The 57,671-nt window shown below is 66.4% G+C and carries 36 protein-coding genes (2 of these 36 cut by a window edge); 23 read left to right on the top strand and 13 right to left on the bottom strand.

The window, feature by feature from the left end; translation table 11 throughout:
• On the top strand, nt 1–476 hold the 3' portion of the coding sequence (locus ACZ5KU_RS13665) for a DNA-binding protein (protein WP_464737322.1). It extends 574 nt beyond the left edge of the window; 476 of the gene's 1,050 nt are visible here — the last part of the coding sequence; its start codon lies beyond the left edge, outside the window; its stop codon occupies nt 474–476.
• On the opposite strand, the gene ACZ5KU_RS13660 is transcribed toward ACZ5KU_RS13665, so the two are convergent.
• The 7 genes from ACZ5KU_RS13660 to ACZ5KU_RS13630 form a co-directional block, all read right to left on the bottom strand.
• On the bottom strand, nt 447–692 hold the full coding sequence (locus ACZ5KU_RS13660; RefSeq protein WP_054062327.1) for a hypothetical protein: 246 nt from the start codon (nt 690–692) through the stop codon (nt 447–449). The genes ACZ5KU_RS13665 and ACZ5KU_RS13660 overlap by 30 nt on opposite strands.
• 191 nt (nt 693–883) lie before the next feature.
• Nucleotides 884–1,570, bottom strand: a complete 687-nt coding sequence (locus ACZ5KU_RS13655; protein WP_464737321.1) for a hypothetical protein — start codon at nt 1,568–1,570, stop codon at nt 884–886.
• 407 nt (nt 1,571–1,977) lie between these two features.
• Nucleotides 1,978–3,981, bottom strand: a complete 2,004-nt coding sequence (fhuB, locus tag ACZ5KU_RS13650; protein ID WP_241494285.1) for a Fe(3+)-hydroxamate ABC transporter permease FhuB — start codon at nt 3,979–3,981, stop codon at nt 1,978–1,980.
• Nucleotides 3,974–4,897, bottom strand: coding sequence for an ABC transporter substrate-binding protein (locus ACZ5KU_RS13645; RefSeq protein ID WP_054060526.1), 924 nt, complete (start codon nt 4,895–4,897; stop codon nt 3,974–3,976). The genes fhuB and ACZ5KU_RS13645 overlap by 8 nt, the downstream gene beginning before the upstream one ends.
• Nucleotides 4,894–5,661, bottom strand: coding sequence for an ATP-binding cassette domain-containing protein (locus tag ACZ5KU_RS13640; RefSeq protein WP_054062429.1), 768 nt, complete (start codon nt 5,659–5,661; stop codon nt 4,894–4,896). Before ACZ5KU_RS13640 ends, ACZ5KU_RS13645 begins: the two co-directional genes overlap by 4 nt.
• A 56-nt stretch (nt 5,662–5,717) precedes the next feature.
• Nucleotides 5,718–7,430, bottom strand: a complete 1,713-nt coding sequence (locus ACZ5KU_RS13635; RefSeq protein WP_464737320.1) for a cyclic peptide export ABC transporter — start codon at nt 7,428–7,430, stop codon at nt 5,718–5,720.
• Nucleotides 7,431–7,436: 6 nt separating this feature from the next.
• The gene (locus ACZ5KU_RS13630) at nt 7,437–9,593 is read right to left on the bottom strand and encodes a TonB-dependent siderophore receptor (protein ID WP_054061210.1); all 2,157 of its coding nucleotides are present in this window, start codon (nt 9,591–9,593) and stop codon (nt 7,437–7,439) included.
• Nucleotides 9,594–9,694: 101 nt separating this feature from the next.
• Between ACZ5KU_RS13630 and ACZ5KU_RS13625 the strand changes: the two genes are divergently transcribed.
• Both ACZ5KU_RS13625 and ACZ5KU_RS13620 read left to right on the top strand, forming a co-directional pair.
• Complete coding sequence (locus ACZ5KU_RS13625) at nt 9,695–10,618, top strand: AraC family transcriptional regulator (protein ID WP_239688145.1); 924 nt, start codon at nt 9,695–9,697, stop codon at nt 10,616–10,618.
• Nucleotides 10,619–10,916: 298 nt separating this feature from the next.
• Nucleotides 10,917–11,405 carry a hypothetical protein gene (locus ACZ5KU_RS13620; protein WP_464737319.1) on the top strand — a complete coding sequence of 163 codons (489 nt, stop codon included), beginning with the start codon at nt 10,917–10,919 and terminating at the stop codon, nt 11,403–11,405.
• Nucleotides 11,406–11,484: 79 nt separating this feature from the next.
• Here ACZ5KU_RS13620 and yghU read toward each other — a convergent pair whose 3' ends face one another.
• A complete protein-coding gene (gene yghU / locus ACZ5KU_RS13615) occupies nt 11,485–12,363 on the bottom strand; it encodes a glutathione-dependent disulfide-bond oxidoreductase (RefSeq protein ID WP_054061212.1) in 879 nt (292 codons plus the stop codon).
• Nucleotides 12,364–12,419: 56 nt separating this feature from the next.
• Nucleotides 12,420–13,382 (bottom strand): LysR family transcriptional regulator, encoded by a 963-nt coding sequence (locus ACZ5KU_RS13610; RefSeq protein WP_054061215.1) that lies wholly within the window; start codon nt 13,380–13,382, stop codon nt 12,420–12,422.
• A 180-nt stretch (nt 13,383–13,562) separates the two neighbouring features.
• Here ACZ5KU_RS13610 and ACZ5KU_RS13605 point away from each other — a divergent pair, with 180 nt between their 5' ends.
• Nucleotides 13,563–15,092, top strand: coding sequence for an MFS transporter (locus tag ACZ5KU_RS13605; RefSeq protein WP_464737318.1), 1,530 nt, complete (start codon nt 13,563–13,565; stop codon nt 15,090–15,092).
• A gap of 4 nt (nt 15,093–15,096) precedes the next feature.
• Here ACZ5KU_RS13605 and ACZ5KU_RS13600 read toward each other — a convergent pair whose 3' ends face one another.
• The gene (locus tag ACZ5KU_RS13600) at nt 15,097–15,738 is read right to left on the bottom strand and encodes a TetR/AcrR family transcriptional regulator (RefSeq protein ID WP_464737317.1); all 642 of its coding nucleotides are present in this window, start codon (nt 15,736–15,738) and stop codon (nt 15,097–15,099) included.
• Between the two features lie 81 nt (nt 15,739–15,819).
• On the opposite strand from ACZ5KU_RS13600, the gene ACZ5KU_RS13595 reads away from it, so the two are divergent.
• The 17 genes from ACZ5KU_RS13595 to ACZ5KU_RS13515 all read left to right on the top strand — a co-directional run bounded on the left by ACZ5KU_RS13595 (nt 15,820) and on the right by ACZ5KU_RS13515 (nt 53,256).
• The gene (locus ACZ5KU_RS13595) at nt 15,820–16,485 is read left to right on the top strand and encodes an O-methyltransferase (protein ID WP_054062335.1); all 666 of its coding nucleotides are present in this window, start codon (nt 15,820–15,822) and stop codon (nt 16,483–16,485) included.
• Between the two features lie 190 nt (nt 16,486–16,675).
• A complete protein-coding gene (locus ACZ5KU_RS13590; protein WP_464737316.1) occupies nt 16,676–17,350 on the top strand; it encodes a polysaccharide lyase family 7 protein in 675 nt (224 codons plus the stop codon).
• Between the two features lie 412 nt (nt 17,351–17,762).
• The gene (locus ACZ5KU_RS13585) at nt 17,763–19,631 is read left to right on the top strand and encodes a DUF2599 domain-containing protein (RefSeq protein ID WP_054061144.1); all 1,869 of its coding nucleotides are present in this window, start codon (nt 17,763–17,765) and stop codon (nt 19,629–19,631) included.
• An 88-nt stretch (nt 19,632–19,719) separates the two neighbouring features.
• Nucleotides 19,720–24,516 (top strand): hypothetical protein, encoded by a 4,797-nt coding sequence (locus tag ACZ5KU_RS13580; protein ID WP_464737315.1) that lies wholly within the window; start codon nt 19,720–19,722, stop codon nt 24,514–24,516.
• 2 nt (nt 24,517–24,518) lie between these two features.
• Nucleotides 24,519–24,953: a hypothetical protein gene (locus ACZ5KU_RS13575; RefSeq protein WP_054062338.1), complete on the top strand. Its 435-nt coding sequence runs from the start codon at nt 24,519–24,521 to the stop codon at nt 24,951–24,953.
• Between the two features lie 71 nt (nt 24,954–25,024).
• On the top strand, nt 25,025–30,007 hold the full coding sequence (locus tag ACZ5KU_RS13570) for a dermonecrotic toxin domain-containing protein (RefSeq protein ID WP_464737314.1): 4,983 nt from the start codon (nt 25,025–25,027) through the stop codon (nt 30,005–30,007).
• A 1-nt stretch (nt 30,008) separates the two neighbouring features.
• The gene (locus ACZ5KU_RS13565) at nt 30,009–33,857 is read left to right on the top strand and encodes a dermonecrotic toxin domain-containing protein (RefSeq protein ID WP_464737313.1); all 3,849 of its coding nucleotides are present in this window, start codon (nt 30,009–30,011) and stop codon (nt 33,855–33,857) included.
• 82 nt (nt 33,858–33,939) lie between these two features.
• Nucleotides 33,940–36,807, top strand: coding sequence for a dermonecrotic toxin domain-containing protein (locus ACZ5KU_RS13560; RefSeq protein ID WP_464737312.1), 2,868 nt, complete (start codon nt 33,940–33,942; stop codon nt 36,805–36,807).
• Nucleotides 36,804–39,155 carry an NEL-type E3 ubiquitin ligase domain-containing protein gene (locus ACZ5KU_RS13555; protein WP_464737311.1) on the top strand — a complete coding sequence of 784 codons (2,352 nt, stop codon included), beginning with the start codon at nt 36,804–36,806 and terminating at the stop codon, nt 39,153–39,155. The genes ACZ5KU_RS13560 and ACZ5KU_RS13555 overlap by 4 nt, the downstream gene beginning before the upstream one ends.
• A gap of 119 nt (nt 39,156–39,274) precedes the next feature.
• Nucleotides 39,275–40,828 carry a dermonecrotic toxin domain-containing protein gene (locus ACZ5KU_RS13550; protein ID WP_464737310.1) on the top strand — a complete coding sequence of 518 codons (1,554 nt, stop codon included), beginning with the start codon at nt 39,275–39,277 and terminating at the stop codon, nt 40,826–40,828.
• Nucleotides 40,747–43,530, top strand: coding sequence for a dermonecrotic toxin domain-containing protein (locus ACZ5KU_RS13545; protein ID WP_464737406.1), 2,784 nt, complete (start codon nt 40,747–40,749; stop codon nt 43,528–43,530). The genes ACZ5KU_RS13550 and ACZ5KU_RS13545 overlap by 82 nt, the downstream gene beginning before the upstream one ends.
• On the top strand, nt 43,517–44,452 hold the full coding sequence (locus tag ACZ5KU_RS13540) for a hypothetical protein (RefSeq protein ID WP_464737309.1): 936 nt from the start codon (nt 43,517–43,519) through the stop codon (nt 44,450–44,452). Before ACZ5KU_RS13545 ends, ACZ5KU_RS13540 begins: the two co-directional genes overlap by 14 nt.
• 17 nt (nt 44,453–44,469) lie before the next feature.
• Nucleotides 44,470–48,087 (top strand): hypothetical protein, encoded by a 3,618-nt coding sequence (locus ACZ5KU_RS13535; protein ID WP_464737308.1) that lies wholly within the window; start codon nt 44,470–44,472, stop codon nt 48,085–48,087.
• A gap of 96 nt (nt 48,088–48,183) precedes the next feature.
• Complete coding sequence (locus tag ACZ5KU_RS13530) at nt 48,184–48,486, top strand: hypothetical protein (protein ID WP_464737307.1); 303 nt, start codon at nt 48,184–48,186, stop codon at nt 48,484–48,486.
• A 38-nt stretch (nt 48,487–48,524) separates the two neighbouring features.
• Complete coding sequence (locus tag ACZ5KU_RS13525) at nt 48,525–50,237, top strand: dermonecrotic toxin domain-containing protein (protein WP_464737306.1); 1,713 nt, start codon at nt 48,525–48,527, stop codon at nt 50,235–50,237.
• Complete coding sequence (locus tag ACZ5KU_RS13520) at nt 50,177–52,879, top strand: hypothetical protein (protein ID WP_464737305.1); 2,703 nt, start codon at nt 50,177–50,179, stop codon at nt 52,877–52,879. Before ACZ5KU_RS13525 ends, ACZ5KU_RS13520 begins: the two co-directional genes overlap by 61 nt.
• Nucleotides 52,780–53,256, top strand: a complete 477-nt coding sequence (locus ACZ5KU_RS13515) for a hypothetical protein (protein WP_464737304.1) — start codon at nt 52,780–52,782, stop codon at nt 53,254–53,256. The genes ACZ5KU_RS13520 and ACZ5KU_RS13515 overlap by 100 nt, the downstream gene beginning before the upstream one ends.
• A 52-nt stretch (nt 53,257–53,308) precedes the next feature.
• Here ACZ5KU_RS13515 and ACZ5KU_RS13510 read toward each other — a convergent pair whose 3' ends face one another.
• Together ACZ5KU_RS13510 and ACZ5KU_RS13505 are read right to left on the bottom strand one after the other, a co-directional pair.
• The gene (locus ACZ5KU_RS13510) at nt 53,309–53,650 is read right to left on the bottom strand and encodes a hypothetical protein (protein ID WP_464737303.1); all 342 of its coding nucleotides are present in this window, start codon (nt 53,648–53,650) and stop codon (nt 53,309–53,311) included.
• A gap of 326 nt (nt 53,651–53,976) precedes the next feature.
• A complete protein-coding gene (locus ACZ5KU_RS13505; protein WP_054058291.1) occupies nt 53,977–54,852 on the bottom strand; it encodes a DNA/RNA non-specific endonuclease in 876 nt (291 codons plus the stop codon).
• A 232-nt stretch (nt 54,853–55,084) separates the two neighbouring features.
• Here ACZ5KU_RS13505 and ACZ5KU_RS13500 point away from each other — a divergent pair, with 232 nt between their 5' ends.
• Together ACZ5KU_RS13500 and rarD are read left to right on the top strand one after the other, a co-directional pair.
• Nucleotides 55,085–56,035 (top strand): class I SAM-dependent methyltransferase, encoded by a 951-nt coding sequence (locus tag ACZ5KU_RS13500; RefSeq protein WP_054062346.1) that lies wholly within the window; start codon nt 55,085–55,087, stop codon nt 56,033–56,035.
• 181 nt (nt 56,036–56,216) lie between these two features.
• Nucleotides 56,217–57,101 (top strand): EamA family transporter RarD, encoded by an 885-nt coding sequence (rarD, locus tag ACZ5KU_RS13495; RefSeq protein WP_054058294.1) that lies wholly within the window; start codon nt 56,217–56,219, stop codon nt 57,099–57,101.
• Nucleotides 57,102–57,230: 129 nt separating this feature from the next.
• On the opposite strand, the gene metC is transcribed toward rarD, so the two are convergent.
• Nucleotides 57,231–57,671: the final stretch of a cystathionine beta-lyase gene (metC, locus tag ACZ5KU_RS13490; protein WP_464737302.1), read on the bottom strand. The gene runs 2,298 nt beyond the window's last position; only the last 441 of its 2,739 coding nucleotides appear in the window; its start codon lies beyond the right edge, outside the window — the gene reads right to left on this strand; it ends in the stop codon at nt 57,231–57,233.

Raw genomic sequence — 57,671 nt, 5'->3', positions numbered from 1 at the left:
AGCGCGAGCAGGACCAGCGGCGCCACGAGGGGCAGTTGCAACAGGTGCAGATGGAATTGCGCCAGGCCCAGCAGAGCGCCCTGGTCCGCCAGGATGAAATCACCCAGTTGCACCGCGATAACGAGCGGCTGCTGGCGGAAAGTCGCGGCATTGCGAAAGAGGCCAGACAGCTTGAAGAGCAACTGCACAAGGGCAGCAGGCGCGAGGAACAGTTGCAGAGCCTGATCTCGACGCGGGAAGGCGAGCGCACGCTCCTCCAGGAACGCCTGAGGGTGGCGCAGCAGGAAAACGAGTCGCTCAAGCAGGGCCTGGAAGCGCAGCGGGCAACGAACAGGGAACTGGAACTCAGGCTGCGCGAGGTCGAGGCGCAACTGAGCAAGGAGCGGGAGAATGCACGGGAAGCCGAGGCCGCTCCAACCCGGACGATGGAAAAACAGGCTGTCGAATCAGTTGTCCAGACCCCGGGCAAGGTCTGATCCGGCAATACCGCCGAGAACTTCATTGGTGTCGTACTCGACCCTGAAACTGTTGCCGTCGCAAGCCACCACCAGGACCTTGCGGGTGACGACATGGGTGACTCCCGGGGTCGATTCGAACCGCAGTTCATCCCCTACGTTGATGAACGGATCGAAGGAGATGCGCTGGGTTTTCTTCTGCTTGCCATCGGAAAAGTGGATCAGGTGAGTCTCCATGACGACCTCCTCCAGGGATGCAGGAAAGCCCCGGTCTCGCGATCGCCTGTCGATCGCCAAGTCCATTTCATGGCGTATCGACCTCGCCGGCTACTGTCAGAAATGACAGTAGCGACGAGCGGCACATGGCACCCTGCCTCATCGCTGCCGCCGGTACCGCATCAACGACACCAGAAAGAGCAGCAGCAGAATTACGTCGCCAACACCAACTCAAGCTGACTGAGCAGATACACGACCCGTTCATCCCCGTGATAAACGCTCACACGGCTCCTGACCCAACAGGAATTTGCCGGATCCGGCGTTATTTCAACACTGAACTTCAACACACTGTCAGCCCCCATCAGCTTCTCTGCCGACAACTGCGTATCCCGTACACAGAAGCGTGTTCCCACACCATATTTTTTCCTGAGCAACTCGCCGGTAACCTGAAACGCCGTCTGCGAAATAATTGCTACCGGCCAGCACGGAAAACCGGGAAAGTGCCCGGCACATTGCTGCGCAGACAAAGGTCCCGCCAAGGCCTCCAACTGCTCATGCTGGTACATCAGGCTATAGATGGGCACCGGCCATTGATAAGGGGAACAGGAAGTAACACACCGACTGTCGTTGGCGTAGCTGCGGAAATTACGCTGAAACAATGCCGGCGAGAGAATGGCATATTCACAGATCAACTCTGCTATCGGCTCGCGGCCCCATGCCCGCGCTGAAACTTCCAGGGAGCGCTTATCGAGATTCACGACCTGGGCACTGGCGTGGAAACCTTCTTGAGCCATGGCCTGCTCAGTGCTCTTTCGTATGAAATGCGCTCTGGTTGCCAGATAATAGCCGTCAGCCCCGTTGTGCAATGCAACAGCCGCACAGCCACCCAGAATAGCCATATGCCGCCCCAACTCACCGGCTGTTATGGGGCCGACCTCATGGACAAGAGGCTGTTCGCAAGTGAACGTCCCGATCAGTGATTCCCCTCCTGCCAAAGCGCCTGAAAGGCGAAATACGGCACTTGCAGCCTGATTCGCCGAGAGAGTTCAGCAGGATCAAAAGACCGTCTTTGCTCTTTCATACCCACGCACCCACGCCGTGTTTTCGAGAACGGATAATCGATGATGTCCTCGAACACCCAGACAGGGACAACACCGGCCCCGGGGTCGATACTCCAGGACTGGAGTTTGCAGACGGGCCTTACGCGGTCAGCCTCGCTGATCGCCTATCTGCCACTGGACCTATTTCATGGCCTCTCGGGGCCGTTCGCTACTGTCAGAAATGACAGTAGCGACGAACGGACGAGTCACTGCCTACCTCGATACAGCATCAACAGCACCAGGTACGGCCCACCCAGCAGCGTCGCCACCAGCCCCGCCGGCATCTGCTGGGGAAAGATCACCTGCCGGCCCAGCCATTCCGACACCAGCATCAGGGTCGAGCCCAGCAAGGCCGCCACCCACAACTGCTGCAATGGTTTGCGGGCACCGGCCAGGCGGGCGATATGCGGCGCCAACAGGCCGATGAAGGACAACGGCCCGACCAGCAAGGTAGCCAGGGTCGTCAGCACCCCGGCAAACAGCAGAATCAGCAGCCGTGCACGTGCCAACGGCACACCCACACTCGCCGCCGCGCCCTCCCCCAGCGACAGCGCCTGCAGCCAGCGCGAAAACAGCGGCGCCAGGCCCAGGCCGAGCAGCAGCACCACGGCGGCGGCCCAGGCCAGGCTCGGTGGGATGTAGTAGGTCGAGCCAGTCACCAATTGCAGCATCAGCGACGCCCGGGGATCGCCGCTGGCCAATGTCGCGCTGACCATCGCCTGGAACCAGGCACTGACCGCCACGCCGATCAGCAGCAGGCGTTGCGGCGAAAAGCGGCCCCGCCCCAGCCACAGCAAGCCTGCCAGGGCCGTCAGGGAGCCGGACAGGCAGGCGGCGAACAACAGCGCCGGGGTCGGCTGGCTGACGGCGAACACCACCACGACAATGCCCAGCGCACCACCGGAACTGACCCCGAGCAGGTCGGGGCTGGCCATCGGGTTGGCGGTGGCCCGCTGCAGCAGCGTGCCGGCCAGCGCCAACAGGCCGCCGGCGGCCAGTGCCAGCACACTGTGGGGCCACTGCCAGAACAGCAGACCCCGGACCTCGGCCCAACCGGCCAGGGACCAGCCCTCGAGCCCTTGCGACACCGCCAGGGACAGAAACAGGCCGACGCTCAGCAACACCACCAGGCCCAGCCAGCGCCCCCGCGTGAAACCCGCACCGCTCGGCCAATTGGGCACCCACTGGCCGGCCATGCCGCTGCGCAGGCGCGGCAACATGGCGACCAGCAACGGCACGCCGAGCAACGAGGTGACCGTGCCGGTCGGAATCAGGTGCGCCGACAGAGCCTGGCTGGTGGAGGCCAGCAGCACGATCTGGTCGGTCGCCCAGAGAATCGCCGCGCCAATGCAGGTCGCCGCACACAGCCGTTGGTACAGGGTACGGGCGCCCAGCAGACGGCCCAGCGCCGGCGCCGCCAGGCCGAGAAAACCGATCACCCCGACCTGGGCCACCACCAGCGCGGTCAGCACCACCGCCACCAGCAGCGCCACCAGCCGAATGCGCTCGACCCTGGCCCCGAGGCTGCGCGCGGTGCTTTCGCCGCTGTCGAGCAGCGCCAGCGGCCGGCGCACCAGCCACACGGCCAGCAGCGAACCGGCCAGGCCCAGCGCCAGGTGCAGGCTGGGCTGCCAGCCGGCCTGCTCCAGGGAGCCGCCACCCCAGATCTGCAGGCCGAGCAGGAAATCGAAGTGCACCAGCGCGATCGCCAGGCTCACCGCACCGCAATAAAGATTGACCACCATCCCGCAAAGGATCACCGCCATCGGCGACAACCGCTGCGGCCAGGCCAGCGCCAGCACCAGCAGCACCGCCAGCCCACCGCCGCCGAGGGCTACCAGTTCGCGCCCGGCCGACCAGCCCTCGGGGGCATACAGGGTGTAGAGCGCCAGGGCCAGGTAGGCCCCGGGGAAAATGCCCAGGGTCATCGGCTCGGCCAGCGGATTGCGCAGCACCTGCTGGATCAGCGTACCGGCCAGCCCCAACGCGGCACCGCACAGCAGCGCCATGGCCACGCGCGGCAACAGCGACTCATGCAACAGTACCTGGGACAGGTTGTCGGGATCGGGCCTGAGCAGTGCCGACAGCCAGGGGCGCCCCCCCAGGGTCGCATTGACCTGCCACAACGCCAGCAGCGAAGCCACGGCGAACAGACCCAGGACCAGCAGCAGACAGCCGCGCGGGAGGAACGACAAACGCAAACTAGACACTTGCAGGCTCCTGATGGGCCATTTGATACAGGGCCGTTTCGACCGCCCGGGCAAAGCGCTGCTGGGACACCAGCCCACCATAGGGGGCAATCACCGGCAGCAAGGCCACCCGCCGCTCGCGCACGCAAGGCAGCGCCTGCCAGACCGGACTCTGCTCCAGCGCCGTGCGCACGCCCGGCGCCAGCGGTCCCACCAGCAACAGGTCGACCTCGGACATGGCGGCAATCCGTTGCAGCGCAACCAACGCATAGCCCGCCGAGTTGCCGGACCAACCGGCAGCCCTCACGGCATTGTTCACACCGATGCGCGACAGCACCGCATCGAACAGGCTGCCGGCGCCATACACCCGCAGGTGATGCTCATCCACCGCATCGGCGACCAGGACAGCCCTCCCCAGCAATTCCGGCCGTTGCGCCAGACGCTGCCGCAGCTCCTCCAGACGTTGCCCGGTGGCATCGACCAGGGCCTCGCCCCGTGCAGGACAGGCGAGCAGCGCCGCCATACGCCGGGTCTCCTCCTGCAAGGCGGGATAAGGCTGCCCGGCGCCCATGTAGGCGCCAAAAGTCGCTGTCGGCGCCAGACGCTCGAGCATCGGTCTCAGACCGGCATGCCCCGGCGTCAGCAGCAGCAGGTCCGGCTGCAGCTGCTGCAACAGGGTAAAGCTGGGCTGGTACAGCAGGCCGACATCGATCACCCCGGCGGGCAACGGTGGCTCGACGATGGTCCGGCGGTACCAGTCCGGCAGCGGCAAGGCGATCGGCACCAGGCCCAGGGCCAACAGGGTCTCGGTCAACTCCCAGCTCAACGGCACGATCCGCGACGGCGCCCCCGTCGCCCGGGCTTGCCCGATGCCCGCCAGCATGGCGGCGCCTGCGACCCCTTGCAGCAGGCGCCTGCGACTGAACCCGGCGCTCATCGGGCGAACCCGATCAGGCGGCCGCTGGCGGGGTCGCTCAGCACCCCCATGGGGACCCCGTAGACCTGCTCCAGGTGGTCCTCGCGCAGCATCTGCCCGGCCGGAATCTGCAACTGCAGGCGCCCCTCGCGCAGGGCGATGATCTCGTCGCAGAAACGTGCGGCCATGTTCACGTCGTGCAGGATGATCACCGCACCCATGCCGCGTTGCCCACACAGATCGCGGACCAGTTCGAGCACCGCCAGCTGGTGGCCGATATCCAGCGCCGAGGTCGGCTCGTCGAGCAGCATGCAGCGGCAGTTCTGCGCCACCAGCATGGCGATCCAGGCACGCTGGCGCTCGCCGCCGGAAAGGCTGTCCACCGGCCGCCCGGCGTACCGGGCGACATCGGTGGCCTGCATCGCCTGCTCGACCCATTGCCGGTCCTCGGCACCAAAACGGCCGAGGGCGCCATGCCAGGGATGACGCCCCAACGCCACCAGCTCACGCACCAGCAGGCCATCGACCGCCGGCGGCTGCTGGGGCAGATAGGCAATCTGCCGGGCAAAGGCCCGCGACGACCAGCTCTGCAACGGCTGGTCGCCCAACAGCAGAGCTCCGGCACTGGCCGGGTGCTGGCGGGCCAGCAGCTTGAGCAGGGTCGACTTGCCCGAGCCGTTATGGCCGATCAGGCCATAGATGCGCCCCCGCCTGAGCGTCAGGTCCATGGGGTGCAGCAAGGTTCGGGCGCCGGCATTCACGCCGACGCCCTCCAAGCGGTACAGCGCTTCACGCTCAGGCAACACGACGGGCCTCGCAATCGCATGGGGTTCAGTCAGATTCATCGAACGAAGGGTTCCTCTGGGCTGGCGCTGGCGGCAACATCAGCAACCACCTGGCCGCTGTCGAGCTTGATGCAACGGTCGGCCAGGGTGAAATAGCGATCATCGTGGGTGATCACCAGCACCGCCTTGCCGCGGGCCTTGAGGTCCGGCAGCAGGGTCCGGTAGAACACCTCCTTGAACGCCGGGTCCTGGTCGGCCGCCCACTCGTCGAACACGTAGAAGGCCCGGTCCTCGAGCAGTGCCACCAGCAACGCCAGGCGCTTGCGCTGGCCCTGGGACAGGTTGAGCGTGCTGAAGGCGCCGTGCTCGATACTGACCTTGTGCTCCAGTTGCAGCTCCCTGAGCAGGCGCCGGGCCTGGGGTTCCAGGTGCGGCGGCATCACCCCCAGCAGGGTATCGAACAGGAAGAAGTCGCTGAACACCGTGGAGAAGCGCTGGCGATAGGCATCGCGGTTGCCCGCCGTTACCGCCCGGCCATCGAGCTGCACGCTGCCGCCCTCGCCCTCGTACAGCCCCACCAGCAGCTTGGCCAGGGTGGTCTTGCCGCTGCCGTTGCCGCCGATCAGGTAGGTGAGCTGGCCCGGCTCGAAGGCCAGGTCGATCGGCCCAAGCATGAAGTAGCTGTTTTCCTTCTCGCGGAAATAGCGGTGCGTCAGCCCACGCAACTCGATGCGCTGGAAGTCGGCGCCCGCCTCCTGCTCACCAGCGGGTTCCAGCGGCAGTTGCTCCTGCAGCCGCGCGATCCGTTCCAGGGCGATCCGCGCCGAACCCAGGCTGGGCAAGGCCGCCAGCAGCCCCTCGATCGGCAGAATCATGTACAGGAAGATCATCGCGTAGCCGGACATCACCTGCTGGTCGACCCCATAGGTGCGCGCCAGCACGAACAGGGTCAGACCGATGAAGGCGAACAGCACCAGGTTGCCCCAGCTGGAAGCGGCGCTGAACAGCACGTAGCCCAGGGTCCGCTGCACCCGCACCGACTCGATATGCGGCGCCAGCGTGTCGTCGACGAAGGCCTGCCGGCGGGCCCGATGCAGCTTGAGTTCCTTGGCACCGTCGAACAGTGCGCGAAACTGCTGGATCAGATCATCCTCGCGCTGGCGAGAACCGCGCAGGTGCCCGAGCGCCCGGCTGTTGACCAGCAGGAAGCCCGCCGCGCCGACAAGCACGGCCAGCAGGGCGAACAGCAGAATCTGCCATGACAGCCAGCCGAGGTAAGCCAGACAGCCGATGATCACCGTACTCTGCATCATGATGGTCGGCAGGTTGATGAACAGCACAACCAGCGTATCCAGGTCGCCGGTGAGCACCGCCAGCGGCCGCCCGCCGCCATAACGCTCCAGATCGGCGTAGGAGGCATTGGCGATATGGCCGATGGTGCGCAGGCGCACGCTGGCCTTGGCCCGTTGCCCCAGGTACATGAACAGGGTCTGCGAGAGCAGGCGCAAGGCCAGCACGCCGATGCCGATCAGCATGAAATGCAGGCCCAGTTCGCCCAGCTCATCGCCGCGCGCCGACAACGACTGGTTGATCAGCGCCACCAGCGCGGCACTGCCGAAACCGCTGGCGAGGCTCGCCGCCGCCGCGATCAGCAGCAGCCAGCGCGCGCCCCGCAGCAGGCTCAGCAGCAGCACGAACGGCGTGCCGGGGCTTGCCGGCCAGCGCGGCCGGCCGGTGGTGGGTGGAGGTGAGGTTCGGGTCGAAGTCATGGGCGGTCAGTACTTCACTCGCAGGGTCAGGGTCGCATTGCGCGGGTCGCCATACAGGCCGTAGTAGTTGGCCGGCACCCGCGCGTAGTAGGTACGGTCCAACAGGTTGTTCATGTTCAGTGCCAGGTCCAGGTGCTCGCTGATCTTGTAGCCGACCAGGCCATCGAGAACCGCGTAGCCGCCCTGGTAGCTGACCGCGTTGCGCGTGGTCCTGCTCTGCGCCCGTACACCAGCGCCGATGCGCCAGTTGTCCAGCAGGCCACCGTCGAAGTGATAGGTGTTCCACAGCTTGAGCATGTGCTTGGGCTCCTCCGGGTCCTGGATGCCGTTGGAACCGGCCGCTGCCGCCCCCAGCAACTCGGTCTGCAGGTAGGTGTAGCCGGCCTGCACATCCCAGTTCGGCAGCACCTTGCCGGTGACTTCCGCCTCGAAACCACGGCTGCGGGCCTTGCCCTGGGCCAGCCAGCGTCCGGGATTGGCATCGTCGGCGATCGGCCGATTCTGGTCATCGATCTGGAACACCGCCAGCGTCGCGCCGAGCTGGCCGTCGAGGAACTCGCCCTTGAGGCCGAGTTCGGCCTGGTGCCCGGTGCGCGGCTTGAGCACCGAGCCACTGGCGGTGGTCTGGAAGGCCTGGGACGGCGTGAAGATGTCCGAATAGCTACCGTAGGCCGACAACCAGGAATTGATGCCATAGACCACCCCGGCATAGGGGGTGAACTTGTTCTGGTCGGGATCGTTGACCGTTGCCCCGTTCGATGGCAGCAAGCTCTGGCGGGAGCTTTCGTAGTGGTTCTGGCGACCACCGAGGATCAGCGACAGGTCGTCCACCGGCTTGAAGGTCACCTGGCCGTAGACACCGTACTGGCTGGTGTCGGAGGTGGTACCGGTACGGTAGGGAATATCGCGGTTGGCCACGGTGATGTTGTCGATATCCACCACCCCGCCACTGTTGCCGCCCGATAGGCTGTGCTGGTGGCTCTCGGCGTAGTTGACGCCCAGCATCAGCTCATGGGTGCGCCCGAACAGCTCGAACGGGCCATTGACATAGGAGTCCACACCCACCCAGCGGTAGCGGTCCTGCTGGCGCTGCAGCCAATAGTTGGCGGTACGGTCGGGGTTGACCTGGCCATTGATGTAGCCGTATTTGGAGCTGATTTCCGAAGTGCGGTAGTTGACCGCCGTGCGGTTCTGCCAGCCGTTGGCGAAGTGATGCACCAGGTCGGCATAGATCTCGGTCATGTCGGTGTCGGCGTAACTCCAGTCGGTGCCGTAGAAGCCCGAGCGCTTGCCATTGACGAAGTTGCCGTTACTGAAGGTCGACAGACCATAGTCCAGACCATTGAGGTTGATCTTCTGCTGGGCCATGCCGACGGTCAGTTCGGTGTCCGGATCGAGATCGAAGGCCAGCGAACCGTAGATCAGCCCCTGCCCGGTCTTGCCGTCATCCTGGAAACCACGCTTGTCCTGGCTGCTGAAGCCGAGCCGGCCCTTGATGTTACCGCTGTCGGTCAGCGGCCCGGTGACATCCCAGGCGGTGCGATAGGTGTCCCAGGAGCCGGCCGAGATCGAGCCGGTAAGGCCGAACACGTCCTGCGGGCGCTTGCGCACCAGGTTGACCGTGCCGCCGGGATTTCCAAAGCCCTGCAGCAATCCGGCCGGACCGCGCAGCACCTCGACCCGGTCGTACAGCGCCAGGTCGAACTGCGGCAGGTATTGCAGGCCGTTATTGGCCGGCAACCCATCGAACTGCACCTCGGCGGCATAACCGCGGGACTGGAAGTAGCTGGTGCCGTCGCCGTAGGTCACAGCGGTGATCCCGGGGGTGTTGCGCAACGCATCATCGACACTGGTCATGGCCTGATCGTCCATGCGCTGGCGGGTGATCACCGTCACCGAGGCCGGCACGTCCCTGGGCTGCGCCGGTACCTTGCCGACCGTCACCAGGGACGGTTTGTAGCTGTCCGAGCCTTCAGTCGTGGCAGCTTGCTGTGTAAGCTGATCGCCGACCACGCTGGTCTGCGGCAACTCTGTCGGGGGCGCAGCGTGGGCATGCCCGACCGCTACGGCTAGGGCCAGCGGAGCCAGCAGCAGCGGCTTGAGCGCCAGCCGGCGGGTGTCCCGGTCGATCGCCAGGGAATGATGCGCAAAACGTTCGGTCATACTGCTGCTCATGAAGGTTCGAGGCTCAAGTTATTGTAAATGCGACTGGTTTGCATTAATTTTGCCAGTCTGTTTACTGAGCTTCAGGACAACTTGTATCGATGAAAGGACAGAATTGGCGCATTTCTGCCGCTCATGAGCCTTCCGCGCAAAAAGCGGCCATCAGCCAGCACCGCGAGTTTCCCGAAGACGCCCCGCCGCTGGTGGTCCGGGCCTACGACTACGCCTCGGGTGCCAGGCAGCAGCCCCATTCCCACGCCCGTATCCAGCTGATGTATTCGCCACGCGGGCTGATGCGCGTCAGCACCGAAACCGGCGCCTGGACCCTGGCACCGATGCGCGCCCTGTGGATTCCCGCCGGGGTCACCCACGAGGTGCGGATGGTCGGGGAAATCTCCATGCGCTCGGTCTATCTGGCCCCCCAGGCGGTGCCCTGGTGCTGGGACGAATGCTGCGTGCTGACGGTGACGCCGCTGATGCGCGAACTGATCCTGATGCTCAACGACAACCCAGGCCTGGCCGAGACGCCGCGCCAGCAGGCCTCGGGGCTGTTGCTGCACCTGCTGGCCCAGGCCACGCGGCAGAACAACAGCCTGCCGATGCCCCTGGACCGACGCCTGCGCAAGGTCTGCGATGCCATCCTGCAAAGCCCGGACAACAACGACACCCTGGAGGAATGGGGTGAACGCATCGGTGCCAGCTCACGTACCCTGGCCCGGCGGATGAAGGAGGAGACCGGCGTGACCTTCCACCATTGGCGCCTGCAGGTGCGGGTCGACGAGGCGGTCTGCCGGCTGGTACAGGGCGTGTCGATCAACGAGGTGGCCCAGGCCCTCGGTTATCGCAGTTCCAGCGCTTTCATCTACATGTTCCGCAGCCTGCTGGGGAGCACGCCGGCGCAATATGTGGAACGGATCCTCTGCGGGGCACCGGGGGTGGTGAATGAAGAGGCCAGCGCCGAACGGGTCGGAACCGGCTCAATGGCCTTGGCAGAAACAACCCGCCAAGGCGCCGCCACCCGCTGAACACGGACAAACCGGGCAGCCCTTTCTCATGGCAGGCCAGGAAACCGCCGACTAGCCCGACCCGCCATGCCGGAGCAATCATCCAGGCTGGTTCGCTGTCGTCGACAGCACCTGTCCCACGTGGTCGCGATCTTCCAGGCCACGGTGCGCATTGCGCATTGATCGTCTGAAGTTCGCCCAGTATTCGGAAGCGCGAACGGTCGTCGATGCCCTCCTCGACCGAATACACCACACCCCCATGACGGAGACCCCAGCCGTCAGGTGGTGTCTCCGTTGCTCGCAAAGAAAAGGAGACACCATGGAAATGAAGACCTTGCTGCACGAACTTCTGGCGGCATTCGGTGCCGACCTCAAAGGCACGGAGAAACAGCTGAAGCAGTCGATCGCGGATGTAGGGAGCGAGTTTCGCGGCACCCTCAAGCGCGTCCAGACGTCACTCGGCGACAACAACAGCGGGTTGCGGACGCTGCTTGAACAACAAAGTGAGCAGATCGCCGCGCTGAATCTCAGCATCGACGACCGGTTCAACGAACTACGCTCGTTCAGGGAAAAAACCGTTGACGGTCTTTCCGACAACGCCGGAGCGAAAGGCCATGAGCCTCTTGCACAGGGCGAGGAACCGGAGGAAGTCATCGACGAAAGAGACGTTCGGCTGGAGGCGGCCATCAGGCGCCTCGACTCGAAGAATCGACTCATCCAATGGCATTTGGGAATCATCAGCGTCGGCGTGGCCTTCCCGTTCGTTCGGGGCGCGTTCGAACAGATCCTTGCACTTTGCCAACATTGATCCACCGTTGTGCCTCGGCCTGAGCGAGGCGGCTTGACCCTTTGCTCGCCCGCCCGGGCGAGCAAAGGTTTTCATCCCTTTACGCCTGGGCGGCGGCCAGCTTGTCTTCGGTGCGGGTGTCGAAGTCCGAGGCGTCATGCCGCTCGCGCAACTGGCTGGACAGTTCCCCGGACACGCGGTTGACCATCCGCCCGCGCTGCACGGCGGGACGGGCGTCGATGGCGTCGGCCCAGCGCCGGACGTTCGGGTAGTCCTGCACCGACAGGAACTCGGCCGCGTCATAGAGCCGGCCCTTCACCAGGCCGCCGTACCAGGGCCAGATGGCGATGTCGGCGATGGTGTAGACGTTGCCGGCGATGTACTCGGTGACGGCCAACTGCCGTTCCAGCACATCGAGTTGGCGCTTGGTTTCCATGGCGAAGCGGTTGATCGCGTATTCGATCTTGATCGGCGCATAGGCGTAGAAGTGCCCGAAACCACCGCCCAGGTACGGCGCACTGCCCATCTGCCAGAACAGCCAGGACAGGCACTCGGCACGGGCCGCCGGTTCGGTGGGCAGGAACGCGCCAAATTTCTCCGCCAGGTACTGCAGGATCGCCCCTGACTCGAACACCCGGATCGGCTTGGCACCGCTGCGGTCCAGCAGCGCCGGGATCTTGGAGTTCGGGTTGACCTCGACGAAGCCGCTGCCGAACTGCTCGCCTTCACCGATACGGATCAGCCAGGCATCGTATTCGGCCCCCTGGTGCCCGAGCGCCAGCAGCTCCTCCAGCAGGATGGTGACCTTCTGCCCGTTGGGCGTGGCCAGGGAGTACAACTGCAGCGGATGACGGCCGACCGGCAGTGCCTTGTCATGGGTCGCGCCGGCGATCGGCCGGTTGATGTTGGCGAACTTGCCTCCATTCTCGGTATCCCAGGTCCAGACCTTGGGCGGCTGGTAATCCGATGAATCACTCATGCTCGGTACTCCTTGGTTTCAATGGATGACGCGTTGGCGTGCCAGGGCTCGCGCCCCTAGCGCACCGATGAATTGTCGTTGCGACGCGAATACAGGCAGTCCTGCGCCAGGGTTGCGCGCATCTGTGTCGCCTCCTGCTCCAGCCGCTCGCACATGAAGTCGACGAACACGCGGATCTTGCGCGACAGTTGCCGGCTCGACGGCCAGACGATGCTCAACGTGTCCGGTGGAATCAGGTAGCCATGCAGCAGGCAGTACAGCGAGCCGTCGGCCAGCGCCTCGCGGGCCAGGAAGTCGGGAATGGTGCCCAGGCCGAAACCCTTGATCAGCGCCGCGCGAACCATTTCCATGTTGTTGCTGACCATCACCGTGCGGGTCCGCGGCTCGCGCGCGCCCTCCTCGCGCAGCAGCGGAAAGTCCAGCAGCTTGCCGTTCTTGTAGTAGCGAAAGCGCACCGCCAGGTGATCATCCAGCTCGGCCGGGGTCTGCGGTACGCCATGCCGCTCCAGGTAGGACGGTGCCGCGCACAGCACCGGCTGCACGCCGGGCAACGGCCGGTGCATCAGCCGCGAGTCCGGCAGCTCGCCGCTGCGGATGACCACGTCCATCCCCTCCTCGATCACATCCACCAGCTTGTCGCTGAAGTCCAGGTCCAGCTCGATATCGGGATACAGTTCCATGAAGGCGATCAACACCGTCTGGAACAGGTGATAGCTGGCCGCCGGCATGCTCACGCGCAAGCGCCCGCGCGGGATTTCGGTGGACTGCGACAGCGTCGACTGCGCATCGTCCAGGTCATCGAGGATGCGCCGGCAACGCTCCAGGAACACCCGGCCCTCGTCGGTCAGGCTGAGGCTGCGAGTCGAGCGCTGGAACAGCCGGACGCCCAGGCGCTGCTCGAGCCGGGTCACGCCCTTGCCCACCGCCGACGCCGACAACCCCAGCGCCCGGCCCGCCGCCACGAAACTGCCCAGCTCCGCCGTGCGGATGAAGGACATCAAGCCACTGAGTCGATCCATCTGCCGCCCCCATTCGATCATTTTATTCCGCTATAGACGGAATTCTTACCGTTTTTCACACGATTACCTGCTCCTTATCATCCTTGCACGTTCTGTCGACCCCGGTAAACCACCGGATAGTCGATGCAGTCACCTTTAACTGCGGGCGCCTTGACCGGCCCGACACCAGGATTTCATGTCATGTCCAACCTGCTGCTACAACAACGGCTGATACTGCTGGCGGTGTGTATCACCGCCATCACCATGCCCTTCAACTTCACCGCGCCCGCGGTCGCCCTGCCGGCCATCGGCCAGTCCTTCGGCGGCTCGCCCATGGAACTGAGCTGGATCACCAACGCCTTCATGCTCACTTTCGGCAGTTGCCTGATGCTGGCCGGCACCCTGGCCGACAGCTACGGTCGCAAGAAAATCTTCATCGGCGGCGTCAGTACGTTCGCCCTCCTGGCCGCGATCCTGCCTTTCGCCCCCAACCTGGTCCTGTTCGATGTGCTGCGTGGCGCCCAGGGGGTGGCGGCGGCACTGGCCTTCTCCGGCGGCATGTCGGCCCTGGCCCAGGTGTTCGACGGTGCGGGTCGCATTCGCGCCTTCAGCTTCGTCGGCACCAGCTTCGGCATCGGCCTGGCCGTCGGCCCGGTCATCGCCGGCGCCATCATCGAAGCGTTCAACTGGCAACTGATGTTCCTGCTGATCACCGTACTGGCAGTCATTTCCCTGGTACTGGCCGGCCGCCACATGCCGGAGTCGCGCAACCCTGACGCCGCCGGCATCGACTGGCCCGGCGCGATCACGTTCACCTGGGCGCTGGGCATCTTTACCTTCGCCATTCTGGAAGTGCCGGAGAGCAGTTGGACCAATCCGCTGGTGCTCGGGCTGTTCGTCGTGGCCCTGCTGTCCTTCGTCGCCTTCGTGGTGATCGAAAAGCGCGTGGCGCAACCCATGCTCGACCTGAGCCTGTTCCGCTACCCACGCTTTGTCGGCGTGCAATTGCTCGCGGCCGCTCCAGCCTACTCCTTCGTGGTGCTGCTGATCCTGCTGCCGATCCGTTTCGTCGGCATCGAAGGCATGAGTGCGATCGCCGCCGGCTGGCTGCTGATCGCCCTGTCGGCCCCGCTGCTGGTACTGCCGATCGTCGCCGGCTACCTGACCCGCTGGCTGTCGCCGTCGACCCTGTCCGGCAGCGGCCTGCTGGTGTGCGCGGCCGGGCTGTACTGGCTCAGCCAGGTGCCGGTGGGCAGCAGCGCTGCCGAACTGGCCTGGCCAATGCTGGTAATCGGTGCCGGTATCAGTCTGCCCTGGGGCCTGATGGATGGCATGGCGGTCAGCGTGGTGCCCAAGGAGCGCGCCGGCATGGCCACCGGCATCTTCAGCACCACCCGGGTGGCTGGCGAAGGCGTGGCGATCGCCGTGGTCACCGCATTGCTGTCGGCCTATTCCGCCAGCAACCTGGGCGTATTGGCGCAGGGCGACCTGAGCGAGGTGGTCGGGGCCGCCCAACACCTGGCCACCGGCAACCTGGCCGGTGCCGAGCAACTGCTGCCGGCGGCCGGACGTGAAGCCCTGGCGGCCGGCTACAGCGCCGCGTTCACCAGCCTGTTGTGGGTACTGACGGTGATCACGGTGCTGACGGCCGCGGTGGTGTTCCTGTTCCTCGACCGCGGCCAGGTCGAGGACGGCGAGGCCGACGGCACGACCCTGGACCCGGCGGCCTGAGCCATCAGGCTCGGCCAACAGCCCCCAGGGTCTTCAGATAGGCACAGAACATGTCCGCCATGGCATCGGCATACACCTCGATTTCCGCCTCGGTCCGCGGGCTCTCCGAATAGGTCTTGCCCACGGAACCGAGGGTCATGCCGATCAGCTCACAGGCCAATGCCCGGGTGCTCGCCGAGGCTTCGGGCAAGGCCTCCTCAATGAACAGTTCGAAAGTCCGCCGCCCCGCCGCCCTCACCTCCCGGGCCTGGGGCGCATCGCGGTACAGCGGCGCCGCCTCATTGAGCGCCACGCGCACCGCGGCCTCATCGCATTCGGAACGGACGAACGCCCGCACCAGGGTCCGTAGCCGCACCAGCGGCGGATGCGCGCGATCCTCGACAATGGCGCAGAGCATGTCGCTGGTCTGTTGCCACTCATCGCTCTGCAAACGGAAGAGGATCGCCGCCTTGTTCGGAAAGTACTGGTACACCGAACCGACGCTGACACCGGCCCGCTCGGCCACCCGCGTGGTGGTGAAGCGGCGCATGCCTTCCTTCGCCAAAACCTGAACAGCGGCCTGCAGAATCGCCGTCACCAGCTCATTGGAGCGGGCCTGCCGGGGCTGTTTGCGTGAGGTAATCCGCGGGCTTGGGCGTTCGCTCATGGGAATGGCTCGCAATGCGAATAGAAAATGTGAAGGTTCATTCGCATTATAACGGCTCACCTACCTGCACAGGAAAAGCCCATGAGCACCCTGACCCAAGCCCCGCTCGCCCCCCTGCTGGAACGCCTGTTCAGCCAGGCCGACGCGAGTTCGCCGATGAGCAGCCCGGCCTTCGCCAACGTCTCGAAGCAAGAGCGCGAGCGCCTGATGCGCAGCAAGACCGAATACCTGAGTCTCTATACACAGTTGAAGGACTTTCCGCTGGCCGTTTCCCGGGAGACCGGTAGCCTGCTCTACATGCTGGCCCGTAGCTGCAATGCCCGGAACATCGTCGAATTCGGTACCTCGTTCGGTATTTCCACCCTGCACCTGGCCGCGGCGCTGCGTGACAACGGCGGTGGACGCCTGATCAGCAGCGAGTTCGAGCCGTCCAAGGTGGAACAGGCAAGGCGCAACCTCGTGGCCGGCGGGTTGGCCGACCTGGTGGAGATCCGGCTCGGCGATGCCTTGCAGACCCTGGCGAACGACCTGCCGGAGCCTATCGACCTGGTCCTGCTCGACGGTGCCAAGGCGTTGTATCCGCAGATTCTCGCGCTGCTGGAAAGCCGCCTGAGGCCAGGGGCGCTGATCATCGCCGACAACGCCGACTACAGCCCCGAGTACCTGGAGCAGGTGCGCGGGAGCGGTTCGGGCTACCTGTCCGTGCCGTTCGCCGAGGACGTCGAGCTGTCCATGCGCCTGGGCTGACCCAGGCCGCTCCCCATCGTTGTGGGAACCTGTACCCTGCCGTGCGTCGCCCTGATCGAGCGTATCGCCCACAGATCAGTCACAACCCTGAGCATCGCCGCTACCGAGGTGGGTAGTGGCATGCGGCAATCCCCCCGGTCATCAGGCAATCGTGCCAGGCCAATGATCTTTATCGTCAAGGAGACCCACCATGACCGTAAACATCAGCAATCTGACGATCGCGACCCCGGTCGCCACCTCCGCCACCAACCCCGCGGCCCTCGAACTCAACGGCGCACAGGCCATCGCGCAGTTCCCCAGCGTGATCCAGGTGCTGCCGGACGGATCCCTGCAGTTCAACGCCCCCGCCCGGGGCGCCTCGAGCAAAAGCACCCACCGCACCCGCTGCGAATGGAAGGAATCGATCTACTGGGCGCTGACCAGCGCGACGGAACACATCAACGACCAGGAAATGACGGTGACCAAGGTCAACTCCGCACAAAAGGTCGTCGTGTCGCAAATGCACGTGAAGGGCGATGACAGCCCGGCGGTGAAGGTGTTCTGGAACAAGGGCAATATCACCCTGGGCTTTCGCCAGCGCTACAACCAGACCGACCCGGTAAACAGTACGCTGCTCAAGGGCGTTCCACTCGGAGCCAGGTTCAGGGTCAGGATCCGCGTGACGGCCCTGGGCGTGGTCAACGTGAGCGTCGAGAGCAACGGCCTGTCAGGACTCTCGGGCGATCTGCAACTGGACAGCAGCTGGAATACCCAGCGATTCGACTTCCACGGCGGCGTCTACAACCAGATCGACTTCACCGACGCGACACCGGCCGATGACGGTTCGATCTGCATCATCAGCGACCTGCAGATCAGCCACCTCTAGGCTGTGTACGAAATTGTTTGAAACGCAGGTTAGGCAAGGCAAAAATCGGCGAGGAAGCGCAGTTGACTGGTTGTCAATGAGCATTCCGAGCCGATTTTTAACGCCGCATAACCAAGTTTCAAGCGATTTCGTACATAGCCTAGGTGATCGCCATTGCAGCGATGGCTAGGCCGCCGGCCCCTTCGCGGGCAAGCCCGCTCCCACAAGGCAACCGACCTGTAGGAGCGGGCCTGCCCGAGGATTCGAACCACAGGCCCGGAACCCAGCGGGCGTTATTTCGAAACGACCTGAAGAACTGTCAACTCTGACAGTAGCCACCCACGCCCTGGCAGCCCAACATGGAAGCGGATCAAGAACCTCAAGCAAAGCCGTATTGAGCCTGTGCCCCCATGGTCCCCCGAGGACTGTTGCCATGAAGCCCACTACCTGCCTGCTACTGATGCTCTCGCTCATGCCCTGTGCCCACGCGATCGACCTGACTCCCGGCCAGACCAATGGCCGCGGCCGGATTCCCGGCGCCTATGGCAACACGCCCGGCGGCGACCCCGCCTACAACTTCCCCATGACCTTCCGTACCGGCGACGGCGACTGGGCGAGCGACCTGTCCCTGCCCGACCTGGCGCCCGCCGCAGCCCAGCTTACGGTCAGCACCGGCGCCAGCTACCCCAGCGTGCTGTCCCTGAGAAACACCGACATCGGCGTCCAGTCCATCTCCATGAACCGCGGCGATAGCCTGGCGTTCCTCTACGACAGCGCCAGCCAACGCTGGAAGGTCCAGACCCATGAATACACCCCCAACACCGTCGGCGCGGTCATCCCCGACTTCACCTCGCCACGGGTCATTCGCTACAGCCTGGGCGATGGTGACTGGACCGACAACGTCACCCTGCCCGGCAATGCCGGCGACGGCAACATCGTCCTGGTCCGGTCCGATGCCACCTACTCGACCACTATTTCGCCACCGCCCGGTACCGGCGACCCCGTGGTCATGAACCGGGGCGAAAGCTACGCCTTCGTCTACCAGTACGCCAGCAATCGCTGGAATGGCACCCGCATACGCTATCTGTCCAACCCCATCGCCCAGCGCCTCAACGACAACTACAACGAGGTCAAGAACGATTGCCTGGAATACGGCAGCCGTGCGCGCCGGGGCCACTACTACTGCAGCGGGAACATCATCCGCGCCACCACCGATGGCAACTACAACCCCTGGGAGCGCCCCAGTACCGGATCGACCTCGTACTCATGGATCCGCAAGGACATCGGCACCGACCATCTCTACCGCCCCGTCGGCTTCATCCTGCGCTCGCCGCTGTATGCGGCCATCCGGGGGCTGCCGGGCATTTCCGTGGGCTGGACCTGCCTCTACCCTTTCGACGGCTGGACCAACAGCGGCAAGGACTGTGATGGCATTACCGCGCAAGTCGCCGCGGCGGCCGGCTGGCCCTTCAACCCCTCACCGGCCCCACGCCCGCCAACCGGCAACAGCGGCTACGCGTTCGGCTCCTGCGACAAGCTGGGCATCACCACCCGGGAGCAATGGCTGCAGTTCTTCGCCGTCGGCCAGAACGCCCTGTGGAACCAGTGTTCCTGGAACGTCGACAGCCAGACCAGCTGGAATGCCATGCTGGCGATCCACCAATCCGACATCACCCCCTATTCCCAGATCGATCCGCAAAGCGGCATCGACGCCAGCTGGTACAAACCCGGCCACAACGAGCTGCGCCTGAACAATGCGGCCAGCAACACGACGCTGAACGCACAGGCCATCGAGGCGATCTATTTCGATGTCAACGCCCAACCCGGCTCACTCGATTCGGCCAGGAACTTCCAGCGCAAGCTGGGCCAGGCCGGCTACCCATCGGTGCCGATCGTCCAGCTGAATTTCCGCGCCGCGCCCAGCGAGCGTTTCAACTTTGCGGCCAGCGATCAGGCAGAAACCTACAATCGCGCCCAGTGCACCCAGTACATCGACTCGGCCACCTGGATCCAGCGCTACGACCCCGGCACCGGGAAAAATGAATGGACCCTGTCGGTGCTGCCCACCGAGTGCGGCAGAAACATCCAGTCGGACCAGAGCGACAAGGCCTATGCCGAACTGCTCCAGACCTACGGCAACGATCCGGCCTGGAAAAACAATGATGGCGGTGGCATGCGGCGCCAACTGATCTGTCACCTGGCGATCGCCCGCCAGAAGGCCCCGTGGAATCTGGAACCTTTCCGCCCTGACGTATCCCAGCAGGCGGCCATCGACGCGGGGTGCAATCCCGTCTCCCGGTAGCGCCGGGCACACCCTACCTATCTACCTCACGCCGGGCAGGCACGGCGCCTAGCGTAGCCGATTCGAATCACGTATCGGACCCACGCTCATGTCCAACGCCCCCACCAACCTGCCCGTTGCCCCCACCCGGCCGGAGGCCCTGTTGGCCGCCGCCAGCCAAAAATACGACTACTCCATCAGCAGCGCCGGCCACCTGCTGAACCTGATGGTCCCGACGGAGATACGCGAGGCCCTGAACAACGCGCGAACGGTCGACGAGGCCCGCGCCACGCTGTCCCGGCTGTGCCGTCAGCCGACCTTGCTGCAGGCCCTGAAAGACATCAGCGGCACGCCCATCCCCTCCGGCGGGGCCGCCTGGGCCGCCCTGGCCAGCCTGGTGCGCGCCACCGGCATCAGCGCCGATTGGGCCAGGGATAACGGCCAGGCGTCGATCGCCGCCTTCATTGCGCCCGGGCTCGGCGAACAGCGGATCGACTTCCTGCAGGCCGTATTCACCCGCGTCCTGCTGACCCGGAACTACGCCGCCCCGGAGTCCCCCGCCAGCGACGTGGGCACGCCGCCGCCCCCCCTGGAAAGCCCTGCACGGCTGGCGGACAGTGCCCATCCAGGCGCCAACCTGGCGCTGCTCAGCGCGCTGCTGCCGGCGACCACACCCCCACGACCACTGGCCTCGGCCCTGCTGGCGTACCTGGGGGTCTACGGCCTGTCGACCCGTATCCCCACGCACTGGAGTGCCGTGGAGGACTATCAGTTTCTGCGTGCCCTGCCGCACTTCCAGGCGCTGGCCGCAAGGATGGGCGACGGCACGACCGACACGCCGGTTTCGCCAGGGCAACAGGCCCACCTGCTGATCCAGGCGCTGCTGGCCACGGTGGAAGCCGACGTCAGCGACCTGTGGCCACTCGGTACCGAATTGGGCACTGCGGATGCCGCCGCCGGCCAGGGCTGGCACATGCTGCGCGACAGCGCCCTGCGCGACATCGGCCAGCAGTTGCTGGCCCGGCACAGTGTCGATGACCCGGAACAGGCGAAGTTCCTCGCCCGCCTGCTGCTGCAGCGCGAGCGCCCCGAATGGTTTCTCGAGGACGTCGAGACCATCCACAACGACTACGCCCGGGACGTGGCCTCCATAACCTGGCGCTACGTCACCCGCCTGTGCGAAGCGCTGGCGCCGCGCTCGACCCTGGGCAAGCCCCTCGGCGAAGTGGTGCGCCTGGCCGGCGCGCTGGAAAAGCTCGCCGGCGTCTGCGCGCTGGACCCGGGCACCGGCCAGGCAAGGCCCGCCGATGCCAATGAACTCGGCACCCTCAGCGGATTGCTGCTGGCCGAGTCCACCCAGGCCTGGGGCAGCGTCTGGCAGGCCAGAAACGCCGCGCAGTTGCTCGACACCCTGAACCGGGTCGAACAGAACCATCGGGGCCTGCTCGAGCACCTCGGCGCGGAAAAACCGCCGGACCTGACGAAACTGGCCAGGCAGGCCCTGCGCGCGCGCAAGGCCGACCCGGACGAACGGGTCCAGGTCACCGAACACGCGGACACCTATTTCAACTTCTCCCCCTCCCCCAATCAGGTGCTGCGCAGACCCGACCCGACCTGGACGGTGTCGGCCGTGCAGCGCTTGCTGATGAAGGATGCCGGGATTTTCGAGGAGGAGCGCGCCACGGTGGTCGGCCAGTACCAACAGCAGATCGCCCGGTACGCCAACGCGCGCCTGCCCCAGGTGGAAATACGCATCTCGCAGATCCTGCAGCAACTGGCGCCGCAAACCCTCAAGCGCCTCGACAGTGGGCGCTGGCGCGTGCACCAGCTGTCTTCGCGCAACGCCCAGCTCTATCAGGAAGGGATTTTTGCCGTGGTGGAAATGGCCCCCGAGGGCAAGCGGCCGGCCCTCTACCTGGCGGCCCGAAAGGACCCGTCCGGAGTGTTCTTCCTGCGCCCGGAAAATGTCCAGGACATGCGGAAAAAGGAACAGGGCGGCCCCCTCGACACGCTACTCAAATACAACCTGGTCGTGCACCTGGGCGGCAAGATCATCAAGGTCATCAGCGAAGCGGCCCAGGATGTGCCCGCCGAAGGGATAGGCCTGGAGCCCGGCGCCTGGCAGGACGGTAAACCGGCGGCGGACCGATCCAGCCTGCACCCGCTCGACCCGGGCAGCGCGGCCTGGCAACTGGCACGCCAGTTGGCCAAGCCCCTGTGGCTCGACCCCATGGTCTGGGAAGCCGCCCACGAGGTCGACCGCAAAGGCCGTGCCCCCTGGCAGAGCGGCGCCAGCTTCAGCCTGTGGTCGCTGATCCCGCTCTACGACTACTTCAAGAAACCCGTTGCCGAGCGCGGCGAGGAGGATCATCGCTCGGCCCTGTTCGACGTCGGCACCCTGTTCGCGCCCGGCGCCGGTCATGCCAGCCGGGCCATGTCGCTGCTGGCCCATGCGGCCTTGAGCGCCGCGCGGGCCGGCCTGCTGCGAACCCTCGGCCAGGGGCTCACGCTCAAGACCGTGATCGGCGGCCTGCAAGGGGTAATTAACGCCACCGCGTCGCCGCTGTTTCGCCAGGGCCTGCGGGCGGGTGGCCTGCAGTTGACCCAGGCCGCCGGGGAAACGCTGCTGAATATTTCTCCGGTCCCCCTGCCCAACACGCGCTGGTTCGGCAAGCGCAGCCAGCAGCTCTGGCAATGGCTGCCGGGCCCGCAACTGAGGGAAAAGGCCACGCGGCTGATCGATGAGGTGCTGACCAACCGCCTGCGGCCGGCGAACCTTGGCAACCTCAGTGCCTACGTCGTCGAGGATGGCGAAGCCCTGCTCCGTCAGGCCCGCCCGCACCGCTTCAATGGCAGCGCCAGCCTCTACCACGCCAGGGACAGCCGCAACGCCGACCGCTGGCTGATCCGCTACACGGATGACACGCGCCGCGAAAAGGTCTACGAGATCAAGGGCAACTTCAAGCCGCAAAACCACTACGTGGAGATCATCGACCCCATCAGCCGAAAAACCGTGCTGACGGTGGGCAACCAGGCGGGAACCTGGCAGCGGCTCGCGGCCAAGGGTGGCGTGCTGCCCAGCAATGGGCGCAAGATCACCTACCCGATCATCCAGCAGTGGCAGGAACTGGTCAAAACCGACAGCAGCAAGGCCACGCTGAAATTCCAGGCGCAGTTTGCCAAGTCCCACGGGCTGAAGGACAGAAGCCTGTGGGAGTACGTCTCGGTCAATGGCGAACTGGCCGATGAGGGGAAATTCCTCCAGGCCGAGGCCGCGGGCCGCACCTTCAGCCCGCCCACCGTACAGCAACTGCGGGAATGGCGGGACATGCCCGCCGCCGTCCGCCGCAAGACCTCGCAATTCCAGTTCGCCATGGACCACGGCATCCAGTTGCGCGCCCTGGCCCGCCAGGCCAGGAAAACCGGTGAACTGAACTGGCAGGGGCAATATGCCGTCGACCTGGATGAAGGCCGAATCTTCCACGCGCCCACTGCGGATGACCTCAACGCCTGGCGCAACCTGACCCCGGGCCATGCCATCCCCTGGTACGAGTTCGCCCGCGAGCACAGCATCAACCCGAAGACCTTTTCCCGCCTGATCAACCGCGGCCACAAAGCGGACGGTGCCCTGAGTGTGATGGGCGAACATTCGATCAAGCAGAAGACCGGACAGACCTTGCGCGACGTCACCGCCGCGGATATCCAGGCCTGGCGCGACCTGTCACCGGCCGAACGCAAGCAAACCAGCCGGGAACGGTTCGCGGTGGCTCGTCACATCAACCCGAACATCCTCGGCAGGCACATCACCACACAGGGCGAACTCAAGCCACTCGGCGAGTTCCGGGTCAACCAGGCCGCCGGTATCGAATACCACGAGCCCACCGTGGAAGAGATCATCGAGTGGCGGGACCTGCCCAGGGCCGAACGCGAAAAGACCTCCCGCGACCGCTTCGCCCTCGACCGGCGCATCGACGTGCCGGGCTTCCAGATCCATGTGAAGGCCAACGGCGAGTTGACGGCGGTCGGCGAGGTCAAGATCCGGCCCGGCGATGAAACATTCCGGCCGCTCACCGCCCAGGACCTGGTCGACTGGCGCGACCTGTCGGCAGCGGAACGCAAGCAGACCAACCGGAAAAAGTTCGCCATCGCCCGCGAACTCAACCCCCGGGTATTCGCCGATGAGGCCCAGGCCTCCGGTGAACTCAAGCCTCCAGGGCAGTTTCGCGTCGACAAGGCCAATGGCGTGGAATTCCATGAGATGACCGCCGAAGAACTGGTCGCCTGGCGAGACCTGTCCAGGGCCGAACGCAAGCTGATGCCCTGGCACCGGTTCGCCCTGGAGCGTCAGATCGATCTGAAGAGCTTCCACCAGTTCAGCTATACCAACGGCAAACTCAAGGACATCGGGCTGTTCAAGGTCAACGCCGCCGCCCGGCAGCGCGCCGCCGCGCCAGACGGCCAGCCAGCGCTACCGCCCGCCCAGGCGGCATCAGCCGAGGGACCGCCGGCCAAACGTGGCCGGTACGCGCCGAAGGCGGCGATGTCGCCGGCCGAGGCGAAAAAATACGTGGCCCACCGTGTGCTGGAGTTGCAATCGCAACTGCCGTCCTACACAAAGGACAAGACCACCATGGCCGTGGCGCTGCTGGACGACCCCGACGGTCGACAGATCACCGCCATCGCCTCCAGCAATCCCAGGGGCTACCTGCCCAAGGGGGTCACCGTGAAAAAACACGAGCACTTCGTCCGTGGCAATCTGCACGCCGAAGCCGACATCCTCGAATGGGCCGCCCAGCACCAGTACCAGGTGGCGGTGATCGGCGCCGGCCGGCCCATCTGCCGCCCCTGTGCCGAATTGATCGAAGCGGCCCAGGCCGTTCCCGCCACATCGCTGAAGAAGGTATGAACATGAACACTCGACTCGCCACGGTAGCGCCAGAACTGGTGAACTGGGCCGAAAGCCTGCCGGCAGCCCGCCGCCGAACGCTCGCCTGCGCGGTGGCGCAATGGGCCTGCGCCAGGACCGATGTGGCCGGGCTGCTGGGCGAAGGCCCGCTGCAACGCCTGCTGCAACCCGGCTACCATGCCACGGCGCAGGACCGCGCCCTGCTCGGCGCCAAGGCCGATGAACTGGACGAACAGTACTTTCGCCTCGCCGATGAAGGGGAGATTTCGGAGCAGGCCCTGGGCGGGTTCGAACAAGCCAGGGCGCTGTCCTCGCTGCTCTGCTCGTTCGATGCAGGCAACCTGCCGAGCCTCTGCGACACCCTGTACGAAGCGCAGGCGGTGACCGATGACCTGCCCGCCTTCGAGCAACTGTGTCGAAGCTACGCCATGCCATAGATACCTACCACATCCGCACGTGGCCCCGCCCCTAGTGTGTCCGATTCGAACCACGAATCGGACCACAGGCCATGCCCAATTCCCCCCAAGCCCCTCTTCCTGCCACCGCGACCCCTCGTTCGGCGCGCAACCGCCGCCTGATCATCGACCAATTGCCCACCTGGCTTTCCGGCGCCAGCCTCGAGCGGCGCCAGGCCTTCGCCGCCTGCCTCAAGCGCAGCCAGGCGTCCAAGGCCGCCCTGGCCAAACACCTCGACGGTTTCAAGAGCGTCAGGGAATTTGCCGCCCCGCTGCTGGCCCAGGCCCTGCTGAAACACTACGGCCCGGGCCTGGACGTGTACCAGGATCGGCTCAAGCACGTCCACATCCTTGCCGCCGCCACCCTCGGCAGCCCCCGCCAGGAACAGATCGTCAACCAGAGCCTGCTGCAGGCGGCGCTGCAGAATTTCGAAAGCAGCGAAACCGGCCATTTCGGTTTCGACCGCGGCTCGGCGGTCCTGCGCACCAGCAGCCTGCCGCTCAAGCACGCGATCACCCCGCCGGACTTCGCCAGCCTGGCCCGCCAACTCGACCTGGGCGGCCAGTACCAGAAACACATCGAAGGCTTTCTGCTGTCTGCCGAGCCGGGTCAGCGCGCCGGCTACCGCCAGTTGTTCGAGCGCCAGCAACGCGACGAACTGGCCCTGCAGACGGAAATCGCCCGGCTGCAGGGCCAGCTGGACGAGGCCGCCTACCAGATGCTGCAGAGCCTGCTCGACCCGGATCGCACGCCCAGCTGGGACCAGCGCCCGATCAGTTGCAACACCCTGACCCTGCTCGACTTCGCCAACCCCAGCGGCAGCTACGGAGCCCTGCTCAAGGGGGTCCTGCTGATCGAACGCCAGGCGCCATCGGGCAGCAGCGAGGCCCCCTGCGTGCTCTACCTCGCCGGTGAGCCGAAAGGGGCCGTGCGCCAATATGCCTCGCGCCAGGCCGTGCATGACGACCTGCGCGAACGCCTGCGCGACAGCCACTACCAGACCTTCTTCCAGCGCTACGTGCACGTGCGTAGCCAACCGGCGTTCTTCCAGGCGCTGGCCGAATGCCTGGCCCCCCTGGACCGCACCACGGGCCAGCGCAAGCCGGCAACGAATGCCGACCTGCAACTGCAACTGGGCTCCCTGGGCGACGACCCGCTGGACGAATTCTGCGTGTTGCAAACCGTGAAGCGGCTCGACGACGCGCGGGTCACCGCGGTCCCCACCGACGACGAGGACCGGAAAACCCGCAACGCCCGCCTCAAGTCCCTGCTCAACTGGACCGAGAACCTGCTGTTCCTGGTTCCCGGGCTGGGCGAAGCCATGCTCGCGGTGGCCGGCGGGCAACTGCTGGTGCAGCTCTTCAACGGCATCGAGCAGTGGCGGCACCATGAGCAGGAACAGGCCGTGCTCGGTTTTCTCGGCGTGGTGCTGAACCTCGAACTGCTCGGCCTGGCGACCGCGATGCACGTCGATTTCGACGGCGCGGACTTCATCGAGGGGCTGCACCCGATCAGCCCCGAGCCCGGCAAACAGGCACTCTGGAAAGCCGACCTGGCGCCCTACGAACAGACCCTGCCCGAGCTCGGCCGGGCGCACCCCGACGCCACCGGCCTCACTCACCACCAGGGCGCCGCCTACCTGAAACTGGAAGGCCGCCACTACCGGGTCGGCCCCGACAACGGCCGCCATCGCTTCCGCCTGCGCCACCCCAACCGCGCCGAGGCCTACGCGCCGCTGCTGCGGCATAACGGCAAGGGCGCCTGGCAACTGGAATTCGAACGGCCCGAGCAATGGCAACAGCCGCAGCTGTTTGCCCGGCTGGACCCACAGGCCGCCAGCCTCGACAGCGAGTCGGCCAACCGCGTCCTGCAGGCCAGCGGCATCGACGAACGCCTGCTGCGGCGCATGCACATGGACCGCCAGGCACCGCCCGCGCTGCTGCAGGACAGCCTCACCCGCTTCCGGCTCGACCAGGACCTGAGCCAGTTGATCCGGCGCCTGAGCAGTGGCGCCGCGGCCGACGGCTCGCTGAACGAGCTGCACATGGAACTGCAACTGCTCACCAGCGAACCGGTCTGGCCGCGCACCAAGGTCCTGCGCCTGCTCAACCGCCAGCGTGCGCAGATCCAGGAATACCCGGCCGGGCAGCCGCCGGAGGTCAGCCGCATCGACCTGCAATGGCCGGGCCTCGATGCCAACCGCCTGCTGAGCCACGTGCTGGAAAACCTCACCGAGGGTGAAATCCGCACCCTGCTGGACGAGGAGTTCGGCGCCGGCCCGTTCAGCCTCCAGACCCGCACCGCCAACCTGCGGCGCAAGCTGGCCTCCCAGGCGAGCGTGCAGCGCCAGGCCCTGTTCACCTCGCACTACCGCTACCGGACCCAGTCGGAGCTGCCCGCGGCCGCCGTGATCCAGCGCGACTTTCCCGGGCTGTCGAGCCCCATCGCCGAAGAGCTGGCGAGCAACGCCCGCCCGCTCGAACTGCAGCAACTGCTCAACGCCCGCCGGGTACCGCTGCGCCTGGCCGAAGAGGCGCGCCACTACCTGCGCAACCAGCGCCTTACGCGTGCCGTCGAAGGGCTCTACCTCGCGTCCGGGCCCAACCCCGACAGCGACCGCCTGATCCTGCGCCTGTTGCAAAGGCTGCCCGGCTGGCCGCGGCAGGTGCGGCTGGAGATCCGCGAGCGCACCGTCAATGGCGCCCTGCTGGACAGCATCGGCGACGAGTCGGCGAGCATCCGCAAGATCCTGGTGCGCAACGGCGGCGGTTACGACACCTACGACGCCCAGGGCCAGGAACTGCACGCCGCCGACGACCTGTATGCCAGCGTCCTGCACGCCCTGCCCGATGCCGAACGCCAGGCCCTGGGCTTTCCCGGCACCCACGAGGCCGAGGGCCTGCGCCAGCGCCTGCTGCAACAGCCGCTGCCGCCGCGCCGGGAGCTGGAAAAACTGCTCGGCCTGCCGCCCCTCCGCCCCGGTTACCAACCGCCCATGCGCCTGGCCGATGGCCGGCTCGGCTATCCTCTCAGTGACAGCGGTGCCGGCGGACGGTCCCTGGGCTCACGCTCGGCGGCCTTCACCGAACTGGCCGAGCGCCTGTACCCGGATCACGCCTGGCAGGAAGTGCAAAGGTTTCTCGGCCTGCAGGGCCTGAACGAAGGCGCGGCCGTGCGCCGTCTCGAAGCGTTGGAGGCCGAATACAACACCCTCTGCGCCGAACTCGATGCCTGGTCGACGGCCGCCCCGGGGTCCATCGCCAACCAGCAGTTGCGCAGCCAATTGGCGGACAGTCTCATACGCTGCTGGCGCCGCGCCCCTTCCACCAGTTCCACCCTGGGCGGTGTCCAGTTCAACTTCCTCACCATGGGCGACCTGACGCCCCTGCCCACGCTCTCGGCGGACTTCAGCCATGTCAGCGAACTGACCCTGCTGCATGGTTTCCCGAATGCCCCGAGCAACATCGACGGGTTTCTCGCGCGCTTCCCCAGGCTCCAGCAACTGAGCATTCGCGGCGGCATCCTCCAGGAACTGCCTGCGCGCCTGGAGTCGATGACGCAACTGACCCACCTGGACCTGAGCAGCAACCGCATCGTCCTCACCCCACAGGACGCCAGCCGACTCGCCGCCCTGACCCGCCTGAGAAGCCTGAACCTGGGCCGCAACCCGGCACTGGGACGCACACCGGACTTCAGCGCGATGACCGAACTGGTCTACCTCTACCTCAACGACTGCGGGCTCGCGACCTGGCCCAGCGGTTTTGAACGACTGCACGGGCTGAACCTGCTGAACCTGCGCTCCAACCGCCTGACCCATGTGCCGTCGGCGCTGCTGCGCACCAGCCAGGAAGGACAGCGGATCGCCAGGGCCCTCGACCTGTTCAACAACCCCATCGACAACCTCGATGACGTCGTCGAGTACTACGAAGAGACCGATATCGACTTCAACCTGGAGCTGCCGATCGACTCGGAGGACGATGACCTGTCACTCGACGATGAGCCCATCCACAACCCGCACCTGCCACGCGGCCCGGTGTCCCGGGATGGGGAGACCTGGCTGCAGGGGCTGGCGCCCCAGGAGCGGGAAGCCTTTCACAATGACTGGCTGCTGTTGGCCAATGAAGAGCCGGCGGAGCAGTCCGAGGCGTTCTTCCGGGTGATCCAGGACCTGCAAAAGTCCGCCGACTATCTGGACACCCGCCTGCGCCCGCGGGTGCTGGACAAGGTCCGCCGCATGGTCCGCGCCATGGTCGCCGACACCGCGCTGCGCGAGAAGCTGCTGCTCAAGGCCAACGCCCCGGATACCCATGCCTGCGAAGACGGCATCACCGTGGTGTTCAGCGACATGGGCCTGGATGTGCTGGAACACGAGGCCTATGCCCAGCCCACCCCGCAGCAGATCGAAGCCAGCCTGCTGGAACTGGCTCGGGGCAAATCCCGCCTGAACCGGGTCAACCAGCAGGCGCGGGCGGAGATCAATCGGCGCAAGGCCGAGGGGCGCAACCCGGATGAGGCGGAAGTCTACCTGGCCTACCGCACCGGCCTGGTCGAACGGCTGAACCTGCCCTGGCAGGCCTCGACCATGCAATACGGCGAGATCGCCAACATCGACCAGGACCAGCTGGACCGGGCCTACGCCAGCATCCTCGACCTCGAACGACAGCCCCTGGATCGGGTCAGGGAAGCCTTGCGGCAAGGGTTCTGGCGGGACTACCTGGACATCCAGTACCTGCAGGAACTGGATGCGAAAAGGGCCCTGCGCGACAACAAGGGCGGTGCCCTGGATGACCTGCACGGCGCGCAACAGCGCTGGTTCGCCAGCGCCGGCCTGCCCGCGGCGGAAAAGGCCCGGCTGAAGTCGGCCATACAGGCCGCGGCCCGCCTCCTCGGCATGTCGGACCAGGCGGTGTTCGCCCGCAGCATGACCGACGCCGAATACCAGGCCCTCTACGAGGCAATCGCCCGCGAGTACGAAGACGAACTGGAGCGCCTCACCCAGCAGGCCCTGCAGGAACTCGAGCCGAGGGTCGCCTGACATGCCGCGTACACCTCTGCCCCCCGTCCTCGACCTGCCTCACGCGCGCTTCATCCTGAACCGCCTGCCACGCTGGTTGAAGGACACCCACTCCGAGCAGCGCGCCGAGCTGCGCGAAGCCCTGGCGACCGCGCACCGGTCCGCCGCCAGGGCCAGCAGCCTCCTCGACCCCCTCAAAAGCCTGGACAGCTTTGCCGAGCCCATCCTCGAACTGGAGCTCAAGGCCAGTCATCCGCAATTGCGCGACATGCAACGGGCCACCCTGGACAAGCGCTGGCAACGCGACACGTTCCTCTGGCAGGCCATCTACGACAGCAGCCCCGAGCACAGTCTGCTCGAGGCGGCCCTCTACAACTTCGAAGACTGGGAAACCCGCCGCAGTGCGTTTGGCAAGGGTTCGACCATTTACCTCACAGGCAAGGCCCAGGGCCTTCGGAGCGAGCTGCTGCCCGAGGAGTTCGCCCAACGTTGCCGACAACTCGACCTGGGCCACAAGTACCTGCAACACCTCATCCAGGTGCTCGACGACACCAACCCGGCGAACGAGCCGCTGGGCTCGGGGAGCAAGCATCAGGTATTCATCAGGCATCAGCGCAACTGCTTCCAGGCCGAACTGCAGATGGCTTACCTGAGTGGCAACCTCACCCAGGAAAGCCTCCAGGCGCTCAAGGTGTTCCTGTTGCACTACGACGCCACCTACGGCAGACGCCTGCGTTGCCACCGGGTCAAACTGCTGGGGCAGATCCTTCCCGGTCTCATCCACTTCGCGGCCGACCCTGACAATGACCAGGGGCGCTGCGCGGTCTATTTCGCCGGGCACCCCACCTACCCGGTCAGGGAGTACAGCTCCCTGAAGATGTTCCAGGTCGCGCTGATGGCGCAACTCAATTCGGCAAACCTGCGACAGCAGTTGGGCCAGCTCCTGCCGCTCGATCACCAGGAGCCGCTGCTGCTGGCCAAGCTGAAAAAAGCCATGCAGAGTTCCAGCGCACCGGACACCCAGCTCGTCAGCCTGTCCGGCTGGATCGAAGAGGATGTGTTCGAGGAAACCCACCGATTGCGGCTGCTGCACCTGATGAGCGACCTCGGCAGGCTGGCGCCGTCGGCCAAAGACGTCAACGCCGAGCGGCGTGAAGAACTGCTCGATGAGTTCAAGCTGGCCGGCCTGGACCTGCTGTCCAGCCTCAAGGACCGCATCCCCCGGTTCAAGCGAACGCTGGCGGCCCCACCGGAGATGCTCGGTACGAACGCCATCTTTCAGGACCTCCACACCTGGGGCAAGGCCGAGCGGCTGGCGGCCGCCCTCCATCTGCTCAATATCGTCGAGGCCCAGGCGAGCGGCCAGGTGACGCAACCGATGCACACCGAGGGCCGCTCACTGCCCGAACTGATCCCTGTTCGCGCCAAGGGCGGGACGCGCCTCTGGAAGCCCGACCCAAGCCACTACCGGGTGGCCCTGCGCCTGCCCGAAGGCCAATGGCAGACCAACGCCCTGGGGCTTCATGAAGTGGCGGGCAAGCACTATCTGCTGCTGGACGAATCGTATTACGAGGTCCGCTACGACGGACATCACGGCCACTGGCACATCCTCGGCCAGACCCAGCCGGAGATCTACTCGCCCCCGCTGCGGCACAACGGCGTCGGTGCCTGGCGCACGATACACGAGGACGTCAGGCAATGGTCCGACGCCAGGCTGATCGCACGCCTGTCCCCGCTGGCAGCCCAGTTGCCGCGCCCACTGGCCGATGCCCTGCTGCCTCTGGGCAACACCAACCTGCACATCCTGCGACAACTTCACAAACACCACCGCCGCACCCCGCCGCTGCTGCTCGACAGCCTCAAGCGCCTGTGGATCCTGAAGGAAATCGAGGGTTTCAACCTCGATCAACCCCGCGACAATGCCTGCTCCACACTCTGTTCGGCCATCCGCTCATACCTGGAGAAACTGCTGTCCGACGTGCCGGCCGGCACACAGTTGCGGTTCAGGAAGCAGAACTCGCGCAAGTTCATCCAGTACCCCAAGGGCTCGCGCTGGGTCGACGTCGATGAAGCGTACTGGCTGCCCGATCTGCTCGAGCACCTGTACCAGCAGTTGGATCACCCCAGCGCCACCACACAGCGGCATCTGCGTGAAGAACACCCCAAACTGCCCTTGAGCTTCCTGGAGGATCTGGATTTTACCCGGCAGGTCCTGGCACCGACCGAAACGGCGCTGCCGAACCTGAACAGGGAAATCAACCGGGCCCTGGAGCAGGTGCAGGTATCACGGGCATTCGAGGGGCTGCATCCGGACTGGCCGCATGCCCAACACAGTGAACGCCTGGCCTTTTCCCTGCTGGAAACATTGGCGGGTTGGCCAGAGGATATGCGTCTTGAGTTCGTGGACGACGAAGCCAGGCCGTGCCAACCTGCGTCGGGCATCGGAGCGATCACCAGCCTGAACCACCGGCGGCTGCTGAAAAAGGGCGCCTTTTACGAGATCCAGGACCGACAGGGCAGGACACTCTCGAGCACGGCCGACTTCTACAATGCCCTGTGGCAGGTGCTGCCGACCCCGGCCCAGAGGAAGGTGAGCCAACACCACCAGATCAGCCTGGAAGAGGACAGGAGTACCGCCGATCTGAAACAGGCCTTGTTCGGGCAGGCCGCCAGGCTGCGCGGCCAGGCTCCCGCGGTGCGCAACCTGCAGCACTTCCTGGCACCGCCCATCAGCGCCTCCGCCGCGCCCCTGCCGGTGCAGTTCGCCGTCCCCGGCCGCCTGGTGTCCGGCCTGCAATTGCGTGACGACGGGATCTACTGGAACCTCAACCGTCACCCGCTCGCCAACCATGACCATCGGCACTACATTCTCGAACGTTATCGCTACTACCCGGTGACCTGGACGCCCGAGGGCTGGCGACTGCTGAACGCCAGCAACCCCTACGGTTTCTACCAGCCGCTGTTGCAGCGCAGAAGCAAAACCGACCCCAGGTGGACCCTTCATCATCCGGACCAGTTGCCGCGACTGCTGGCACAGCCCGACAGCCTGCCAGTACCGGCGGACAACGACACCCGCGACGAACGCCTGCAAAAGAAGATGTTCACCCAGGCCCAACGCGTGCGCCTGCAAACCGCCAAATCCTACCATTCCTGTGCGAATTCGCCGTTGACCTATGACCGTGTCGACAACGCCCGCTACCCGCTGCGGGACCTGGAAGGCAGGCCCATGACCATCACCCGGCTGCATTATTCCAACGCCGAGGATGCCCCCCAGACCCTGGCACGGGCGCAACAACTGCTTGCCTACCTCGGTCAGGGCGTGGAGGTGGCACGGCTTTACGAGAGCAAACTGCGCATCCGGCGCTTCCAGCCGTGGCACATGCTGTCCGCCCACGAGCAGCATCTGGTTGGCCGCTTCCGCGTCGCAGCCCGCCGCGACCTGGCCAGTGGCGAGTTGCTCGGCGTCTACGGCGGCATGCTGATTCCGTTGCTGCTCTGCCACCATCGTCGCGACCCTTTTGCCACCTGGGTCGAGGTGGACCGCTCGCTGGAATTGATGCGCCTGCGCGACGGTCGGCTGCAGACGGCCCTGCCGTGCCTGACCGCAGACAACATCCTGTCGCGGATCAACACGATCTTCGAATACGAGGACGGCGTGCCCGTCAGGCAGGCCAGGAGCGGTTACAACGTCCAAGCCATGGCCTTTCCCGTCGACATCCGCACCCATGACGGCTGTATCGAGAAGGACCGCTACTTCATCACGGCGCTGTTCACCTCCCGGGTCGTCAAGGCCGACGAGGAACTGCGCCTGAACCACGGCTACAGTCACGAGCAGATCCAGACCCTGAACAGTGCCGAGTCCACCCGCTGACGAGCACTGCAATAGCTACCGCAACCCATGGAGGTACCGCGCCTACCCTGCCCCTTCGAACCACCAATCGGGGCCACCCCAAATGACCACCACTGCAAGCCTTACGAGCGGCGCCACCCCTGGTGCCGCCTCCCCTGCCCCCCAGTTGAGCCGCCACCAGGCGTTCATCGCCAGCCGCCTGCCGGCGCCGCTCAAGCAACGGCATTCGGCCTGCCTCAAGCCGCTGCTCGACATCCCCCCCACCACCCCGGCCTGGTACAGCCAGGCCGACGCCAGCCTGCGTGGCGCCTTCGAGGCCAGCCAACTGGCGCGCTGCGCCAGCCAGCACCCGTTCGAAAGCCTGCTCGGCCAGATCACCCCGCTGGCAGCCTTCGCCGCGCCGCTGCTGCAACTGGCGATCCGGCAGACCTTCGGACTGGAACTGGATGTGCGCGACACCTATTTCGTGCGCCGCCTGCAAACGCCGCGTCCGGCCAGGCTGGGCGGGCTGCTCGACTTCTCCGCCGGCGACCCCAAGGTCAGTGGCTGGTACTGGGATGTCACGCTGCTGGAGGCGGCGCTGCATAACTTCACCGCCGACGAAGCGGCCAAGCCGCCCACCGAAGGCGACGAGTTCATCACCCGCGACCACAGCACCGAGCAGGTGCGGATCGCCGCCTACGACCGGGAGCGCGCACTGTCCCTGCGCCCCGAGCAGTTCGCCACGCTGTGCCGCCAGCTCGACCTGGGGCAACGCTACCAGGAACACCTGCACGCGGTACTCAACCCGGCCGATGCCACGCAAAAGGCCCAGGTCCGCCAGACCTGGACCACTCACCTGCACAACCAACTGGCCGAGGCGGTGCACCTGGCGCGAATGCAGGCGCACATCCCGGACGATGCCTACCAGATGCTCACGCACTGGCTGGCCGACGGCACGGACCTGCGCCTGGGCGGCCACCCGGTGCAGCCCGCGCGCCTGCGGATGCTCGGCGTCGACCTCGACGAAGTCCTGTTCCTGCGCCCCGACGCCGGCCCGTCACCGCGGCGCTGCCTGGTCTATCTGCCCAACGACGACCTGCATCCGCTGCGCCACTACGATTCCAGCACGGACTTCATGATCGACCTGCGCACGCGCCTGCACAGCGCCCGGTTCCGGCGTTTCTTCGCCCGGTTCATTGCGTTGCGTGAACAACCGGCGTTCTTCAGCGCGCTGAAAAAACGCCTGGACCCCGGCGATCGCCATGAGCTGTGGGACGACTACACCGTCGATCCCGAACGGCGCGTGGGGCTGGACCTGATCGAACTGTACCTGCCGACGGACAGCCGACCCTCGCTGCCGACCCTGCTCCGGGAGCAGTGCGAATCCAGGATCGAGCGCCTGCTCGGCGACGCCCGGGCCCTGGCGGTGCCCACCGACGACGAGGATCGCCAGGCACGTATCGCGCGTTTCCTCGGCTTCGCCGACGCGGCCATGGACCTGCTCAACCTGCTGGTGTTCATCCCCGGCGTCGGCCAGGTGATGCTGCTGGCCATGGGCACCCGCCTGCTGCATGAGGTCTACGCCGGCATCGAGGCCTGGGAGGCCGGGGAAACCCGCCAGGCCTGGGCCCAACTGCTCGGCGTGGCGATGAACCTGGCCTTCATCGGCAGCGCCGGCGTGGTACTGCCGCATCTGGACAGCTCGGCCTTCGTCGACGGGCTGATCCCGGTCAGCCTGCGCCAGGGCATCACCCGGCTGTGGAAACCCGACCTCGGCCCCTATCGGCACCCGCTGCAACTGCCGGCCCGCTCCCAGCCGGATCGGCTGGGGTTGCACGAGTACCTGGACCATCACTATCTGCCGCTGGACGACGGCTACTACCAGTTGCACGCCGACCCGCGCAGGGCCGGACGCTATCGTGCCCGCCATGGCCGCGCCGAGGAACTGCTGCACCCCTACGCCCCCGAATTCCACAGCAATGGCGCCGGCGCCTGGCGCCACGCCTTCGAACGGCCCCTGGGCTGGTCCGACGCCCGCCTGTTCCAGCGCCTCGGCCCCGAGGCCGCGCGCCTCGACGCCAGCGCCGCGCAGCGTGTCCTGCACATCAGCGGCGTCGACAACGACGTGCTGCGCGCCCTGCATCACAACCACGGGCGAACCCCCGCGCTGCTCAGCGACAGCGTGACCCGCTTCTCCCTCGACCGCGAGCTGGCGCACCTGCTGCAACGCCTGGAGAACGGCGGCAATTCGGGCGGTACCCTCGACGAACTGCACATGGAGCTGCAACTGCTGACCAGCGACCCGGTCTGGCCGGCCACCCGGGTCCTGCGGCTGCTCGACGATGCCGGGCGCACGCTTCAGGAATACCCGGCGGGCATCGACGCCCAGGTACCGCGGATCGAGGTGAGCTGGCCACAGCTGGAGGCCGATGACCTGCTCCGCCAGGTGCTGGACCCGCTCGACGACAGCGAAATCCGCCTGTTGCTGCGCGAGGAGTTCGGCCAGGGCAGCACCAGCCTGGCGGCCAGGGTCGCGGCCCTGCGCCGACGCCTGGCCGGGGCTGCGCTCAAGCGCCGCCAGGACCTGTTCGAATCCCACTACCGCCACCGCACGGCCGCCAGCCGTGGCGAACCGGGGGCCGCCCTGTTGCAGCGCGATTTCCCCGGCCTGCCGGACCGCCTGGCCGAGGAGCTGGCCCGCGCCGCCGACGGCAACGAAAGCAAACGCCTGGCCGCCGGCCGGGTACCGCTGCGCCTGGCCGAGGAGGCCCGCTACCTGTTGCGCAACGTGCGCCTGGCGCGCCTGTACGAGCCGCTGTATCTCGATTCGGTGAGCCAGGCCGAGGGGCATCGCCTGGTGCTGCGGATGCTCGGCAAGTTGCCGGGCTGGTCCAGCCAGGTCCGCCTGGAGGTACGGGACCGCTTCTTCGCCGGCCCCCTGCTCGACAGCCTCGGCCCGAGACGGCGCCGATCCGCAAGGTACTGGTGAGAAACGGCGAACGCTACGAGGCCCATGACGATCAGGGCCAGGAACTGCACGGTGCCGACGACCTGTACGCCAGTGTGCTGCACGCCCTGCCCGATACCCAGCGCCAGGCACTGGGTTTTCCCCATGTCGGCCAGGGCGCGCAACTGAAACAGGCACTGCGCGCCCTGCCGCCGCTGCCCCGCGCGGAACTGGCGCGGCACCTGTCGCTGCCGCCCATCAGGCCACGCTGGCGTTCGCCACTGCGCCTGGCCGATGGCCGGGTCGGCTACGTGCTGAGCGGCCGCGGCGCGGGCAACGGTCCGGGCACATCCCTCGTCAGCCGGCTGGCCCGCGAGCTGTACCCGAACCTGTCGCTGGCGCAGGTGGAAACCCTGCACGGCCTGCGCGACCTCGGCCAGGGCGCGGCGATCGGCCGGCTGCGGGCCCTGCAAGGCGAATACCGCACCCTGGAAAACGAGCTGGAGGCCTGGGTCGGCGAGCCCCAGGGCACCGAGGGCAACGGCAAACTGCGTTTCGCCGTCCAGCTCAAGCGCTGCTGGCGCCACGAGACCGATCGCGCCATCGACCACGAAGGCGACCCGATCGTCCTCGACCACCAGGGCACGCGCGTGCCCGGCCATGAACTCACCCTCACCGGCTACCCGCTGGACAGCCTGCCGCTGCTGTCCGGGCGCTTCGTGCATGTCGCCGAATTGCACCTGCGCTCGATCACGCTGCAGAACTCGCCGTCGCTGGAGCGGTTTCTGGAGGCGTTCCCCAACCTGCTGCGGCTGAACCTCTCGGGCAACCTGCTCACGCGCCTGCCGGCGGCCCTGGCGCACATGAGCCGGCTGACGCACCTGGAGCTGAGAAACAACCAACTGGTCATCCCCGCCGCCGGCACGAGCCCCCTGAGCCCGTTGCGCCACCTGCAAACCCTCAACCTGGAAAACAACCCGGACCTGGGCAGCCTGCCCGATCTGCGCCCGCTGGCCGCCCTGCGCTTCGTGAACCTGCGCAATACCGGCCTGCGCGAGATCCCACAGGGCTATGACCGCTTGCCCGATCTGCGCCGCCTCGACCTGCGGGACAACCGCATCAGCCAGGTCCCCGACGAAGTCTTCGGCCTGAGCGCCGCCCGCCAGCAACTCAACCTGTCGATCAACCTCGACGCCAACCTGATCCCCGCCGACCTGCATCGACGCATCGCCCGCTACCGCCAGCAGACCGGCATCGACCTGGGTCTGGAAGTGCTGCCCGAGAGTGACGACCTTTCCGAGTCGAGCAACAACTCGCGCCCGCACTCCCAGGCCAGCCAGCACCACAACCGCTGGGGCAGCGCCTCGCCGGTGCCGCGTGACAGCGCGCCCTGGCTGCCGGGCCCGGACACCGCCGAGCACGAACTGCGGCGCGACACCTGGCTGCGCCTGGCCAGCGACGATATCGAGGCCTCCGAAGCCTTCTTCAAGGTGCTGGCCGACCTGCGAAACTCCGCCGACTACCTCCAGGGCCACGGCGCCCACCGCCCGCAACTGCTCGATCGGGTCTGGCGCATGGTCAAGGCCGCCGAGCAGGACAGCAGCCTGCGCCACCGGCTGTACCTCATGGCCAACCGCGCGGTCGACACCAGCGGCAGCATGATCGAGGCCGATACCTGTGAAGACGGCATGACCGTGACCTTCGACGACATGGGCCTGGAAGTGCTGCTGCACGAGGCCCGGGCCCTGCCCCTCGAACAGCGCGAAGAGCCGTTGTTGCGGCTGGCGCGCGGCAAGGCCCGCCTGGCCCAGGTCAAGCAGCGGGCCCGCCAGGTGATCGAGGCGCGCCGCAACAGCCAGGAAGCCGTGCATGAAGCGGAAATCCACCTGGCCTTCCGCATCGGCCTGGCCGACCGGCTGGACCTGCCCTGGCAGGCCGGGAGCATGCTCTACAGCCAGGAGGCGAACGTCGACCGGGCGACACTGGAACAGGCCAGTCGGGCCATCCTGGCCGAAGAGCGCCTGCCCGGCGAAGCGGCCAGGCGCCTGCTGGAGCAGCCGTTCTGGGAAGAATACCTGCTGGAGCGCTACGGCCAGACCCGGCTCAAGGAACCCAGGGAGCAACGCGACGACATGATCGGCGCGCTCGATGACCTGCTGGACGCCCAACGCGAATGGTTCACCGGCGATGCCCTGGACCTGGCACGCAAGAACGCACTGCAACAGACCATCAGCCAGTCGGCGCGGACCCTGGGCCTGACCCAGACCGAAGCGTTCCTCCGGGCCATGAGCGACAGTGCCTACAAAAGCCACGCCGAACGTATCGCCAGGACCTACCAGCGGGCATTGGCGCAGTTGACCGAGCAACTGCGCCAACAGCACGGGCTGTGAGCCAGCGCCAGCACTATCTACCGCCCCGCCCGCGCCGGTCGCGGTAGCGTGGCCGGCACTCCAGCGGCCCCGCCCCGCCTCCGCGCGGCGGGGCCGCTCCCCCCATCAAGGTACCCTACATGCCCGATCAACCTCCCTTTTACCTGCTGTCCCAGGCCGCGGAGTTGCGCAGCACCCTCAGCGCCGAAGAACAGGCGCTGTCCATCGGCAGCGCCGAGCGCAATTGGCTGAGCAACCTGTACCTGGCGAACCAGGACGCCCGCGAGGCGCTCGATGAGCCGATGTACGTCGACAAGCTGCTCATCGTCGCCCAAGGCGCGACCACGGCGGACCTGGCCGGCAGCTTCCTGGCCAGCGGCGCCGCCGGCCACGCGGTGTTCCTCTGCACCCCGGCATTCGGCCTGGAACGCTTCGGCTCCCGCGACCTGGCCCTGGCCAAAGTACGCGAACGCCTGGCCGTCCCGGCCCAGCGCGATGAACTGCTGCGCTTCGTCCCGCTGCACATCCGCAACGCCATCGGCCTGGAGCCACTGCCGGCGCTGATCACCCGCCCGATCCATGGCATCGTCCTGGATGACCGGCGCCAGGCCATCAACACCTACCTCGACATCACCCTCAAAGACCTGCAGGACGAACTGCTGGAACTGCCCAGCCTCAAGTCCCTGCTCAATCAGTTGTTCGACAGCACCCTGGGCAAGCGCTTTCCCCAGGCCAACCTGAAGGCCCTGCGGGTGATCAGCCACCAGGCCCCCAGCACGGCGGAATCGACCAGCGGGCTGCCGCTGCGCGCCCTCTCGACCCACTCCCTGACCGAGACCCTGCTGGAGCGCTACAACCACGGCCCGTGGCCCGGCGACCAGGTCCACGAGTTCCTCGCCCCCGGCTACACCGCGCAGGCAGCGGACACCGCGGTCTGGGAAAACACCCTGCTCACCCTCGCCAGCCAGTTGCCAGGCCATCTGCAAAACCGGCTCAACGCCTTCTGGGACGCTCCGCTGGCTATCGGCCAGCCGCGCCGGCACTTGTTCGTCGACGCCCTGGGCAGCCGTTTTCGTGCCGAGCTGCTGCACCGGGAACAGGACCTGAATGAAATCGCCGCCGACGACTACCCGGTGCTGAGCGCCCTCTATCCGCTGGACCGCTCCCGGCTCGGCGCCGTGGCGCTGTACACCCTGATGGTCCAGTCCAGCGCCGGCTCGTACCCGCTGGCCAACGCCTTCGTGGTCCACAACCTGGGCCGCCGCTCCGCCGAATACCTGCTGTATGGAGCCGATCGGCTGCAGGCCTTCGACAGCCAGGCGGCGCTGCTGGAATCGGTGAGGACGCAACTACAGCAGCCCGGGCAAGACCCAGACTGGCACCTGGGCCTGTCGCTGCGCGAACGCGCCGAACTCCAGAGCGCGTCCCTCACCGGCGTCGCGCTGATCGCCAGTTCCCTGTCGATTTTCGATACGCTGTTCAGCCGCGTCATCAGCAAGCTGCTGGACAATGTCAGCTACGTGCTCAAGCGCTATCGCGACAGCGACGGCGCCCTGGTGCTGCCGGCGGCCTTCGACAGCGCACTGGATATCCGCGGCCTGATCTCCCCCGGCTGCCGGCCCTGGCCACGGGCCCGCGCTGGAGCCATCGGCTGGATCTGTCACCCAGCGAAAAACCGGCGTCACAGCCGCTGATCAAGACCCTGCGGCCAACCCTGGAGACCGCCCGGCACCAACTGGCGACCCTGGAACAGCTCAAGGCCCGGCTCAGCGAGGGCCTGCAAAAACGTCCGTCACTCAAGGACTTCATCCGCGGCGAGCTGTCCAGCGCGCTGAAGCAGGCGAAACTGCACAATCTCTCGCCCGACAACCTCTACCTCAACCACTACGCCTCGGCACTGCCCGAGGTCGGCGACCCCAGCCTGCCCCCGCTGACGTCGCGGAGCGTGGTGGACCATGTGCTCGAACGCCTGACCGACGGCAGCGGCGAACCCGACCAGACCACCAGCGGCCTGTTCAGCAAAACCGCCGACGGCGGCTGGTCACGGGTGACCAACCTGGAGATCGAACCGTTCAACCGGATCGTCGCCACCCTGCTGCCGGACCTGCTCGGCCAGTACCTGCGCCGGCAACGCTCGCTCTATGGCGAGCTGTCCGGCACCCTGCACGAGGCGATCCGCAGTGGCTTGCGCCAGGAAGTGCAACTCAAGGAAATGCGCGGCGCCCTCAACGCCGGCGACCTGGACCTGCTCGACAACCTGCTCGACAGCCATCGCCGCGACGAGCGCCCGGGCCTGCACGGGTTCATCCCGGACGCCTTCGCCCTCACCTACAGACCCGACACCGCAGCCGCGCCGATCAGGCTGCACAACTGCTTCCTGCTCACCGCCCACGGCGGCCTGGACCAGGAGCACTCCGGCAGAACCCTGCTCTGGACTCCGGCCCAGGGCGCCGAAGCCTTCGACTCGCTGCACAGCGCCGACAACGAGTTGCAACGGCGCCTGCATGACCCGGTGGAGCGCCTGTCCCTGCTGGAAAACACCACGCAAGAGCAACGGCCCCCGCATTTGCCCATCGTCACGCCGCAGCGCGGCAACCGCCGAGCCTACCCGAGCCTGGGCTTCGAACTGATCCACAACGGCCTGCAGAACAATCGCTACAACTCACTGACCGACAAGGCGCTGGCCGACCTGAGCCATGCCGTCACCTCGGATTACAAGGGCGACAACCTGCACCAGCACCTGCAAAGCTGCCTGGACAGCCACGCCACCGTGCCCATGCTCGAACGGGCGCTGCAAGCGGCGCAGAACAGCGCCACCCACCTGGCGCTGCCGCCCTGGCTCAGGAGCGCCGGCGACAGCCAGCAGTTCGCCCTGGCCGCCCTGCTCGACCGCTATCGCCAGGACGCCGCGACCACCGATGATTACCACCAGGGCATTCCCGATATCCGCGAGACCGCCCGCACCAAGCTCAAGAGCCTGCTGGCGCGGGACTTTCCCCAGGCCGGCCTGGACCCGCAGCGGATCACCGTCTGGCTGACTCCGCGCGAGGCGGCGCTGCCGCTCAGCGAACCGTTGAGCGAATTCGCCCTGCGCCATGTCGACGACATCAGGCCGCGCGCGATCAGCCTCAGCAGCGACGCAGGCAGCCTGCCCGGCACGTTGACCGACGAGCGGATCAAGGCCCTGGTGCAGGAGGCGGACATCGGCCAGCACTACGCCGCACTGCTCGAATCGCATCTGTCGCCCGACGTGCTGCACAATGCCCATCGCCGTCCGGCGTTCAGCCGGCACAGCTTCTGGCAGGGCCTGCTGCACGCCTTCGTGCAACGGCTGCGCAACACCCTCTCGGAAAAGGCCCACGCCTACATCAAGCACCTGCTGGCCATGCCGGACGGTGTCGCGCGCCTGCCGCTCGATGGGCAGCACATCGAACTCAAGCCACTGCAACTGCAAAGTGGCGCGCAGACGCCGGCCGACCCGGTGGCCGGGTTCTACCTGATCGGTCCGCACGCCAGCCAGCCGGGCCCGCGTGTCCTGTTCTGCCCCCAGGGCGATCGACCGGTGTTCCAGGAATACCCCAGCGAAGCGGCGCTGCTCGGCGACCTCGGGCGCTCCACCAGCCTGCAGCAGCAAGTCCTGGAACGGCTGCCCCTGGCACGCTACGCGCACTACGCGCAGCAGGCGTTCAAGGGCGCCCTGACGCTCGGCGACCACCCCGAGCGCGGCAATCTGTTCCATCGGCTGTACCAGGACATGACCGGCCTGTTCAAGCACCTGCTCGGTTGCCAGTACCTGGCAGGCCGGGGCTCGCTCTGGAACAAGGCGCTGTCCTGGCTCAAGGGTGAACTGCAACAGGGTGCGACCCACCTGCTGGGCCGGCTGCGCCTGCCGTGGCTGGTCTGGCAGTCGCTCTCGCAACTCAGGGACGCCGGGCAGAAAGCCTGGCAAGGTCGCTGGAGCGAGGCCATCGAGGCGTTCGCCATGACCCTGGCCAAGCTGGCGATGGCGCGCCGCGGCTGGGTCCAGTCCGACCTCGGCGGTGCCGCGCAGCCCCCCGCCAGCGCCCCCGCCGAATCGCCCTTCCCCAGCCAGGCCTGGGGCGACCAGCGCCTGACACCCGGGCAGAAGGCCATGCTCCTGGGCCTGCAGGCCCAGCGCGTCGCCCTGCAGCACATGACCCCGAACAGCGCCGGCGACCTCTACACCGACCCGGCCAGCCAGCAGACCTTCGTGGCGATCGGCGGTCGGGTCTTCCGGGTACGCCAGGAACAACAGCGCTGGCGCATCGTCACCGACAGCGGCCAGGGCCCCTGGCTGCGCCAGGACTCTCGGCGACAGTGGTCATTCGACCTGGCCGACCGCTGCCTCAAGGAGGCTCACCATGAAAATGCTTGATCATTGCATCGGCCAATGGGCGATCCGCGAAGAACTGCGGGTGGAGGCCGTCGGCATCCACGACATCCGGCAACTCTATCCCAACCGCGCCCGCATGCTCGCCCATGCCCATCGCCAAGCCGTGGCATACCTCAACAACGCCCTGTACAACGTGGACCGGCTGTTCAACGGCCAGCGGCTGGACACCAAGCGTCGCCGCTTCATCGAAAAATGCCTCGGCGTTGCCCAGGTCGACAACGACATCATCCGCAAACTCAAGATCCGCATGGGCGTCATGCTCGACGAATTGCTCAAGCCCTCGCTCAACCCGCAGCACTCGTCCCGCTACATCGTCGGCTCGGGACGGCAGCCGGATCACGGCAACCAGGCCTTTACCGTGAGGCGGGAAAGGGGTGGGAACATCTACCTGACCGAACGTTTCTTCGAGCCAGGCCTGGAGGTGTACCTGCCCATACGCCCGCGCACCTTCGACGCCTATGGGCACCACATGGCCACGGTGCTGTTGCACGAAATCAGCCACATGACCCTCCAAACCCTGGACTTCGCCTACCTGGACCCCAGCCGTCCGTTCGTCGACCTGATCGATACCAGCACACCCGATGGACGGCTTCGCCACCTGGTGCTCGAAGAACTGCAACAGAATGCCTTGTCCGCCACCACACCGGGCAACGAGCTGTTCAAGACCCTCGATGATTACGAGCTGCGCTGGAACGATGTGGAAGGCGACCTCAGGCAGCGGGCATTGAGCCTCACCGGCACCCGCGACCTGGACAGCGCCCGGCGGGTCTTTTACTCCGACGCGGGCAAGCGCACCGATGTGATTCTCAACAACGCCGACTCCCTGGCCCTGCTGATCACCCACCTGGGCCGGCCGGTGGAGTTTCAGCCCCTGGAAGAGCCCCGCTCCAACCCGTCAAACTGAACCACGAAGCCGCCTACATGAACCACGAGAACCGCAGCACTACCCTGGCAGCGGAGCTGTCCGCTGTCAGCTCGGCCTTTGAGAGCCACGTCATCGAGCTCCCGCCGGGCGACAACCTTCTCCCCAGCCCGGCCTTCAAGGCCGATGGCACCAGCATCGCCGAACTGACGCTGAAGTTCCTGCAATCGGCGCTGCCCCATCGGACGTTCTCGCAGGACAGCCTCGCCAACCTGAGCCCTTCGCAGTTGTTGTGGTCCTGGCTGAGCCCTGGCGAGGTGAACAGCCAGAAGGCTGCGGCGCTGGTGCAGAGCATTGTCCACTCGGCACTCGACGACAGTCCCGGGGTCGAGAACAACCCCAGGGTCCAGGCCTTCGTCACCCTGCTGTCACGGCACTTCGCCTCGGAGCACCCGTCGACGCCCATCGGGCTCACGCCGGATATCCGACAAGTCCAGGCCGACATCATCCACGGCAGCCTCACCGCGCAACCGCCCACCCCGGGCCTGACCCTGGCCGAACGCGAACGGCGCCTGGACGCCTACGCCACCCGCGTGCGTACCAGCCTGGCCAACACGGAAAGAGGCAGTGAAGCGCAGAGAAACAGCCACTTCATGACCCACCAGCCCTTCACCCGGCCCGAGGGCTATATCAGCGCCGGGCTGCTCGCCGCCAGCCTCGATCCCCAGGAAAGGATTCCCATCATCTACACCAGCGCCACCCGCACCCTCGCCAACGAGGAACGCACCTCCAGCCGCTACGAGCGCACCTACGCCGCCTGGGAGATCGCCGCCGGCCTGCACCAGCACGACGCCCCGGACAACAGCGGCAGCGTGCTGAACTTCCAGTACGAGCAGTTCAGGTCGGAACAGGACCGGCAGCGGGTCAGGGACCTGGAATCGCTCGGCCAGGGCCTGAGGGACCACTGGCAGGAGGACGTGCTGGCCGCCCTCGACGACGTGACGGACGCCCAGGCCAGGCGTTCCGGGGAGGCCGATGCGTATCAGGTCAAGGCCATGCTGGCGAGCCTGCGCCGGGACCTCGTCCTGTTCGGGAAAACCTCCACCGCCACGCAGAAAGCCGTGATCCGCACACTGGATTACAACGGGCAGGTGATCATTCCCAATCTCTATGGTTATCCGCTGGAAGGCTATGCCTTCATTCCCTACCAGCCGTATGACCAGGTCCACCGCCCCAATCGCGGGCTGATGCTCGACCTGCGCAACGTCACCATCAGCGCCATCAACGGCGACCCGGCGTTCGCGCACTGGGCCCGAAACCACAAGGGCACGCTGCTGCAACGCTTCAACAGCTGCGACGCCCAGGGCGGGCGGGATGCGCACTGGCCCAGCGCGCCTAACCTGCTCGACACGCTGATCGACAACCCTTCCGCGCAACTGGAGCGCCCAGTGTTCCAGGGCAGTTTCCCGGTGCGGCAGGCCTTCAACTACACGGGGTCGGCGACCGCCGGATACCGCTTGAAGTATGCGCCCTTCGACACCATCGCCAGCCTGTATACCCAGCTCAACGCCAGGAACGCCCAGGCCCGCAGCCAGACCCAGCTGTTCAGCAGTACCCAGCGCCACTGGCGCACGGCGCAAAAGATCTGGGCCAGCACCTTCGGCTACATTCCCGTGGTCGGCAACATCGGCAACCTGGTGTTCGGCGTCCATGAGCTCAATGCCGGCATGAGTGCCCAGGAACGCCTGGGCGGCAGTGTCGCCATCCTGATCTCGACCCTGCAGTTGGCCCATGAGGTGCCGGCGATCGTCGCCGGCACCACCCCCCTGGAAGACACCGGCAGCCCCGGGTTCGGCTGGAAGGCGAACCCACAGGGCAGCGAGTGGCGTTTCAGCCTGGAGGCCGAAACCCTCGACCTCGTCGGGGTCGAATCCGCGGTCGAGGACCGGGAAACCGGCGTCGAGCCCGACACGCGGCCACCGCCACCCGCCCTCCCGTCCGTGGTCGTCACCGAAACGACGGTGGTGGCACAGGTCAAGGATGACGGCTCGGTGCTCGAACTGGCGGGCAAGTCGTATATCCGGGTGAAGGAGCAGGTCTTTCAAAGCCGAAGCAGCCTGCTCGGCCCGGAACAGCGCACGGTCATCGACCCGCACAGCGAAAGCCCGCTGTTCCAGGTGCATAATGGCAGTGGCAGGTGGCAAAGGCTGCGCGGGCTCCAGGGGGGCGGGCATTGCCTTGGAAAACTGTGCTACACCTCGGTCAGCGAAACCGAGGTGAGCATCGAGATGCACCCCGCCGCCCCCGCGGACGAGTCTGCGGCCAGTGACACGGTGCTGTTCGCGCTTTCCAAGACTCAGCGCCAACAAGCCTTCGCCGCTGAGGTGGTCAACCTGGAAACCTGGCTGAGCCATGAGCAATCACTGGCCGAATTCAAGGCCATCTACACCCGGGAACGAGCGAACCCCCATGGTTTCTGGGGCCCGGCCCAGAGCTACACCGACTGGCAAGCCATCCGCCGCATGGTCCGCGACGACGCCTCCCGGCTCCCCCTGCAGGACATCGACCACCCGCTGCCGAATGAAATGCTCGATGAAATCAGACAGCAGTTCACCCGCCCACCACACCCGACGCTGCACCTGGATGAGGAGGCCAGCACCCGGGCGCTGTTCGACAAGATCCTGGTGCCGCCCAGCAGTGCCGATGACCTCACCTTCCTCGTCGGCCACCGGCAGAGCCTCAGGCTGGCCAGCTACACACGCCGCATCCTGTTCAAATACGGCTTGACCGCCCGGCAGTTGCGCCTGCTCCTCTCCGAGCGGGCCACGGTGCGCGACACCGTGCGGACGGTGATCGACGAACGTTATCCCGACCTCCGCGAGCGTGCGGAGATTCTCTTCGACTCCCACGAATTCGACCTGCAGCACCTGCCCTTGAGCCAGAGGAAGCTGGACACCTTCCTCGAGTGCCTGGAGGACCAGAGCATTACCGTGGAGAAATTCCGCCTCATCGTCCAGTGCATCGATACCGATACCCTCCCGCTCCCCAGCTCGGCCATCTACCTGTTCAGCAACAGCCGCAAGATCAACATCCTCAAGGCCCTGGACGAGCCACAACTGCGGCAACGACTGCAAAATGCCTCGACCCTGGTCGAAAGGACTTCCAGTTTCTGGAGACGCCTGCGGCATCGTAACTACGTGGTCGAAACCTCCGCGACCGGAGACCCGGTTGCGATCCTCAACTGGTCGTTCTTCAAGCTCAAGAGAACCCCCGTACTCAAGGACGCGGGCCAGTGGTACGTCAAGGAGCAATGGTGGCCGGATATGCTGGACAAGCGCTATGCCAGCTTCGATGAGCTCGAGCAGGACCTGCAACGGCGGTTCGGCGGGTTCAGGCAAACGGCGGCGACGGAAAATATCACCCTGGTCTCCACCCCCGCCCTGGCCGCCGCCAGCTACGAGGTCGAACGCTCCCCGCAAGGCGCGCCGATCGCGGTTTTCTACCGGGCCTTGCACGAGGCACAAACGAAAAGGGTCCCCCTCGTCAGCGAAGCCGGCAAGCTGTTCGTGGTCAACAGCGACCCCAATTGGTCGGCGGTGAGCGACAGGGCCTTTTCCACCCTCGGCGACCTGGAGCGGGCCATCCGGGAGGCCTTGACCGAGCCGCTGGAAATCTGAGGTACGCCCCCCGGACGGCGCCATGCACAGTTACCGCAGGCCCTGGCGGCGGGGCACCTACCCTGGCCCTTCGAATCAACAATCGGGCCCGCTCCCATGACCGCAACGACCGCAACAACCGGCAGCGACCACGCTGCCGGCTCCCCTGCCCCGGCTCTCAACCGCCACCAGGCCTTTATCGCCAGCCGCCTGCCGGCGCCGCTGACGCAACCCGGCTCGGCCTGCCTCAAGCCGCTGCTCGACATCAACCCCACCACCCCGGCCTGGTACAGCCGGGCCGACGCCAGCCTGCGCAGCGCCCTGGAAAACAGCCAACTGGCGCGCTGCACCAGCCAGCACCAACTCGAAAGCCTGCTCGGCCGCATCACGCCCCTGGAGACCTTCGCCGCCCCCTGCTGAAAACGGCGATCCAGCAGGAGACCGGCCTGGACCTGGACGTGCGCAACACCTATTTCGTGCGCCGCCTGCACGTACGGCGCCCCTCCAGCCTGGGCGGGCTGTTCGACTTTTCCGCCGGCGACCCCAAGCGGCGCACCTGGTACTGGGATGTCTCGCTGCTGGAGGCCGCCCTGCACAACTTCACCGCCGGCGAAGCGGCCCAGCCGCCCAACGAGGGCGACGAGTTCATCACCCACGACCACAGCACCGCCGACGTGCGGATCGGCGCCTACGACAAGGACCGTACCCTGCCCCTGGCGCCGGAGCGCTTCGCCACGCTGTGCCGCACCCTCGACCTGGGCCAACGCTACCAGACGCATCTCACCGCGGTGCTCAACCCCGAAGATACCGCGCAAAAGGCCCTGGTGCGCCAGACCTGGACCACGCACCTGCACAACCAGCTGGCCGAGGCTGTCCACCTGGCGCGGATGCAGGCGCACATCCCGGACGACGCCTACCAGATGCTCCGGCAGTGGCTGGCCGGCCGCACCGATATCCGCCTGGGCGATCAGGCCGTGAACCCCGGCTGCCTGCGCATGCTCGGTGTCGACCTGAGCGACATCCTCTTCCTGCGCCCCGAGTCCGGCCCGTCACCGCGGCGCTGCGTGGTCTACATCCCCGGCGACGACCAGCATCCCGTGCGCCACTACGACTCCAGCGCCGACTTCATGGTCGCCTTGCGCACGCGCCTGCACCAGGCCCGCTACCGGCGCTTCTTCGCCCAGTTCGTGCCAGTGCGTGAACAGGCGGCATTCTTCATTGCCCTGAAAAAGCGCCTGGACCCCGCCGACCGCCACGCGCTGTGGGACGACTACACCGTCGACCCCGCACGGCACGTCGGGCTGGACCTGGTCGAGCAGTCGCTGCGGGTCGGTACCCGCCCGTCCCTGCAGACGGCGCTCAAGGACCAGTGCGAACTGAAGATCGGCCGCCTGCTCGGCGACGCCCGCGCCCTGGCCGTGCCCACCGACGACGAGGATCGCGAGGCGCGCATCGCCCGCTTCCTGGGCTTCGTCGATGCGGCCATGGACCTGCTCAACCTGCTGGTGTTCGTCCCCGGCCTCGGCCAGGTGATGCTGCTGGCCATGGGCACCCGCCTGCTCCACGAGGTGTACTCGGGCATCGAGGCCTGGGAAGCCGGCGACACCCGCCAGGCCTGGGCCCACCTGCTCGGCGTGGCGGTGAACCTGGCCCTGATCGGCACCGCCGGCGTGGTGCTGCCCCATGTCGACACCTCGGCCTTCGTCGACGGACTGATCCCGGTGAGTGTCCGTGAAGGCGTCTCGCGGCTGTGGAAGCCCGACCTCGCCCCCTACCGGCATCAGCCGTCCCTGCCTGTCCGCAGCCAAGCCAATGAACTGGGCCTGCACGACACGGCCGACGCCGCCTACCTGCAGTTGGAAGGCCACTACCACCGCCTGGACGCCATCGGGCCGGGCTATTATCGCGCCCGCCACAGCCAGGCCGCCGAACTGCTCAACCCCTATGCCCCGAATTTCGCAGCAACGGCGCCGGCGCCTGGCAACACGAACTCGAGCAGCCCCTGGGCTGGAGCGACGAGCGCCTGTTCCAGCGGCTGGGCGCCGAGGCCGCCAGCCTCGACGCCACGACCGGCCAGCGCCTCCAGCACATCAGCGGCGTCGACAGCGATGTGCTGCGCGCCACCCACCAGAACGTCGAGCGGCCACCGGCCCTGCTCAGCGACAGCGTGACCCGCTTCGCCCTCGACCGCGACCTCGGCCGCCTGGTGCAACGCCTGCAGGACGGCGGTGCGTCCAGTGGCAGCCTCGATGAGCTGCACATGGAACTGCAATTGCTGACCACCGACCCGGTCTGGCCGCGTACCAAGGTGCTCAGGCTGTTCAACGCCGCGGGACGGACGATTCAGGAGTACCCGGCGAGCGTCGACGCCCAGGTGCCGCGGATCGACGTGCGCTGGCCGGACCTGGACGCCGACGGCCTGCTCCAGCAGGTGCTGGGCAAGCTCGACGAGGGCGAGATCCGCAGCCTGCTGCGCGAGGAATTCGGCCAGGCCACCACCAGCCTCCCGGCCCGGGTCGCGTCCCTGCGCCGGCGCCTGGCCGGGGATGCGGTGAAGCGGCGCGCCGACCTGTTCGAGTCGCACTACCGCTACCGCACCGCCGGCAGCCGTGGCGAACCGGGCACCGGGGTGCTCAAGCAGCACTTCCCCGGCCTGCCGGACCCGATCGCCGCGGAGCTGGCCCGTGGCGCCGATGCCCTGGAACGCCAACGACTGATCAGCGGGCGCCTGCCGGCGCGCCTGGGCCGGGAAGCCCGCCACTACCTGCGCAACGTGCGCCTGGCGCGTCAGTACGAATTGCTGTACCTCGACTCGGCCAGCCAGGCCGAGGCCTACCGTATCGTCCTGAGCATGCTGCGCAAGCTGCCGGGCTGGTCGAGCCAGGTGCGCCTGGAAATCCGCGACCGCTTCTTTGGCGGCCCGCTGCTCGACAGCCTCGGCCCGGACACGGCGCCGATCCGCAAGGTGCTGGTCAGGGACGGCGAGCAGTACCTGGCCCATGACGCCGATGGCGAGGAACTGCACGGCCCGGACGACCTCTACGCCAGCGTGCTGCACGCCCTGCCCGATGCCGAACGCGCCGCGCTGGGCTTTGCCCATGTCGGCCAGGGCGCCCAACTGAAACAGGCCCTGCGCGCCCTGCCGCCGCTGCCGCCGCTGCCGCGCGAGGACCTGGCCCGCCTGCTGGCCCTGGCGTCGCTGAAGCCGGGCTTTCGCCCGCCGATGCGCCTGGCCGACGGCCGGGTCGGCTACGCCCTCAGCGGGCGCGGCGAAGGCCTGAGCCGACGCGACGGCCTGGCGCGCCAGCTGTACCCGAACCTGTCCGTCGAGCAGGTGGAGGCCCTGCACGATCTGGGCACCCTGCGCCCGGCCGAAGCCCTGGCCCGGCTGGAGGCCCTGCAAGCCGAATACCGCGCCCTGGAAACCACCCTGCAAGCCTGGCAACGCGAACCGCAGAGCTATATCCAGGCCTTCAACAGAGGCCGGGCCATGGCCGGGATCCTCCGCTGCTGGCGCCATGAAATGGAGCCCGGCGCCATCGGCCTGCTCAAGCTCAAGGGCAACCTGGGCCGCCTGCCGGTGCTCCCGGCCAGTTTCGACCAGGTCACTGCGCTGCACCTGGAACACCTGGAACTGGAGGACTGGTCGACGCTGACGGATTTCCTCGGCCACTTCGCCAAGCTGGAACGCATCGACGCCTCCAGCCACCTGCTGCCGCACCTGGCCCCGGCGTTTCGGCAGTTGCCGGGCATCCGCTACCTGCGGCTGCTGGACAACTACGCGACCGCGCTCGGCCCCGACAGCCAGGGTTACTACCGCTTCAAGGCTGGCAGCGACACGCTGTATGCCTTCAAGCACGAGGACGGCAGTTGGGCTCCGGTCACCCCACCGCCGGGCCGCTTCGATGCCACTGGCCAGTTGGTTTCCCCCAGGCAGCTGCCGTCCTGGACCGACGGCGAAATCTGGCAGCACTACCGGCTGCAGGGCACGGCCGCCGACGCGTTCCGCAACCAGGCCGCCCTCACCGGCAAGAGCCCCGCCTGGGAGTATCCGGGTTCGCGCGAGCGCGCCCGGACCCGGCTGCTGCGCGACCTCAAGTGGGCGTTCCCGGAAAAGACCACCCCGGAGCGCGCCGAGCTGCTCAAGGGCTACAACCTGCTGCCCAGCCAGTGGCCGCTGCTGAAAAAGGCCCTGCAGGACACCGGCCGGGTCCCCGACTGGGCCGAAAGGCACAAGATGCAGATGCAGGACGCCGGCAACCTGCAACGCTTCGACCTGTTGCAGGCCGAGGTGGTCCCGCAGATCCGCCATCTGCGCAACTTCGAGCTCGCCAAGCTCGAACTCGACCGGGATTTCCCCGACTACTACACCCAGGACTTTCTCGACGCCTTCCTGCTCAAGATCGGCTACCAGCGCAATATCCGCAATTGCCTGTACCGCACGGACATCCCGGCGATGTTCCGCAGCGACGACCGCACCCCGTTCGAACTGGCCCGCGACAACACAATGCTGGCCCGCGAGGCACCCGGCGAGGAACGCGCGACCACCGAAGAGGCCCTGAGCGCCAGTTTCAGCCTCGACGATGCCAAAAGTTATGGCCTGGGGGCGGCCCGGGTGAAGGGCAATTGCGCTACAACAGCCAGTTCGACCGTTACCCGGGCGGCCGCGATTCCGACTCGGACATGCAGACCGAGGGCGACGCCGACAGCCAGATGGAAAGCGGCTCGGACGCCGACAGCGATGAGCCGTGGAACCGCGAGCGCGGCTACAGCCCACGCCGTCTGCGCCAGAGCGTGGCGTTCCTGTACATGATCGACACCCGGGGCATCGAGGTGGTCCCCGGCCAGGAGAACGAGTTCTTCAACAGCGCCGGTCCCCAGGGGCTGTTTCCCAACGACGACATCGAAGGCGAAATCTCCGTGCCGGCGCTGGGGCTGAGTGCCGACCGGGTCTGGCTGGTCAACTCCAGCCATACCCGCGCCGCCAACGTGCACGCGATCAACGAGGCGGCGGGCGAACAGGCCGCCGGCATCGAGCACGACACCTGGGACGGCGTCGAGAACCAGACCGTGTACGACGACCTGATCGACCAGGTCGCGGTGTCCGGCGGGCAGGTGGTGACGGCACCGCCCAACAGCTCGATCTTCTCCGATGACGTGGTGTGGCCGCATCCGCAGCCGTCGGCCTGAAGCTGAACGGTGGCTTCTGGCCGATCATGGCCAGAAGCCCAGGCGCCGCGAATCAGCCGGCCGGCAAGCGCTGGCCGGACGCCCGGTCGCCTTCGAGCAGCGAATCCACCACCGCCCGTGCCATTTCCACCGAGTGCAGCAGGCTCCAGAACAGCGAACGTTCGAAGGGGTCGGTGTGCAGGCTGAGTTCGTCGCCATTGAGCTGCGCCGATTCGAGCAGGCGCGAGACGTGGGTCAGCGCGTCATAGGCATTGACGCCCGGCTGGATGGCGAACAGCGAAGGTTTGCCGGGGGATTCGGCGGTGACGGGTTTGGCGCGGGTGACGGTGAGGGGGTCGAGTGAGTCGGCGGCGTCGTGTTCTGACGGGGGATCGGGGGTGAGTTTCTTGGTCATTGCGTAAAGCTCCTCAAGCAATAAAGGAGCTTGTCACCCACGCTGCAACACGGAAGGTGGCAAGCCATGCGCAGGTTTGCAGACCGGTGCTTGAGGAACCCTCCCGGTAGGCCGAAGCCTCCTGCGCACAGCTCGCCATGACACGAGCGTAAAAATGCCGCTTTCGCGGCGCTGTGCGCCTCAAGCATCCGGGCTGCAAAACCCGCGTCGCTGAATTTGCAGCGACCTGCGGACTGTATTCCCAGCACCTTGGCGCACACCATAGTGTCCCACGCCTGATTGTCGTGGGACATATTGGATTGTGTTGAAGGTTGTTTCTTACAGGATCAGCCCTTGGCCAGCGACCCCGACACCGGCAGGCTGTCCAGCAGCCGCAAGCCAGTGGTTTTCACGAAGGTCGCGTAGTCCATCGGCCGTTCGATACGGGTTTCGGCGTTCGGCAGCACGTACGCCCAGGCGCGGCCCGAAGCGCTGTCATAGACCAGCTTGAACAGCCGCGTCGGCACCCAGACGTTGTTGTCGCCGACCGTGCCATGGCCTTCGTCGAACAGCGGGCCGGTGAACACATAGACGTTGCCGCCCGCACGCTGGGCGAACTTGCGCACGTCGGCCTCGACCTTGCTCCAGATCTTGCGATTGTTGGTCGGGTCCTGCGGCACCATGTTCGACAGGGCGAAGGACTGGGCCATGGCATTCGGCGTCGGCGCATCGGCCGCCGGCGCCTGGTGCCCGCGGTCCACCGCCGGCTGCTGGGCGCGGTAGTCGCTCAGCTCGGCGCGGCCGCCCTTGGGAATGCGCGGGTCGGGGTAGAACTGGTTGGTGCGTTCCTCGCCCTTGGCGTCCTTGAGCTGCGCTGCGTTCAGGCGCTCAACGACGACCAGCGGGGTCTTGCTGGTCTGCGAGTACAGCACCGCGAAGGTGTCGGAGCACAGCGCCATCGGTTTCATGCTCGCCGGTACGCTGCCGAGGTTGATCGGCCGCGCGTTCGGGAACAGTTGCGCGCAACCGTCGAACGAGGCCTGGCGCTCCTGGCTGGAATACAGGTCGAGGGCCGCGCTCTGGCTGATGGAGCCTGCGCGGTGCCCCGACTTTTCGTGTGCCGCGGGCGTGTCGAGAAAATCCAGCACACTGCGCGCCTGCACCGCGCCGCTGGTAAACAACAAAAGGGCTGACAAACCGACTGCTAACTTGCCTGGTTTCATGCGTCGCTTCTTTACTCGGGAGGGTCGAAAAAAATCCTGCAAAGCCCTCTAGGTCGGGGCTCGGCGAGGCTTCTACCATCCACTGCCGGCAAAGGACAAGAAAATCCTGCAACGAGCGTAGGAATCGGCGAAAAGCTGGCAGACTGACAGTACTTAACCCGGAAAACCCGACGATTTTCCGCCGCCATGGCGTTAAACTGCCCGGCCCTTTCCGACTGCCGACGTTAGCCCGATGAATCCGCAAGCCCTGTCCACCCTCCATGCCCACCTGCTCGACGCCCTGGCGAACCCGCCCACGGAGACCCGCAGGCTGTTCCATGGCCGTGGCCGTTGCTGGCCGGGGCTGGAGCAACTGACCGTGGACTGGCTGCAGGGCGTGCTGATGGTCTCGCTGTTCCGCGAGCCGGAGGCCGCGCAACTGGACGCGCTCAAAACCATGCTCGGCGAACTGGTCCGCTCGCCGGTCTGGCAGGCCAGTGGCGCCCATACCCTGTTGCTGCAGCACCGCTACCTGCCGCTGAGCCCGGCCGAATGGCTGCTGGGCGAGCCCATCGACGAGTGGACCCTGACCGAAGGCGGCCTCAAGTACCGGGTCGACCTCGGCAAGAAGCAGAACAACGGCCTGTTCCTCGACATGCGCTACGGCCGCGACTGGGTCCGCGCCCAGGCCGGTGGCAAGCGGGTGCTCAACCTGTTCGCCTACACCTGCGGTTTCTCGGTGGCGGCCATCGAGGGTGGCGCCGAGCGCGTGGTCAACCTGGACATGTCCCGCGCGGCGCTGAGCCGCGGTCGCGACAACCATCGCCTGAACGGCCACGACCTGGGCAAGGTGGCGTTTCTCGGCCATGACCTGTTCAAGTCCTGGGGCAAGGTGATCAATGGCGGCCCCTACGACCTGGTGATCATCGACCCGCCGTCGTTCCAGAAAGGCAGCTTCCTGCTGACCAAGGACTACCAGCGGGTACTGCGCCGCCTGCCGGAACTGCTGGCCGAAGGCGGCATGGTGCTGGCCTGCATGAACGACCCGTCGCTGGGTCCGGACTTCCTCATCGAGGGCGTGACCCGCGAGGCACCGGGCCTGCGCTTCGAACAACGGCTGGAGAATCCGCCGGAGTTTCCCGACAGCGATGCCGATTGTGGCCTGAAGGCCCTGGTGTTCCGGCTACATCCCGGCCAGGCCTGAACATCCGGGGCGAGCCGGCTGGCCCGTTCGCCCGATACGCCCAGGCGGTTTGCGTCACATGTCGCGAACCGGCAAGCTGTCGACCAACAAGAAACCTATATTCAACTACCTGACTGACCGATCGTTCCCACGCTCCGCGTGGGAACGCTCATTAATCTATCTGCCCAACCGCGAGGCTGTTGTGTCCAGAGGCATCGTTTTATCGGTATCGGCGTCCTGCCTGTTCGCCGTCATGTATTTCTACACGTCCCTGCTGTCGCCGCTCAACGGCGAGGACATCTTCGGTTGGCGCATGCTGCTGACCGTGCCCTGCATGACCGTATTCATGCTGATTTCCGGCGACTGGAAACTGGTGCCGACTCTCGTCGCGCGCATCGCCCGGCAGCCGGCGCTGCTGCTCACGCTGATGGCCTCCTCGGCGCTGCTCGGCGTGCAGTTGTGGATTTTCCTCTGGGCGCCGCTCAACGGCCACAGCCTGAACGTGTCCCTGGGCTACTTCCTGCTGCCGCTGACCATGGTGCTGACCGGGCGCATCGTCTACGGCGAACGGCTGTCGCGGCTGCAACTGCTCGCCGCCCTGCTCGCCCTCGGCGGCGTGCTCAACGAGCTGTACCAGGTGGGCCGGGTATCCTGGACCACCCTGGTGGTCGCTGGCGGCTATCCGGTGTACTTCGTGCTGCGCCGGCGCATCGGCACCGACAACCTCGGTGGCCTGTGGTTCGACATGGCGCTGCTGCTGCCGGTGTCCTGGTGGTTCGTGCACAGCGGGGAGCAGGGCTTCGCCGTGGTCGACCAGCGCCCGGCGCTGTATGCGCTGATCCCCGGGCTGGGGCTGATCAGCACCGCGGCGCTGATCTGCTACCTGCTGGCCAGCCGCAAGCTGCCGTTCGGCCTGTTCGGCCTGCTCGGTTATGTCGAACCGGTGCTGCTGGTGTTCGTCGCCCTGCTGCTGGGCGAAAGCATCGCCCCGGGCGAATGGCTGACCTACATCCCGATCTGGCTGGCGGTGGCGGTGCTGGTGCTCGAAGGGGTCAAGCGCCTGCTGAGGCAGCGCCGGGCCCAGTAGCCCCTGATCGTGTCCACCGGTGGGAAAGCGCAGGGTCTTGCGGCACGGGCTGTTGCCATTCGGTCCGAGAGGCGGCGGATTGATACCCGCCGCCTTCGCCTGGACGACTGCCGCCCCAGCCTGCCTGGCTCAGAGGGCCGCAAAGCCGCGCTGCAGATCCTCGATCAATGACTCCACCGCCTCCAACCCGATATGCAGGCGAATCACCGGATGGCTCGCCGCCACCGGGAACTGCCGATCGCCCAGGTCGGCCAGGGTCACCAGGCTCTCGTAACCGCCCCACGATGCCCCCAGCCCGAACAGTTGCAAGGCATCGATGAACGCCTCGGCCTGGCGCCTGTCGGCTTCGGCGAACTCGAATGACAACAACCCATTGCTGCCACTGAAGTCGCGCCGCCACAGCGCATGCCCCGGATGCTCCGGCAACGCCGGATGGAATACCCGCCGCACCTGCGGCTGCGCCTTGAGCCACTGGGCAATTTCCAGGGCCTGGCGCTGGTGCACCTCCAGCCGCGCCGCCAGGGTCCGCGCACCGCGCAGCACCAGGTAGGCGTCGTCCGGGCTGACCGT

This window comes from Pseudomonas sp. Tof1, from assembly GCF_055390395.1.
This window is presented reverse-complemented; position numbering and strand designations above follow the sequence as displayed.

What these genes read in the sequence shown, in the direction of transcription:
- ACZ5KU_RS13660 (WP_054062327.1), bottom strand. Translation starts at nt 692, where the DNA reads ATGGAGACTCACCTGATCCACTTTTCCGATGGCAAGCAGAAGAAAACC.
- ACZ5KU_RS13655 (WP_464737321.1), bottom strand. Translation starts at nt 1,570, where the DNA reads ATGGCTATTCTGGGTGGCTGTGCGGCTGTTGCATTGCACAACGGGGCT.
- ACZ5KU_RS13645 (WP_054060526.1), bottom strand. Translation starts at nt 4,897, where the DNA reads ATGAGCGCCGGGTTCAGTCGCAGGCGCCTGCTGCAAGGGGTCGCAGGC.
- ACZ5KU_RS13635 (WP_464737320.1), bottom strand. Translation starts at nt 7,430, where the DNA reads ATGACTTCGACCCGAACCTCACCTCCACCCACCACCGGCCGGCCGCGC.
- ACZ5KU_RS13630 (WP_054061210.1), bottom strand. Translation starts at nt 9,593, where the DNA reads ATGACCGAACGTTTTGCGCATCATTCCCTGGCGATCGACCGGGACACC.
- ACZ5KU_RS13625 (WP_239688145.1), top strand. Translation starts at nt 9,695, where the DNA reads ATGAAAGGACAGAATTGGCGCATTTCTGCCGCTCATGAGCCTTCCGCG.
- ACZ5KU_RS13620 (WP_464737319.1), top strand. Translation starts at nt 10,917, where the DNA reads ATGGAAATGAAGACCTTGCTGCACGAACTTCTGGCGGCATTCGGTGCC.
- yghU (WP_054061212.1), bottom strand. Translation starts at nt 12,363, where the DNA reads ATGAGTGATTCATCGGATTACCAGCCGCCCAAGGTCTGGACCTGGGAT.
- ACZ5KU_RS13610 (WP_054061215.1), bottom strand. Translation starts at nt 13,382, where the DNA reads ATGGATCGACTCAGTGGCTTGATGTCCTTCATCCGCACGGCGGAGCTG.
- ACZ5KU_RS13605 (WP_464737318.1), top strand. Translation starts at nt 13,563, where the DNA reads ATGTCCAACCTGCTGCTACAACAACGGCTGATACTGCTGGCGGTGTGT.
- ACZ5KU_RS13600 (WP_464737317.1), bottom strand. Translation starts at nt 15,738, where the DNA reads ATGAGCGAACGCCCAAGCCCGCGGATTACCTCACGCAAACAGCCCCGG.
- ACZ5KU_RS13595 (WP_054062335.1), top strand. Translation starts at nt 15,820, where the DNA reads ATGAGCACCCTGACCCAAGCCCCGCTCGCCCCCCTGCTGGAACGCCTG.
- ACZ5KU_RS13590 (WP_464737316.1), top strand. Translation starts at nt 16,676, where the DNA reads ATGACCGTAAACATCAGCAATCTGACGATCGCGACCCCGGTCGCCACC.
- ACZ5KU_RS13585 (WP_054061144.1), top strand. Translation starts at nt 17,763, where the DNA reads ATGAAGCCCACTACCTGCCTGCTACTGATGCTCTCGCTCATGCCCTGT.
- ACZ5KU_RS13580 (WP_464737315.1), top strand. Translation starts at nt 19,720, where the DNA reads ATGTCCAACGCCCCCACCAACCTGCCCGTTGCCCCCACCCGGCCGGAG.
- ACZ5KU_RS13575 (WP_054062338.1), top strand. Translation starts at nt 24,519, where the DNA reads ATGAACACTCGACTCGCCACGGTAGCGCCAGAACTGGTGAACTGGGCC.
- ACZ5KU_RS13570 (WP_464737314.1), top strand. Translation starts at nt 25,025, where the DNA reads ATGCCCAATTCCCCCCAAGCCCCTCTTCCTGCCACCGCGACCCCTCGT.
- ACZ5KU_RS13565 (WP_464737313.1), top strand. Translation starts at nt 30,009, where the DNA reads ATGCCGCGTACACCTCTGCCCCCCGTCCTCGACCTGCCTCACGCGCGC.
- ACZ5KU_RS13560 (WP_464737312.1), top strand. Translation starts at nt 33,940, where the DNA reads ATGACCACCACTGCAAGCCTTACGAGCGGCGCCACCCCTGGTGCCGCC.
- ACZ5KU_RS13550 (WP_464737310.1), top strand. Translation starts at nt 39,275, where the DNA reads ATGCCCGATCAACCTCCCTTTTACCTGCTGTCCCAGGCCGCGGAGTTG.
- ACZ5KU_RS13540 (WP_464737309.1), top strand. Translation starts at nt 43,517, where the DNA reads ATGAAAATGCTTGATCATTGCATCGGCCAATGGGCGATCCGCGAAGAA.
- ACZ5KU_RS13535 (WP_464737308.1), top strand. Translation starts at nt 44,470, where the DNA reads ATGAACCACGAGAACCGCAGCACTACCCTGGCAGCGGAGCTGTCCGCT.
- ACZ5KU_RS13530 (WP_464737307.1), top strand. Translation starts at nt 48,184, where the DNA reads ATGACCGCAACGACCGCAACAACCGGCAGCGACCACGCTGCCGGCTCC.
- ACZ5KU_RS13515 (WP_464737304.1), top strand. Translation starts at nt 52,780, where the DNA reads ATGGAAAGCGGCTCGGACGCCGACAGCGATGAGCCGTGGAACCGCGAG.
- ACZ5KU_RS13510 (WP_464737303.1), bottom strand. Translation starts at nt 53,650, where the DNA reads ATGACCAAGAAACTCACCCCCGATCCCCCGTCAGAACACGACGCCGCC.
- ACZ5KU_RS13505 (WP_054058291.1), bottom strand. Translation starts at nt 54,852, where the DNA reads ATGAAACCAGGCAAGTTAGCAGTCGGTTTGTCAGCCCTTTTGTTGTTT.
- ACZ5KU_RS13500 (WP_054062346.1), top strand. Translation starts at nt 55,085, where the DNA reads ATGAATCCGCAAGCCCTGTCCACCCTCCATGCCCACCTGCTCGACGCC.